We start from the raw sequence: 42891 nt of genomic DNA, 5'->3' as shown, positions 1-42891 counted from the left end.
GCGTCTCGCCGTCCCCCGCCCCCCGCACGCACGAGCGCCCCGCACCGAATCCGGTGCGGGGCGCTCGCGGCTGCGACGTCCGGGCGCAGACCCGGACAGCGGCTGTCAGGCCTTGGAGCCCTTGGCCGCGACGACCTGGATCAGCAGGTTCGCGACGACGTCCTCGTGCAGGCGCACGGTCGCCTTGTGCTCGCCGAGCGCGCGCACGGGGGCGGCGAACTCGACGGCGCGGCGGTCGATGTCCTTGTCGAAGACGGCCTTGACGCCCTCGGCGACGTCCTTGGTGGAGACGGCGCCGAAGAGGCGGCCGTTCTCACCGGCGCGCTCGGAGACGACGACGGGCTTGGACTGCAGCAGATCGCGCAGGGCCTGGGCCTCCTCGAGCGACTCGATGGAGCGCTTGGAGCGGGCCGAGCGGATCTGGTCCAGCTGGCGCTGGCCGCCCTTGGTCCACGGGGTGGCGAGGCTGCGCGGCAGCAGGTAGTTGCGCGCGTAGCCGTCCTTGACCTCGACGATGTCGCCCGCGGTGCCGAGGCCGGAGACCTCGCTGGTGAGGATGAGCTTGGTGGTCATGAGACGTCCTTTCCCGACCTGATCAGCGACCGGAGGTCGAGTAGGGCAGCAGCGCGATCTCGCGGGCGTTCTTCACGGCCTTCGCGATCTGGCGCTGCTCCTGCACGGACACGCCGGTGACGCGACGCGCGCGGATCTTGCCGCGGTCGGAGACGAACTTGCGCAGCAGAGCCGCGTCCTTGTAGTCGACGGTCTCGACGCCCGCTGCCTTCAGCGGGTTGAGCTTCTTCTTCGGCTTGCGAAGAACAGGCTTGGCCATCGTGGTGCTCCTTCTGTGAGGGGAGCCCGGGCATGCACCCGGGATGGATGTATGGATGATGTGCGCCGGACGGGGTCCGTCCGGCAGATGCGCCGGAGATGGGATCCGACGGATGCGTCAGCCGCGATGCGGCTGCTGCGTGTGCGGGATCGGTCGGTCCGCGCGTCCTGCTCGGGATCGGGCTCGCAGCCCGAGCCGATCAGAACGGCGGGTCGTCGTACCCCCCCTGGTTGCCGCCGCCGGCCCACGGATCGGCGTCGCCGCCGGAGGCCTGGCCTCCGGCGAAGCCGCCGCCCTGCTGACCGGCGTTGAAGCCGCCGCCCTGGCCCCCGCGGGGCTGGCCGCTGAAGCCGCCGCCCTGCTGCTGGCCGCCGCCGAAGCCGCCACCGCCCTGGTTGCCGCCGCCGAAGCCGCCGCCCCCGCCGCGCTGCTGACGCTGCGGCTTGGCCGTCGCGTAGCGCAGGGAGGGGCCGATCTCGTCGACGTCCAGCTCGATGGTGGTGCGGTTGTTGCCCTCGCGGTCCGTGAAGGAGCGCTGCTTGAGGCGGCCCTGCACGATCACGCGCATGCCCTTCTCGAGCGACTCCGCCACGTTCTCCGCGGCGTCGCGCCAGATGGAGCAGCGCAGGAACATGGCCTCGCCGTCCTTCCACTCGTTCGCCTGGCGGTCGAACGTGCGGGGGGTGGACGCGACGGTGAACGACGCGACCGCCGCTCCGGACTGCGTGAACCGCAGCTCGGGATCGGCGGTGAGGTTGCCGACCACGGTGATGATGGTCTCTCCGGCCATGGGTGTGCTCCTCGTGCGAGTCGTTCGGGGGTTCAGGTCCAGCGGTGCCGATGCTCAGCGATGTCGATGGTCAGCAGGATCGAAGTCCTGCCGCATCGTCCATGAAGGGCGTGGGCGTGCACGGCGGATCAGCGGGCGTCGGCCCGCATCAGCTTGGTGCGGAGGACGGACTCGTTCAGGCCGAGCTGACGATCCAGCTCCTTGGCCGTCTCCGGCTTCGCGGTGAAGGTGACGACGACGTAGACGCCCTCGGGCTTCTTGTCGATCTCGTAGGCGAACTTCCGCTTGCCCCAGACATCGACGTTGTCGATGCTGCCGCCCTCGGCGGGGACGACCGACACCAGCTTCTCGAAGGTGCCGCCCACGGTCCGCTCGTCGATCGAGGGGTCGAGGATCACGACCATTTCGTACTTGCGCATGTTCGAGTACCCACCTCCTGTGGTCTTCGCGGCCACGGTCTCTCCGTGGCAGGAGGGTTCATGCGTACCGCGCGATCGGGGCGGGCGCCCCGTCGGACACGGACCGGCCCACCCTATCGGCTCGACCGCGGGCCCACCAGGTGCCCGATCAGCGTGCGCCGGGGATCACAGCGGGCGCGCACGCCCCGTGCCCGCTAGCCCTGCGGCGCGTTGGGATCGGTCGCCGCGGGCTGCTCCTGCGTCGGCTGCTCGGGAGCTGGCTGCTCGGGTGCCGGCTGCTCCGGTGCTGGCTGCTCCTGCGTCGGCTCCGGGGCCGGGGCCTCCGTCGTGGGCTCAGGGGTCGGCTCGGGGGTCGGCTCAGGGGTCGGCTCCGGAGTCGGCTCCGGAGTCGGCTCCGGAGTCGGCTCCGGCGCCTGCGTGGTCGTCGGGGCCTTCGTCGTCGCCTTCTTGGTGGCCTTCTTCGTGCTCTTCTTGGTGGTCTTCTCGGTCCCGGATTTCGTCTTCTTCTTGGACGCGACCGCCTTGGAGAACTTCAGCTTCTCCTGCCCCTGCAGCGACGGCTTCATGATGTCCACCCACACCTCGGTGGGGAACGTGCCGCCGGTGATGATGTCCTCCCCGCCGAACGGCGTGAGGGACTCCTCCGTCTTCCCGTCGGCGCTCGGCTGGAACATGCCCACCGCCGTCACGAGCTGCGGGGTGAAGCCCACGAACCAGGCCGAGCGCACGCTCTGGGAGGTGCCCGTCTTGCCGGCCACGGGGCGCCCGCTCATGTTCTTGCCGACGTAGCGGGCCGAGCCGGTCGACGGCGGGCCCTGCAGGGCGACGGTCGCGTTGATCGCGACGGACTCGTCGATCACCTGCTCGGACTTGTCCTGGTGCTCGTAGCGGACGGAGCCGTCGGAGCGAGTCACGGTCTGGGTGATGTAGGGCTCGTGGCGCACGCCCTTGGCGGCGAGCGTCGCGTAGGCGCCGGCCATGTTCATGACGGTCGGGGACGCGGAGCCGAGCACGTTGGAGGGCTCGGCTCCCAGACCCGGGGTGTCCTCGGGGAGGCCGAGCTTCACGGCCATGTCACGGGTCTTCTTGGGCCCCATGTCGATGTTCAGGGCCGCATACGCGGTGTTGACCGAGTTGGTGGTGGCCTCGGTCAGGGTGACGGACCCGTAGTCGACATCGTTGAAGTTATTGACCTCCCAGCCGCCCTTGAAGGTCCGCGGGGAGTCGCCGGGCCACGTCGAGCTCAGCGAGTAGCCGTCATCGAGAGCGGCCACCAGCGCGAAGGTCTTGAAGATCGAGCCGGCCATCATGTGGGAGTCGACGGCGTCGTTGTAGCTGCGCTGGACGTAGTCGGGCCCGCCGTACATCGCCTTGATCGCGCCCGTGTTCGGGTCGATCGTCACGGTGCCCACGCGGTTGTTCTCGGGGCGGTCGTCGGGCAGGTTGTCGATCGCCTTGACGGTGTTGTCCTGGATGCCCACGTCCACCGAGGTGACGATCGTGAAGCCGCCCTGGTTGAGCTCGTCCTCGGAGATGCCGTTCTTGACCAGCTCCTTCTGGACCTGGCGCACGAGGTAGCCGTTAGTGCCGCCCATCTTGTTGAGCTTGTGGCCCTCGATCGGCTCGGGGTACTGCAGGGCGTCGGCCTCGGCGGGCGTGAGGGTCTTGGTGACGTTGACCCTCCGCTCGATCACGCGGTCCCACAGCTGCACGGCCTTGTCGTGGTTGTTCGCCGGGTCGTAGGCCGTGGGGGCGGGGATGGTCGCGACGATCACGGCGGCCTCGGCGTCGGTGAGGTCCTTGGCGTCCTTGCCGTAGTACGCCTGCGCCGCGGCCTGGATGCCGTAGGCGCCGCGCCCGAAGTAGATGGTGTTGAGGTAGCGCGAGAGGATCTCGTCCTTCGACAGCTCCTGATCGATCTTCACCGCCATCACCATCTCCTTCACCTTGCCCACATAGGAGGTGTTGGTGCCGGTGTGGTAGCGCTCCACGTACTGCTGTGTGATGGTGGAGCCGCCCTGGCGGGAACCGCCGGAGAGGTTGTTGATGAGGGCGCGCAGGATGCCGCGCGGGGAGATGCCGCGGTTCTCGTAGAACGTCGAGTCCTCGGAGGCCACCACCGATTCCTTCACGGAGTCGGGGATCTGGTCCGAGGGGATGATCGTGCGGTTGATCTCGGAGAACGTGCCCATCTCCGTCGTGCCGTCGGAGAAGTAGACGCGGCTGGTCTGGGCGATGGCGATATCGCTGGGGGCGGGCACGTCCGTGGTCTCGTAGATCCAGGCGGTGATGCCGACGCCGGCGAGGACCATGAGCGCGAAGGCGCCCAGCAACAGGCGCAGCGAGGGGATCCATCGCCACGGGCTCTTCCGTCCCGCGCGCGGGTAGTTCAGGGCCGACGCGAGGCGGCCGCGCTTGCCGCCCGCGGCGGCGGCAGCGCTCGTGCGCGCGGCGCGCCGATCCTCGGCGGCGGCCCCCGTCTTCGACGCGGCACCGGACTTCGCGGCGGCGCCGGTCTTCGCGCCGCCCTTGGCCGCACGGCCGCCGGCGAGCTTCTTCCCGGAGGTGGAGACGGCCCCGAGCGTCGCGGCGGCGCGCGTGCCCGACGAGCCCCTGGCCCCGGAGCTCTTGGTCCCGGAGCTCTTGGCCCCGGCGCCCTTCGCGGCAGCCCCCTTCGCGCCCGGGAAGCTCTTCTTCGCCCCGGCGTCGCCCTTCGTCAGGGGGTCGCCGTTCTTCGCCGCAGCGCCGTCCTTCGTGGTGCCGGAGCTCTTCTTCGCACCGCCGTTCTTCGCACCGCTCTGGGCGCCGCCGGCGCCCGCTCCGCCCACCCAGGCGGCCTTCTTCCGCGGGGCGTCGGGGATGCCGGAGCCCTTCGCGCCCGACCCCGTGCCGCCCGCGCTCTTCCCGCCCGCGCCCTTGCCACGGGCAGGGGTGCGGGAGGTGTGCTTCGACGGACGCGGCGTGTCGCTCACGAGTGCTCCTGGTCCTCCGGCTGCGGCCGGATCGGGGGCGGGGTGCGGGGCCCGCGGACGGGCACCTGGACGGCGGCGCCCCGTTCGCGCGCACGGTCGCGAGGCACAGTGGGACCCAGTATGGACACCGATCACCGCAGCCCGACACCCGAGCGCGGCGACTCTCACACGACGCTCACGTCCGATGCGGCACAGCCCACAGCGCGCCCCTCGGACACATCACGCGCACGAGCTCCCCTCAGCCCGCGTCGGCCTGCCTGCTCTCCCACCACGCGCGCAGCTCCTGCTCGGCGCGCTCCGGACCGAGCGGCCCGTGCTCCATCCGCAGCTCGAGCAGATGCCGGTAGGCCTCGCCGACCTCCCGGCCGGGCGGGATGTCCAGCAGCGCCATGATCTCGTTGCCGTCGAGGTCCGGGCGGATGCGGCCGATCTCCTCGGCCTCGGCGAGCTCGGCGATCCGCGCCTCGAGGTCGTCGTACGCGGCGGCGAGCGCCCGGGCCTTGCGGCGGTTGCGGGTGGTGACATCGGCGCGGGTGAGGCGGTGCAGACGCTCCAGGAGAGGGCCGGCATCGGTCACGTAGCGCCGCACCGCCGAGTCCGTCCACCCGGTGTCGGCGTAGCCGTGGAAGCGCAGGTGCAGCTCGATGAGCCGCGCCACCTGCTTGATCGTGTCCTTGTCGAACGTGAGGGCGCGCAGGCGCTTGGCGGCCATCTTCGCGCCCACGGTCTCGTGGAAGCGGAACGTGACCACGCCGCCGGGCTCGAAGCGGCGCGTCGCGGGCTTGCCGATGTCGTGGAGCAGCGCAGCCAGGCGCAGCACCAGATCGGGGCTCTCGACCGGGCCGCCGGAGCCGGCGGGGCTCTCGAGGTCGATCGCCTGCTCGAGCACCGTCAGCGAGTGCTCATAGACGTCCTTGTGGCGGTGGTGCTCGTCGAGCTCGAGGCGCATCGCGGGCAGCTCGGGGAGCACGTGATCGGCCAGCCCCAGGTCCACGAGCTGCACGAGGCCCGCGCGGGGATGGTCGCCCAGGAGCAGCTTGACCAGCTCATCGCGCACCCGCTCGGACGCCACGATCGCGATCCGCTCGGCGAGCGCCGCCGCGGCCGCTGCGGTCGCGGGCTCGATCGCGAAGCCGAGCTGGGAGACGAAGCGCGCGGCGCGCATCATCCGCAGCGGGTCGTCGGAGAACGACTGCTCGGGGGCGACGGGGGTGCGCAGCAGACGCCGGGCGAGGTCGGTGAGGCCGTCGAACGGGTCGACGAGCTCAAGGGAGGGCAGGCGCACGGCCATCGCGTTGACCGTGAAATCGCGGCGCGAGAGGTCACCGACGAGGGTGTCCCCGAAGGCGACCTCCGGCTTGCGGCTGGTGGGGTCATAGGACTCGGTGCGGTACGTGGTGACCTCGACCTTCACCCCTGAACGGACGGCGCCGAGGGTGCCGAACTCGCGGCCCATGTCCCACAGGGCCCCGCCGTCGTTCCAGCGGCGCAGGATCGCCTCGGTCTGCTCGGGCCGGGCGGAGGTGGTGAAGTCGAGGTCGGCGCTCGAGCGCCCGAGCACGGCATCGCGCACGGGGCCGCCGACGAGGGCGAGCTCGTGCCCGTCGGCCTCGAACATCTCTCCGAGCTCGTGCACCTCCGCGGGCAGGGCGGCGAACATCGTCGCGGCGCGGCAGCGGGCCAGGTCGAGACGGCGCGCGGCCTCGTCGTCGGCCTCCCTCATGTGGAGGTCCTGGGGGGAGTCGGTCACGGTCGTTCCTCGCTGCGTGGGCTGGGCGGGCGGCGCGTCTACAGTGGCCCCATGCCGTCCACGCCACCGACCGCGCGCTCGCGCGGGCCGCGTCCGGGGCGCGCCGCGCGGACGGCGGCGCTCCTGGTCGCCGCGCTCACGGTGCTGGGCACGGTCGTCCTGAGGATCGCGCCCGGTGAGTCTATCGCCGCGCCCGTGGCCCCGGCGTCGGCCGCACCCCAGCCCGCGGGGCAGAGCGCGCCCGCGCGGCCGCCCGCCCAGGACGACCAGGGCGTGCGGCTGGACCTCGTCTCCCTCGGACCGGCCGCCCTGGTCCCGGGCGACACGCTCACCGCCGAGGTGGCCGTCACCAACTCCTCCGGCTCCGTCGTCGCCTCCCCGCGCCTGACCCTGTCCGGTCCCACATCGCGCGTCACGGACCGCAGCGTGCTCGAGGCCTGGCAGCAGGACACGACGCCGGGCGCCGGGCGCGCGGTCGCCTCTTCGGCGGACGGCGCCGCGGACCTGGCCCCCGGCGAGACCCGCACGATGACCATCGCGGTCCCCGCCGACTCCCTCGGGTACGCGACCGCGCCGGAGCTGTGGGGCGCCCGCCGGATCGCGCTCACCCTCGAGTCGGGCGGGACCGCGGTCTCGACGCTGCGCACCTTCGTGGTGTGGCGCCCGAGCGGAGCATCCGGGTCGATCACCGAGTCCGTGCTGCTGCCGATCGCCCCTGATGACCCCGGGCTCGCCGCGATCGACCCCGCGGCGTACGACGAGACGACCACCACGGGGCGCCTGGCGTCACTGGGCCAGCTCGCCCAGCGCGAGGACGTCGACTGGCTCGTGGACCCCGTCGTGCTGGATCCGCCCGTGCACGAGACGACCGAGGCGCCGACTGCCCAGGACCCGGAGCCCGCAGAGGACCAGCCGTCCGCCGCCGACGACCCGTCGGCCGAGCCCACCGTTCCCGCAGATCAGGGCCCCGCGGCCTCGCCCGGGGCCGCGGCGCTCGCGGAGCGGCTGGCCGGTGCGGTCGGCGACCGCACGGTGCTGACGCTGCCGTACGCGCAGGCGGACATGCCCTCGCTCCAGGACGCCGGGGCGTCCGAGCTGCGCGGGATCCTGGAGAGCCGCAGCGAGGAGGCGACGCAGGCGGCGGGCTTCGCCCCCAGCGGTTCCGTGGCCGTGGTCCCGGGCCCGCAGGCGGACGCCGCGAGCATCGAGCAGGCGCAGCGGTCCGGGGCGACGACCATCCTGACCTCGTCGGCGTCCCTGCGGGAGGACCTCGAGGCGACGGTCACGCCGTCGTCCGCGGGCGAGGTCGCGACCGAGGCCGGCATCTCGCCCGTGCTCGCCGCCGATCCGGTGCTGTCCGACGAGCTGGCCTCGCTGGACGGCACCACGGACGCCGAGCAGACCTCCCAGCGCCTCCTCGCCGAGACCGCCGTGATCGCCTCCGAGCCGACGACCGCGCCGCGCCATCTCCTCATCGCGCCGCCGCTGGACGCCGAGCTGGACGCCGCGGCGACCGGATCGGCCCTCGATGCGCTGGGCTCGGCCCCCTGGATCCGCTCCGGTCGCACCGGGGAGCTGCTGGACATGGCGAGCTCGGGCACCGCCGTCCAGGACTCGCAGGACACGACGGGGGCGCCGCTGTCGCTGGGGACGGTGACCGCCGACGCCATCGTGCCGTCGGTGCGCGGGATCGATGGGAGGGTCGCGCACCAGGACGCGGCCGTCGATGCGGGGAAGCTGGACCCGGTGCTCGTGATGGGCGTGCAGGATGACGCCCTGCGCCTGGAGGCGATGCGGTCGACGATGGTCGACCCCACGACGGCGGACGACACCGTGTTGACGGTACTGTCGGCCGTCTCCACGCGGTGGCTCGGCGACCCCGAGGGCCACCTGCAGCGGACGGGCGCGGCCTCGCGCGCAGTGGATGCCTTCAACGGGCGCGTGAGAGTGGTCCCGGCCTCGAACTACACCCTCGTCGCCTCCGGCGCGAGTGTGCCGATCACGCTGACCAACGACCTGGACACCCCGGTGCGCGCGCGCCTCGAGATCTCCGCGGACCGTCCCCTCGTGCGCCTCCCGTCCCCCTCGACGGAGGTGGAGATCCCCGCCCACGGACGCGTCACCGCCTCAGTCCCCGTGGAGGCGGTCGCCAACGGCCAGGTGAACCTCTCGGTGCTCATGACGGGCACGGACGGCACGCCGATCACCGCCCCGCAGACGGTGTCCCTCACCGTGAACCCGTCGTGGGAGAACTGGACCACGATGATCCTCGTGGTCGGGATGGGCCTGCTCGTGGTGGTCGGCGTGCTGCGCGCCCGCCGCCACGGGTCCGACCGGCGCGCGCCGGCGGTGCGCGGCCCCGAGGACCCGTCGACCCTGGCCCGCACGGGCCTGTCGGCGCCCCGTCCCGAGGAGCCGCCGGGCGAGCAGGACGCAGAGCCCGACGACGCCAGCCCCGACGATCCCGATCCCGACGACCCTGCCCCCGACGGCGACGACCCTGCCCCCGACGGCGACGACCCAGCCCCCGACGACCCTGATGACGCGAACGGATGATCCCCGCATGACCGAGCAGAACCCGGCCGACCCCTCCGCGGAGTCCGCCGACGCCACGGCCGCGGCACCCGTCGCCCGCGCCGCGACCCCGGTGCGCCGGATGATGCGCGCGAGCGCCGTCATGGCCTCGGGGTCGATCGTCTCGCGCATCCTCGGCTTCGTGCGCAACGGGCTCATGTCGCTGATCGTCGTGAACGCCTCGCCGGTCTCGAGCGCCGTGAGCGCGGCGAACTTCCTGCCCAACTCCATCTGGATCTTCATCGGCGGCGGCGTCCTCAACGCCATCCTGGTGCCCGCGATCGTCCGCGCGACGAAGCAGGCGGACCGCGGCTCGGACTACGTCTCGCGCCTGATGACGCTCGTGGTGCTGTGCTCGGCGGTGCTCACCGCCGTCTGCATCGCGGCGGTCCCGCTGCTCGTGCGCATCACGAGCGGCGACCTGGGCGGATCGACGCTCTCGCTCGCGATCGCCCTGGGCTACTGGATGATGCCGCAGATCATGTTCTCGGCCCTGTACGTCATGGCCGGTCAGCTGCTGAACGCGCACGAGTCCTTCGGGCCCTACCAGTGGGCGCCCGTGCTCAACAACGTGGTCGGGATCCTCGGCGCGATCGTGTTCATGGCGGTCTGGGGCACCTCCAACGGGGATCCCGGGGTGTGGACGACGCCGATGATCCTCGCACTGGCGGCCTTCAACGTCGGCGGCAGCGCCGCGCAGGTCGCCTTCCTGTGGATCTACGTGCGCCGCCTGGGCCTGCACCTGCGGCCCCGCTGGGGCTTCCGCGGCCTGGGGCTGGGCAAGCTCTCCCGCATCGGGCTGTGGACCCTGGCGATGCTGGGGGTCTCCCAGCTGGGCATCTACGCGACGCGCTGGGCCACCTCGGGTGCCGCCGACGCCGTCCAGCGCCTGCACGAGCAGGGGCGGACCGCGGAGATCGGCCAGTACCCGGGCCTGTGGACGATCGACTCGGTGAACCTCGCCTTCATGATCCCGCAGGGGATCATCACGGTCTCGCTGGTGACGGCGGCGTTCCCGGGGATCTCCCGCAGCGCGGCCGACCACGACCACGACGGGGTGCTGCGCCAGTACGCCCGCACCTCGCGCCTGCTGGCCGTGCCGATGATGCTCGCGACCGTCGTGTTCATCGCCCTGGCGGGCCCGATCATGTGGGTGATCATCCTGGGCTCGGACCCGGTCGGCGCCCGCGCCAACGGCTGGGTGCTGGCCGGCTACATGCTGGGGCTGGTGCCCTTCGCGGCGACCTACCTGGTCAAGCGCGTCTTCTACGCCTACGAGGACGGCCGCACGCCGTTCCTCATGCAGATCCCCAACACGCTCGCCTCGCTGGTGGCGGTCGCGCCGATCCTGCTGCTGGTCGATCCGCGCTGGGCGGCAGCCGCGGCGACGACCGCGAGCGCGCTGGGCAACCTGCTGTGCTGGGTGGTCGGCGTCTGGCTGCTGAACCGTCGGATCCGCGCGACGGGCACCGAGATCACCACCATGCGCACGAACGCCGAGGTGATGGTGAAGCTGCTGATCGCCGGCGCGCTGTCCCTGGGCGCGGGCCTGGGCCTGATGGCGCTCCTGCAGGATGCCGTGTACTCCTCGCGGCCGGCGGCCCTCGTGATCTGCAGCGCGATCGGCGTGCTCATGACCGCCGTCTTCGCGGCCACGGCCTGGCTGCTGCGGGTCCAGGAGCTGCGCTCTCTTGCGGACCAGGTGCTGCGGCGCGTCTCCCGGCGGCGGGCATGAGCGGGCCTCGCCGGAGGATCGCCCACGGGGGCACCGCGGTGCTGATCGGCGCGGGCGGTGCCCGCTGTTCCGTAGCATGGGGCCCTGACATCGAGCCGGAGGACGAGGCGTGAACCGACGACCGCACGAGGGCGCACTGGCGGACCGCTGGACGCTCGAGGGCACCATCCCGCTGTCCGGCTGCGCCGAGGGAGCGTCCTGGCATCGCGCCCGCGCCGCCCGCAGCGGTGATCCCGCCGCCGTGATGCTGGTCGAGGGCGAGGCCGCTCTCGAGACCGCCGATGCCGCCCGCCGCGCGCTGCTCGTGGAGCACGAGCGGCTGCTGCCGGTGCTCGATGTGGAGGTCCTCGGGGAGGACGCGCCCGCCCGCAGCGCTGCGACCGCCGAGGGACCTGCTGGCAAGGGATCGACCGGCGCCTCCGACGACGCCGACGCGGGCGCGACGGATCCCGGTGCGGATGCCGCCGACGGTCCGCTGACGATCGTGTCCTACCCGTTCCCGCCCGCGCCGCCGCTGGCCGCGCTGCTGTCCAAGGGCGCCCTGCGCCCGGAGACCGCGCGCTCGATCATCGGGGAGGCCGCGACCGGGCTCGAGGCCGCCCGCCGCCGCGGTCTGCGTCACGTGCACCTCGATTCCAACCGCGTCTTCGTCGACACCCGCTCCGGGGACGTCCGCGTGCTGGGCGTGGGTGTGGAGACCGCAGCCCACGGCACGGCCGATCCCTCGGGCGATGAGGCCGCCGCGCAGGACGTCGTCTCGCTGATCACGCTGCTGTTCCGTGCGCTGACGGGCCGCGTGCCCCGACCCGGTGCCGACGGGTCCTTCCCCCGGCCCTCGGCGCTGGCCTCCCGCCGCGTGCCGGAGGACCTCGACGACCTCTGCGATCGCGTGCTGAACGGCCATGACGATGTTCCGCTGACCACGCGGGAGCTCCTCGATGAGCTGGGACCGTGGCAGTCGATCCCGGTCACTCTGCAGGCCTACGACCCCACCGAGGACGCCGCTAAGCCCGCCGCTGAGGAGTCGGCTGCCGCGACGTCGACTGCCGCTGGGCCCGCCGCCGAGGCCGATCGCTCGTCCACCGCCTCGTCCGCGGGTGCCGCCGACGCGGGAAGCACCGATGCGGGCGGCCCCGGCACCGGCGCCGCGGCCGCAGGACTCGCCGCAGGGGCCGCGGGCGCCGGACTCGCCGCCGGTGCGGTCGCCGCCCCCGAGTCCGCCGGCGACGAGCAGGGCACCGCAGCCGCCGCCGAGGCGAATCCGCCTAAGCCTCCCGTCGAGCCGAGCACCCCCGACGCGGGCACCGCCCCGAGCACGTCCAGCGACGCCTCAGACGATGCCGCCGGCTCCAGCGCGTCCGATGCCGCCGCTGCCGCGGCGAGCGACGGCTCGACGACCGCGCGGACCGGCGCCCTCGGCGCCGCGATCGCGGCGGGGGCCCTGTCGCTGCGGGAGAAGGCCGCCGAGCGCCGGGCCGCCCGCCGGGAACGCCTCGCGGCCCGCGCCGAGGAGCGCGCCGCCGCGCAGGGAGCCGCCGAGCAGGACCCGACAGCCCAGGGCACGACGGCACCGGGAGATGCAGCACAGCGAGATCCCGCGCAGACCGATACCGCCGCCGTGGTCGAGGGCGCAGCCCCCTCGACCAGCAGCCCTGCTGCCCACGGCGCGGACGCGTCAGGCTCTGCCGCCGCCGATCAGACGGGGGCGGCACCCGCCGACGGCACCGCGACCGCGGAGGGCACGGACCCTGCGACCTCTCAGCGGGCCGAGGCCGATGCCCGCGCCGAGGCCGAGGCGGCCGCCGCCCACGAGGCCCGCGGACTCGTCCAGGACCTCCACCTGACAGAGCACCGCGGCGCCTCCGCGTTCCCGGGCTCCCTCGCGGTCGTCCCCGCCCCGTCGCGCCTGGCCCCGGACGCGGAGGACGACGATCCCGCCCTGCCCTCCGCCGATCGATCCGCCGACTCCTCGGGCAGCACCCCGGAGGTGGAGGACGAGGAGACGGGCGACGCGCCGCTCGCAGCCGCCGTCAGCCCCGTGATCGTCGGTGCGGCCGGCGATCGCTCGCCCGAGGACGGCCCGATCATCGTGCCCGGCCGCTCCCGACCGATCGCCCCGGTCGAGGAGGAGGCCGACGCCTGGAGCGCGACCCCGGCGGCCTATCTGCGCGACGTGGTGGGGGTGGCGATGGACCGCGACTCCGATCGCACGTACGTGCTCGGCCCCCAGGACGGGCAGGACCGGTCGCGCCAGGCGCTGTGGATCCTGATCGGCGGCGTCGTCCTCGTGATCATCGCCCTCGTGCTCGCGTTCAGCTCGATCACGGCCGCCCTCCGCGACCCGGCCACCGCGCCGAGCGCCACCCCCTCGAGCTCGGCCGCTGCGGCGGCCACCACCCCGGCCCCTGAGCAGTCGGCGGCGGCCGCCCCCGCGCCCGCTGAGTCGTCGCAGCCGGCCGCCCCGCCCGTCATCGCGTCCGTGACCGAGGTCGACGACGGCAAGCCGGACCACCCCGAGGACGCCGGCCGCATGAACGACGGGGACCCGGGCACCGTCTGGCGCTCGAAGATCTACCGGTCGGAGACGTTCGGGAACATCAAGCCCGGCATCGGCATCACCGTCGATCTCGCGGCGCCGGCCACCGTGAACGCCGTGGTCGTGACCACCAAGGAGTCCCAGGGCGGGCTGATCGAGCTGCGCACGGTCAACGATGACGGCTCGATGGGCGATCCCGTCGCCTCGGGCGCCTTCGCCGGCGACGGCGAGGTGCGCCTCGCGCCGGGAGCCCCGTTGACGACCCAGAAGCTGATGCTGTGGATCCCGCAGGCGCCGACCGACTCCAAGGGCAACCGCGCGCAGATCGCGGAGATCCGCGTCGAATGAGCCCACGCGAGGCGCAGCAGGAGCCGACGCCCCGGGGAAAGGCGCTGCGGCGCACTCTCGTGGTGCACGGCCGTCTCGCCCGCATGCGCACGACCGCCGCGTGGCGACGCGCGCTGATCGGCGGCCGCGCCCTGGGTGCGGCCTCGCGCCGGACCGCGCGGCGCGCCTCCGACGCGGCAGGTCCCCTGCGCGACCGCATCGGGGAGTCATCGCGCACGGCCGGTGCCTCCGTCGGCCGCGGGAGCCGTCGGGCCGGGGCCGTCCTGGGCCGCGGTGCTCGGGAAGCGGACGGCGCGGTCGCCCGCGGGAGCCGCCGCACCGCGTCCGGCATATCGCAGGGAGCCCGCACGGGCCGAGATCTCGCACGACGGGGCCTGGCGGCGAGCGCGCCGGTCCTGGCCCGTGGAGCAGCGGGCGCGCGCCGCGTCCTGCGCCACGGCGGTCGCGGACTCTCCGCGGGGGCCGCACGACTGCGACGGGCCGGATCGGCCCTCGAGGAGCGGACGCAGGCCGCCCCGCAGATCCTCGGGCTCCCCGTCCCGCTGCTCGCCGCGGGCCTCGCGATCGCCGCGACCATCGGGCTGCTGCTCTCCTACGCCCTCGTGCTGACCACGCGCGGCGCCTCACCGGGTGACGCAGCGCTCGAAGACGGCATGAGCGGGAACATTCCGCCCGGGGTCCCCGTTCTCACGGAGGAGTCGCTGGGCCCGGAGGTCCAGACGCTGTACGACACCGGCTACATCGAGTCGGCGGCGGACTTCGACCTCCACCGGTGCGTCGAGCAGCAGGGCATCACCCAGCCCGTCCTGATCCTCGAGCAGGCGGTCTGGGGGCCCGAGACGACACTGTCATGGGTGATCGTGCACAGCGACATCACCCCGAACGATCTGCAGCAGGAGGGAGGAGCGGTCGAGGTGGCCGTGGTCCGCCCGAGCTGCGGCACCGGGCAGGCGCAAGATGCTCTCCTGTGGAACGGGTCGACCATGCTGAAGCCATCGTCCCCGGCCTGACCCCTCGCCAACTGCCGTCACCGACCGCCACCGGCGACCCCCGTCGTCCCGCTTCCTGCCCTCCACCCCCGCCCGCCGGTCCCGCCCTTCAGCCCCGATACCATCGCTCGCCCGTCGACCCTCCGTTCAGAACCGCCCACCCGTCCACCTGCCCCGCCACCTGGCGCATCATCTGCCGCGCGGACCCCGTCCGCGCACCCGATCCGGAAGGACCCCGTCATGACCGATCCCGTCCAGCCCGTCACCGTCCTGCCCGGCCTCGTCGGCGCGAGCTCCTCCGCGTCCGCCGATGCCGTGGGCGCTGGCGATCAGCCCCGCCCCGAGGCCGATCGCGTGCACGAGGTCGTCATCATCGGCTCCGGCCCCGCCGGGTACACGGCGGCGATCTACGCGGCCCGCGCGGAGATGGAGCCGATCGTGATCGCCGGGTCGCTGGATGCCGGCGGCGCGCTCATGACCACCACCGAGGTGGAGAACTTCCCCGGCTTCGCCAAGGGCGTGATGGGCCCCGAGCTCATGGCCACGATGCAGGAGCAGGCCGAGCGCTTCGGCGCCGAGGTGCTGTTCGAGGACGCGGTGGAGGTCTCTCTGGAGGGCCCCGTGAAGACGGTGACGCTCGAGGACGGCACGGTCTACCGCGCGAAGGCCCTGATCATCGCGACCGGCTCCGCCTACCGCGAGCTCGGCATCGAGGGCGAGAAGGAGTTCTCCGGCCGTGGTGTCTCCTGGTGCGCGACGTGCGACGGCTTCTTCTTCAAGGACAAGGACATCGTGGTGGTCGGCGGCGGCGACAGCGCCGTCGAGGAGGCCACGTTCCTGACCCGCTACGGGCGCTCGGTCACCCTGGCGCACCGTCGCGACCAGCTGCGGGCCTCGAAGATCATGGCCGCCCGCGCCGAGGCCGACCCGAAGCTCGAGTTCGCGTGGAACGCGCAGCCGGTGCGGATCAGCGGCGAGGAGGCCGTCACCTCTCTGACCGTGCGCGACACCGTCACGGGCGAGGAGCGGGAGATCCGCACCGATGCCGTGTTCGAGGCGATCGGGCATCTACCGCGCTCGGGCCTGTTCGCGGGCAAGCTCGAGCTCGACGAGCAGGGCTACATCGTGTGCCAGGGCCGTTCGACCCGCACGAGCGTCGAGGGCGTGTTCGCGTGCGGCGACGTCGTGGACCACACCTACCGCCAGGCGATCACGGCGGCCGGTTCCGGGTGCCAGGCGGCGCTGGATGCCGAGCGCTGGCTCGCCGACACCGCCGCAGCGGCGGCGCAGGCCTGACCTCGGGCGGGAGGTGGTCCGCACGGACCACCTCCGCGGCCCGCACCGCGGGGAGTCAGGTCCCGGACGCGGGAAGTCAGCTCCCGGACCGCGGGAAGTCAGCTCCCGGACCGCGGGAAGTCAGCTCCCGCCGTCGATCGTTCGCGCGTCCCGGGCCGACGTCTTCCGGCCTCGGCTCCGATCGTTCGCTCTCCCCGCCGCCGCGCGGCGTCAAGTCCTGCCCCGACCATCTACCGGTCTCGGCAACGACAGTCCGATGACCCCGCAATCGTGCACAGCAATACAGAAGAACAGCCATGACAGTGTCATCACCACCTGGGTCCGATCGCCAGGACGCACTGGTCCTGCTCTTCTGGGCCTCCTGGGCGACCCCGTCACGCCCGTCACTGAGCACGGCGCGTGAGCTCGCCCGCAGACATCAGGAGAGCATCGAGGTGCTCGTCGTGGACATCGCGGAGCCCCTGGTGGCTCTTCCCCCGGGATACCGCGTGGTCGTCGGCGACCCTGCACCAGCCCGTCGTGCGCCGGATCCTGGATCCGAGGAGAGCGGGGCTGTTCCACCTGACCGGCCCGTGTCTGGCACCGACGATCCCACGAGTGCGCGTCCCCGGTTGCTTCGGGACGAGGTGCCGAGCGAGGATCTGCTCGGCGCCCTGCAGGTCAGCGTCGTCCCCACGTGGGTACGGCTCGAGCGAGCTCGGGCGCACCGCGCCGATGACGACCGCACCGCTGCATGGCAGGAGACCTCGCGGCTCGAAGGTGCTCGTGCCAAGCACGAAGTGGAGAGGACCATCTTCACCGCCAGCAGCACAGCGACATCCACCCACGGGCGCGCGCCGCTGAACGCCGGCCCGTGGCACGGGACCACCGACCACGACACGACGGGCACAGGGGACAGCCCGTCCTCGGGCAACCCTTCCTCGGACAGCACATCCCCGGACAGCCTCGGTGCACAGACCTGAGCGGGATTCCCGTTACGGGGGCAGGCCCATACATGCACCCGTGATTCCACGTCGTCACCCGTCGGCGTGACTGAGCCCGCATCCATCCCCGCGTCGATCCGCACTCAGTCGGGAACGGGATCGCGAAGGGCAGCGGAAAGAGGTGCGCACGACGCTCATGTCGGGACTGTCGTCCCTACTTTTCCTGTGGAAGGTGTGCTGACGAGTCGAGCTATTGTCCACACGGTTTTCCACAGCCCGCGCACACTGTGGACTGCTGGTGAGGAATGTGTCACATAATGGGCTGTGACCTGCAGGAATGTGTCTCTGCGTGGCTCCGGAGCGCACCACCTGAATCGAGGACCGCATCCCCGCGGTGGAAAAGAGCGCTGCGTTCCTCTCCTCGTCATCCACAGCGTCATCCCCGAGGGGGACAACGGCATGACGGGGCGAACTCCCCGTTGACGCAGCGGCAGTAAACGACATCATCGGTCCGGCGACGGTGTCCTTGCGGATCGCCTGCTCACGGAAACCCCGATGGGGATGCCACCGATGGGTTGCGGTCCCACCCCACGGCACGGAGTCGGGACATCACGGCTTCGGCATCATTGCCGCGTTTCCCGTGGAACCTCTTCGGCTCGGCGCTTGACACGGGCGATGGGCACACGCGCCCCATCCGGCTGCTCTGATTACACCCGGGCCCACCCGTCGGGTGTCCGCTCTGCTTGTCCTCACCGGGTCTCCGCAGCGGGCTTCCGCACCGGGTATCGCAATCCCATCCTTGCAGGCCGCCGAGCCGGCACAGACCGGCGCAGCTGACGGACAAAGACAATGCGAGCCACGCTCCAGAATTCCTCGTTCCTCCGCGCACGGGGTCCGACGGAGCCCCCTCGCTTCCGTGTTTCACGCGAAACCTCCACCGTCGGGCGGCATTTCGGGTCCCCACGCCACGGCTCGGAGCGAGCGAGCGAAGGCTCCGGTCTGCACAAGCGGAAGTTCTGGTCTGCGACTGAGGGCCAGTGCTACACCACCGCTGCGGGCTAGCCGTCGGGCCGACCGTGCCGCCTCGGCTATCCGCCTGCACATGTGGATCCGTCGACATGAGATCGGCACGCGGCGCGGCATTCCCCTCCCTTCCTGCGGCAAGCACATGGGATGTCTCGATGGCCGCGTACAGCATGTTTCACGCGAAACACGGTGTGGATCGCCGCTGGCCGCCCGTCCGTCAAGAGGGATGACGTGGTCTATGCCCCCTCCGGCGGCCTTGTCACGGGAAGTGAAGCGCAGCGGTGCTCAGCAGCGGCGATGATCTCGACGTGACCACTGCTCTGCGAGCTCGTCGCGAATGCCTCCTCGTCGGCAGAACGTCGTATCGCCGGTCGAGCACCGCCGTCAACCCACCTCGGAGGTGCAGGCAGTGCGGCCGGTGTATGGACGCGGAGATGTGGCGTCGCGCGGGCACGGGTGCGTGGACGTCACCAATCCCTGTGAAGCGTCGAGGGGCCACTTGCTTCACGTGAAACGTGGGTCCGGCATCTTGGGCAACGCACCGTCGTTAGGACATGACGAGAACGGGACCCGACGTACATGCCGAGAACGAGACCCGCCAGCGCGGCGTGTGACTCCGCATCGACAATTGATCAGGTTTCACGTGAATCACTTCGTCTGCGCCCGACTGTCTCGCGTACCGCAGGTTGCGCCACTGCACGTGGGCGAGCACTCAGGATTCGACACGGACACAAGACATGGCAACGTGGCGTGGTTGTTTCACGTGAAGCCCAGAGGCACTTCACGCCGATGGGATCGTGAGCTGCTCCGCCGCGATGGGGTACGAGGGAGCGTGAATGCGAATGGCACAGCTCAATACCCCGGTTTCACGTGGAGCTTGCCTTGGAACACGTCGCGGTGTCGGCGGCGGGTGCCTAACAGCAGCTCTCTCGGTTCAGCCGCGCCGCAGTCCGGCCACAACGGACACCTGTGTACAACGATGGCGTCGTAGACGTCAAGCACCAACAGCGAGGGCCACCGCGTGCTTCACGTGGAACACATCCAACAGGTTGTCGATACTTCGCTCAGAGCGAGAGGGAGGAGCTAGCGGGAGGGGTAAGAGCGCGGAGCAAGACAATGGGCGCCGACACCCCACTCTCATCTGCGGGGTCCAGCGGTCGGGAGACGCGCAAGCTCGGAGGTCGGTCGAGTCCGGGCTGCGCTAGCCCGGAGTGCGTCCGCCACTAGTCCCGTGATATTTCGTGACGGAATCCCCGGGGCGTCTCCGCACGTCGAGGGCTTCTCCAGGATCCTTCATTCCCCGCGCTCCGTTTCACGTGAAGCGGCGGGTCGCACCCCCGGCGAATCCCTGGATGGCGGCGTGCGTACTGCTCCCACTACGGCGGGAGAGGTTTGACAGGGGCGCAAGGGTGTGTCTGGCGTCACAGTGCAGCGCCTCGGCACGCTCCGTCGCCGATGTTTCGCGTGAAACATCCTCACAGCCACGGTGCTCACATGCTCGCGAGCGCGGGGTGCACTACGAAGACGCCTGACAGTGACAGGACACTCGGTGGTGCAGCCTGGCCCGGCATCTCGTCCCGCACGGTTGTTCGTCGTCCCGCTCGGTGCTTCCTCGGGCGGCGCCGTTCCGACACACACTCTGTTTCAGGAGGCCGTATCAGCGGGGCGTTCGGCCCTCCCGACCACACACGTCACAAGCCCGTACTCACCACGATCCGGGCCGCGCAGCTGTCCGACTCACGCAGGGCGGGGTCGAGTCCTCTTGAGCGGTGGCCGTCCATCGTTCGATCATCTGCCGGGCAACGGGGCACGCCTGCGGTACCGGAGGAGCGTCGGCGTGCTGGAACAGAGCAGGGGCACCGGAGCGCGACCGGTTCGCGCCGCTTCGCTGAGCTCCCACCCGACTGACGAGCTCCACAGTTCTGCGATCTCAGGCCCCAGGCAGCCAGGGGGAGGCCACCCGGACGACAAGGGCGATGCGGAGGGAGTGCAGCAGGCGAGCCGCGCCGCGGCACAGGAACTTGACCCACAGGGCATGCGGCACCGGGGCCACCCCGTCGTCTTCCGAATCCTCCTGCCCGGCGCCCGGCCCCCGACGCGCAGCATCCAGCGCTCGACACCCGATGGTCCGCAATCAGCGCCCAGTGCACGTCAACGGCAACTGCTCCAGGCTGGCACTGCCGCGGTGACGCGGTCTAGCGGTCAAGGGCCGTGAATGATGCTGTTATGGCACCGTGTCTCGCCGCAGCGCGGTGGAATCCAGCGCATCGCGCCCTCGCTTTCGGGAAGGGTGCGGCTCGCTACCGGGAGGGTACGGAGGAAATCTGCCCTCTGCGCAACCGCGTCGGCCACGCCGGGACGGGGCTCACCATCGCGGCCCCGCAGTGCTCCGCCCCGGGGTAGTGACGAGGGAACGGGCAACGCCTCCTCGCGACTTCCAGCGTGGCCGGAGCGCATTCCTGCGGAGGCGGCGGGCCGGCGGTGCTGGTGCTGGCATCGAACGATCGGCGATCGGAATGCCCCGGCGTCCATCCGCGCGTAGGGGTCGGGGATGTGGATCGCGGGAACGGAGTCGTCCAGCAAGCGCGCCCCTACCCCGCGGCGCACCGAACACGTCCACCGCCTGCCGCATCAGCGCGGCCGGTTGCTCACTCCTGGTGGGAGGTGGCCTCCGAGCCCTCAGCGGCATCGGAGCGGTACTCCTCGATCCCCAGGCGGTCCATCAGACGCTCGAGGTCCTCCAGGTTGGTGAACTCGAGCGTGATCTTGCCCTTGCGCTTGCCCACGTCGATGCGCACCGGCGCCTCGAGACGGGTGGAGAGCCGACTGGTGTAGTCGACCACGCGGGGATCGTACGAGGTGCGGCGCGGGGTCTTCGTCGCCGCTGCGGGCTCGACGCCTCGCGACACCAGACGCTCGACAGCGCGGACGGACAGACCCTCCGCGACGATCCGCTGGGCCAGCTCCTCCATCAGCGCGGGACTGTCGAGGCCGAGCAGGGCGCGCGCATGACCGGCCGACAGCGCGCCCGACGCGAGACGACGCTGCACGAGCGGGGGGAGCTTCATCAGGCGCAGGGTGTTGGAGATCTGCGGACGAGAACGACCGATGCGCTCGGAGAGCTCGTCCTGGGTGCACCCGAAGTCCTCGAGGAGCTGCTGGTACGCCGCGGCCTCTTCCAAGGGGTTCAGCTGGGAACGGTGGAGGTTCTCCAGGAGGGCATCGCGCAGCAGGTCGTCGTCGGTGGTCTCCCGGATGATCGCGGGAATCGTCACGAGGCCGGCCCGGCGGGCGGCGCGCCAGCGGCGCTCGCCCATGACCAGCTCGAAGGACTCGCCCGTGTCCGTGGCGGGGATGGGGCGGACGACGATGGGCTGCAGCACGCCCACCTCGCGCAGGGAGTAGGCGAGCTCATCGAGGGCGTCCTCGTCGAACTGCGTGCGCGGATTGCGCGGGTTCTCCCGGATCTCATGGATCGGGATCTCAGCGAACTCGGCACCGGGGACGGGCAGCAGGTCCTCGCGGCCGGAGTTTTCGGTGGCAGGGCCGTCGCTGTCCTCCGGGGCACCGTGCTCCGGGTTGTCGTCCTCCGGAGCGTCGTCCTCGGGAGCCGGAGTCTCCAGATCGTCGGCTGCAGCAGCCTCCGCGGCGGGCTCGGTCGGCTCAGTCACGGCATCCGCGTCCTGGGCGGACGCGGTGCCTGCCTTGTCCATCGCAGCACCGTCACCCACCGCTCCGGCATCGTCCACGTCAGCGTCCGGCGCAGCAGCCCCGTCACCCGCAGGCGCGGTGTCGTGATCCGAGAAATCGGAGGCATCAGCCTGGGCCGGACGACGGGAGCGGGCCGGAGTCGGCGTCACGCGCTCGACCTCGACGGCGCTCTCGAGCGCGCTCTCCTCGGGGGACACATCCTCCGGCGCCGCAGTCTCGGGTGCAGCGGTGGCGGGCTCGGGGGTCGCACCAGCGGGCGTCGTTGACGTCGAGCGGGGAGAGCGCTTCGTCGCAGCCGTCTTCCCTGCATCGGCCTTCCCCGCAGCGGTCTTCGCCGGGGCCTTCTTCGCGGGCGCCTTCTCCACGACCGCCTTCTCCGCAGCAGCCTTCTTCGCCGGGGTCTTCCCCGACGCACGACGCTCCGCGGCGGCCCGCGCCATCGCCCCGGCCACGTCGCGGCCCGACCCGGCGCGACCGCCGGTGCGCTCCGCCGCCCCCACGGGGTCGCCCGAGAAGAACATGTCGACGGGTCGGCTGCTCGCCCCGGCCTCGCCGGGCTCGGGCGCGGTGCGCGGGTGGCTGCGCGTGCGCAGGCCCGCCGCGTCGGCCTCCGCAGGGCTCCGATGCTCCGGGGCGGGGGAGGGTGCCGAGGGGCGCGCCGCCGGGCTGCCGGCCCCCGGGATCAGGGCACCGAGTCCACGGCCGAGGCCACGCTTCTGCGTCATATCCGTCCTTCACCAGGCGATATGCGACCGGAGGACCGGCCGCGGGCGGAGCAGCGATGTCCCGCCGGGGATTTCCGTTCGGCTCCGGGAGGCTCAGTGAGCGGTGCGGAGGGAGAGCTCGCGCGCGGCGGCTCGATACGCCAGCGCACCGGAGCTCGTCGGGTCGTACGAGAGTACCGTCTGCCCGTAGCTCGGGGCCTCGGAGATCCGGACCGAGCGCGGGATCGTCGTCTCGAGCGTCTGCTCCGGGAAATGCTCGCGCACATCCTCGGCCACCTGCGAGGCCAGACGGGTGCGGCCGTCGTACATCGTCAGCAGGATCGTCGAGACGACGAGCTCCGGGTTCAGATGCGCCCGCAGCAGATCGATATTCTTGAGCAGCAGCGTGAGGCCCTCGAGCGCGTAGTACTCGCACTGGATGGGGATGAGCACCTCACGGGCCGCGACCAGGGCGTTGACCGTCAGCAGGCCCAGCGACGGCGGACAGTCGATGAGCACGTAGTCCAGGCGCTCGGCCCCGCTCTTGGCGTGGTCCGCCAGGAAGTCGCGGATCGCGCCGCGCAGGCGGTTCTCGCGGGCGACCATCGCCACCAGCTCGATCTCGGCGCCCGACAGATCGATCGTCGCCGGCGCGCACCACAAACGCTCGATGTCGGGGCAGGGCTGGACCACCTCGGCCATCGGACGCGATTCCACGAGCACCTCGTACATGCTCGCGACCTCGGCGTGATGGTCGATGCCGAGCGCGGTCGAGGCGTTCCCCTGCGGGTCCACGTCGATGACCAGCACGTTCAGCCCGCCCATGGCCAGGGCCGCGGCGAGGTTCACGGTGGTTGACGTCTTGCCGACGCCGCCCTTCTGATTGGCGACGGTCAGGATGCGGGTGGTCTCCGGGGCATCGAGCACGAGTCCCTCCAGCTCTCGACGACGGGCATGGTCCTGGGCGAGGGCCTTCATGATCGGGCTGTCGCTCATCGCCGCCGCATCGGCGGCCAGCGGTGACGATGCGGCACGGGAGGAGCGGCCGGCGCCGCGGGCTCCCCGCGAGGCGCCCTCTCCCGTCGCGGGGCCCTCTCCCGTCGCAGGGCCCTGGGCGGACTCAGCGCGTGCGGCCATGGCGGGCTCCTCTCGATGTCGTCGTGCGCGAGGCATTCTTCCTCGCAGCGGGCTTGCCCTGCGCGTCCCGCCCCGATCGCCGGGCGCCCGCGACGGGCGCCTCCGGGCGCTCGGCGCGGCGGACCGTGACCACTGTAGTGGGAAGCTCGACCTCGCCCTCCCCGACCACGTGAACCTGGGGATCCAGGCCGCCGAGGCGCCGCAGGGTCTTCTCCGCGGCCTCGATCTCGGTGGCCGCGGAGCTCCCCTTCATCGCGAGCAGGTGCCCGTTATCGGCCACGAGCGGCAGGGTCCACCTCGCCAGCTTGTCCAGGGCCGCGACGGCCCGCGCCGTCACGACGTCGAAGGTTCGCTGCCCGTGCAGCTCCTCGGCTCTCGCGCGCACCACCTCGACCTGAAGGCCCAGCGCCACCGAGGCCTCCTCGAGCCAGGTCACGCGGCGCTGCATCGTCTCGATGAGCGTCACGCGCAGGTCCGGGCGGGCGATCGCGATGACCAGCCCGGGCAGGCCGGCTCCGGAACCGACATCGGCGAGGGTCCGCGCCTGCGCGGGCAGTGCGTCGACGAGCAGCGCGCAGTTGAGCACGTGGCGCTCCCACAGACGGTCCACCTCGCGGGGGCCGATCAGCCCGCGCTCTACGCCGTGGGCCATCAGCAGTCCCGTGAAGCGCTCCGCGAGTGCCAGGCGGTCGCCGAACAGGCGCTCGGCGAGCGGGCGCAGATCCGCGGGAACGGGCGACGGCGTGCTCGTGAGCGCTGCGGCGGGCCCGGACGCGCGACCGGCGGGATCGTCGGACGATGCGCGGGTCCCGTCAGGAGCCGTGCGCCGTCCCGTCCCCGGACCGTCGGAAGCCATCACGGGAGGGTCAGGACGCCGGGAAGATGACGACGTGGCGGCCCTTGCCCTCGCCCTCGGACTCCGAGCGCAGGCCCTCGCGCTTGGCGACGTCGTGGACCACCTTGCGCTCGAACGGGTTCATCGGACGCATCGGCACCGGCTCCGAGCCCGACGTGGCCTCGGCCACGGCCTGGGCGGCCAGCTCCTCGAGGCTCGAGCGGTGCTCGGCGCGGAAGCCGTCGATGTCGAGCATGAGGCGCGAACGGTTTCCGGTGCGGGTCTGCACGGCCAGGCGCGACAGCTCCTGCAGGGCGTCCATGAGCTCGCCCTTGGGCTTGTTCAGGCGCGAGAGCTGCTCGGAGCCGCGGATCTCCACGGAGGCGCGATCGCCGTCCACGTCGATGTCGATGTCGCCGTCGAGGTCGGCGATGTCGAGGAGCTCCTCGAGGTAGTCGGCGGCGATGTCGCCCTCCTCCTCGAGCCGCTTCAGGCGGTCCTCGCGGGACTCCCCGGCGTGCTCGTCGTCCGCGTCCGTCGCGGCGGCGGGTTGGGAGGGGTCCTCGTCGTCGTCCTCGTCGATCGGCACCTGCTCCTCGTCGGCGTCGGCCTCGGCGAGCCGACCCTCCTCCGGGGCGCCCGCCTCGGCGGTCTCGGCCCCGGCCTCACGGGCGGCGGACAGCTCGCGCGCATCGAGGGCGGACTCCGCCGCGACCTCCTGCGGCGTCTCCTCCGTCGTGTCCGGAGCGGTCTCGGGGGCGATCTCGGGCTGGTTCTCGGTCATGCCTGGTCCTCCTGGACTGGACGGGGCCCTCCGGCGTCGCATCAGGGGTGCCGGGGGCGGGGACGGATCAGCGGTTCTTCTTCGACTTCTTCGAGCGCTTCGACGAGCCCGAGGTGGTCACGCCCGGCACCTCGCCCGCGGCCTGGGCGGCCTTGCGGCGCTCCTCCTGTGCCTTGGCGCGGGCGGCGCGGGCCTGCTCGAGGCGCTCCGCGTCGGAGAGCTTCTTGCCGCCCTGCGCCTTTTTCGGCTGCACGCGGATGGGCTGCGCCTCGATCGGCTCGGCCTTCTTCTTCGGGGTGAAGTCGATGGGCTCGAGGCCCTTGCGGGCGCGCTTCTCGTTGACGCGCTTCTGGTACTCCTTCTCCGCCTCGGAGCCGGGAGTGGGGCTGTTGCGGATGATGATCCACTGCTGCACGAGGGTCCACACGTTCGTGGTGAGCCAGTAGACGAGCACGCCGATGGGCATGCCCGGCCCCGAGATCACGTACACGAACGGGAGCATGTACAGCATCATCTTCTGGGTGCTCGCCATCGGGCCCTCGAGGGCCGACGCGGGCATGTTGCGCATCGTCAGCTCCTTCTGGGTGATGAAGGTGACGGCGCACATGAGGGCGATGATGACGCCCGCGAGGATCTTGGTGGACAGGCCCGCGCCGTCGGTCAGGAAGCTGTCCGAGATGGTCGTGGCGCCGACGATCACGGCGTTGTGGGCGCTCTTGGCGAGGTCCTGCGAGAGCGGGCCGAAGCCCTCGGCCGTCTTCGCCGCCTCGGGGAGCTTGTAGTAGAGCATCCGGAAGAGCGCGAAGAAGATCGGCATCTGGAGCAGGATCGGCAGGCACGAGGAGAACGGGCTCGCCTTGGCCTCGCGGTAGACCGCCATGGTCTCCTCGGCCATCGCCTGGCGCGACGCCTGGTCCGTCTTGCCCTTGTACTTCTTCTGGATCGCCTGCAGCTCCGGCGCGACCATCTGCATCGCGCGCGAGGAGCGGATCTGCTTGACGAACAGCGGGATGATCGCCGTGCGGATCACGGCCGTCAGGCCCACGATCGACAGCAGCCAGGTCCACCCGGAATCGGGGTCCATGAAGAGCGAGAGCAGCGAGTGGAACTGCACCATGATCCACGCGACAACCCACTCGATGGGGTAGAGGATGTTCATCGGCCTGGTCTTCCTGCCGTCGGTAGGCGCATGACGGTCATGCGATGTGACGGCTGCGGGTGGTCGGTCTCGGACAAGACTAGGGGGTCGGGCCCTCGGGCCCTCCCCCAGCGGAGCGGAGGCGAGGGTTGGTCCACATGCCCGGGGCGGGCACGGGGTCCAGACCCCCGCTCGACAGCGGGTTGCAGCGGCAGATCCTGCCCGCTGCGAGCAGGCTCCCCTTGACGGCGCCGTGCCGGCGCAGCGCATCCATCGCGTACTGCGAGCAGACGGGGTGGAAGCGGCAGGCCGGCGGCGTGTACGGGGAGATCCCCACCTGATAGGCGCGGATCGGCAGGCGCAGCAGGCGCGAGGCGAGGCTCATGATCGCGTCCCCGTCGGCGATGCCTGAGGCGCCGAGGTCGGATCCGGAGACGCCGCCGGGCTCTCGGTGCGGCCGCGCAGCTTCCTCGCGGCCGCGGCCATCGCCCCGGCGACCTCGTCGGCGAGCTCCGCGAAGGGGACGTCCTGGATGCCGGGGAGCGTGCGCACCACGCAGGTGGATCCTGCGGGCAGCAGGTCGAGGCGAGGGCGGACGATCTCCCGCAGACGGCGGGTCACGCGGTGGCGGACCACCGAGTTGCCCACCTTCTTGGACACGACGAATCCCACGCGGGGGCCCTCCGGCGTCTCCGGGAGGAGGGCCAGATGGACGACCACGTGGGATCGGGCGGCGCGCACGCCCTGACGGGTGGTGCGCCGGAAGTCGTCACCGGAGGAGATCCGGTGCCGCGACCAGGTCACGGGTGCCCTGCGGGGGCTGGACGAGCAGAGCGCCGAGCGGCGGGGCTCAGGCGGAGAGCTCGGCGCGGCCCTTGGAGCGGCGCGCGTTGATGATCGCGCGGCCGGCGCGGGTGCTCATGCGGGCACGGAAGCCGTGCTTGCGGGCGCGGCGGCGGTTGTTCGGCTGGAACGTGCGCTTGGTCATGACATCTCCTCAGACAGGCACGCGGACCGGGGCGGTCCGCGATCGCGGTGGCGGGCGGCCGGCCGCACCGGGCGGGCTTCTCCGGGCGCGCCGAAGGCGCCGCATCCTGGGGAAGTCACCGCGCTCCTGCGCAGCACAGACTGATCGAGTCTAGGCGGGGCCTTCGGAGGGGTCAACGGAATCATCGGACCCCCGGGGAGATGTGGTCGGTTTCTCACCGGGTCCCAGCGGGTCCGCCTCCGGTCGTGCAGGTCGGGCCGGGCGACCCCAGGATTGTGGACAGCGTTGTGCCTTTCTCCCCCATCCTGTGGAAAACTATCGGGGACATTAGCCCGCGACCCCGGAGCCACCACATGGACGAGAACGACGTCGACCTCGACGCGACCTGGGACGAGGCCCTGCGCATCCTGCGTCGCGACGAGACGGTCTCCGAGCGCGTCATGGCGTTCCTGACCCTGTCCCGCCTGATGGGTGTCGTGGCGGACACTGCCCTGCTCGCGGCCCCTTCGCCCTGGGCGAAGGACGTGTTCGAGCAGCGGATCCCGGTCGCGCTGCGAGAGGCGCTGTCGGAGACCACCGGGCGCGACACCCGCTTCGCGGTCACCATCGACGAGTCCCTGCTCTCCAACGGCGACGACGATCCCGTCCCCTCCCCGAGCACGGGCTCCGGTCGCCCCCGCACCGCTGTGGACAACACTGTGGAGAGCACGGCACCGACCGCACCCCCGAGCGCTCTTCCCCCCGTCTCCGCAGGTGATCGGGCACGCGAGGACGACGCTGTGACCCACGCCGCCTCCTCCCGCGCCGACCGCTCCGCCGCGGCTCCCGCGGACACCGCACCCGTCCTCGGCTTCCCGTCGCCGAGCACCGCATCGCCCTCCCCGGCGCCCCGTCGTCCCGAGCCCTCCGTTTCGGACGACGGCTCGACCCTCGGCTCGGACTCCCGGCTCAACGCCAAGTACACCTTCGACACCTTCGTCATCGGCTCCTCCAACCGCTTCGCCCAGGCCGCGGCCTCAGCCGTCGCCGAGGCGCCCGCGAAGGCGTACAACCCGCTGTTCATCTACGGCGGCTCCGGACTGGGCAAGACCCACCTGCTGCACGCCGTGGGCCACTACGCCCAGAGCCTCTACCCGGGTATCGAGGTCCGCTACGTCAACTCCGAGGAGTTCACGAACGACTTCATCAACTCCATCCAGTCGGGCCAGTTCGGCAAGGCGCAGGAGTTCCACCGCCGCTACCGCGACATCGACATCCTGCTCATCGACGACATCCAGTTCCTGCAGCGGGCGCCCGAGACGATGGAGGCGTTCTTCCATACGTTCAACACGCTGCACAACGCCGACAAGCAGATCGTCATCACCTCGGACCTGCCGCCCAAGCAGCTCGGCGGCTTCGAGGACCGCATGCGCTCGCGCTTCGAGATGGGGCTCATGACGGACGTGCAGCCGCCGGACCTCGAGACCCGCATCGCGATCCTGCGCAAGAAGGTCCAGATGGAGGGGACCCAGGAGGTCCCGCGCGATGTGCTCGAGTACATCGCCTCGCGCATCTCCTCGAACATCCGCGAGCTCGAGGGCGCGCTGATCCGCGTCCAGGCCCTGCACTCGCTCTCCCGGCAGCCGATGGACGTGTCGCTGGCGGAGTCCGTGCTCAAGGACCTCCTGGCCCATGACAACGGCGCGGAGATCACGGCGCCGACGATCATCGCCCAGACAGCCAGCTACTTCGGGCTCACCGTCGACCAGATCACCGGCGGGGCTCGCACCCGCACCCTCGTCACGGCGCGGCAGATCGCGATGTACCTGTGCCGCGAGCTCACGGACATGCCGCTCATCCGCATCGGCCAGGAGTTCGGCGGCCGCGACCATACGACGGTCATGCACGCCAACAAGAAGATCTCCGAGCTCATGAAGGAGCGGCGGGCGATCTTCAACCAGGTCACCGAGCTCACGGCGCGCATCAAGAACTCGTCCTCCCAGCAGGGCTGAGCAGACACCCCGGCGGCCGATCCTCGTCGTCGATCGCAGGGTGGGATGAGATCAGGGGACCGACGGCGGAAGGGGATCACACGGCCGGTCAGCCCTCGTCTGTCCCCAGTGTGAACAACGCTGTGGACAATGTGGAGTCACGGAGCTTTCCCCACGACGCCATGTGGATTCCCGATGAACGCCGAGAATCCGCAGAGCGTCCTCCTCCACAGGGCATCGACAGCGCACGGGCACTCGTGCACGTGCCTCTGTGACCGTTCTTTCCGGCGCCCACCTGCGACGATGCGGGTTCTCCCCAGAATCGACAGCCGTGAAGAGGATGTCTGTAGTTCTTGGAGCACGGGGGATGTGGATGGGGGCGGGGGCGCCGAGGGATGCGGGGAGCGAGGGCCGGAGGGAGCACGGACGATGAGGATCTCCGGGTCCGTGAGCGAGCGCGAGTCACGATCGTCCCCGAGTCAAGGACTCGATTCGGCGTGTCGTCCACGAGCGGGCTACTGTGGGCATCCGCGCGAGGTGGCCGGATCCCCAGAATTCCCGTGATCCGCACCCGTGCCGTGCGAGCGCATGAGATCGTGCTCGCGACCCCCTGACAGACCACAGCTCGACCACTTGCGAAGGAGTGGCAACGGTGAAGTTCCACCTCGATCGCGGCGTCCTCGCCGACGCCGTCTCCTGGGCCACCCGCACCCTCCCGGTCCGGCCCGCGATGCCCATCCTGCAGGGCGTGCGCATCGTCGCCGACGCGAGCGGCGAGCTGCAGCTGTCGACCTTCGACTACGAGGTCAGCGCGCAGATCACGCTCGCCGCCGAGGTCGACCAGCCCGGCGAGGTCCTCGTCCAGGGGCGCATGCTCTCCGATATCGTCCGAGCGCTCCCGAACAAGAGCGTCTCCGTGGCCCTCGAGGGCACGAAGCTGCAGGTCACCTGCGGCAGCGCCCGCTTCGCGCTCGCGACCCTCCCCGTCGAGGAGTACCCGCAGCTGCCCGTCATGCCCGAGGTCGCCGGCACCGTCGACGCCCACACGCTCGCCGAGGCCATCGGCCAGGTGACCGTCGCCGCGTCCAAGGACGACACCCTGCCGCTGCTGACCGGCGTGCGCATGGAGATCGAGGGCGAGAAGGTCACCCTCATGGCGACCGACCGCTACCGCCTCGCGCTGCGCGAGCTGACGTGGAACCCGGCCTCGCCGTCGGCCGAGATGACCGCCCTGGTCCGCGGCCGCACCCTGCAGGAGGTCGCCCGCTCCCTGTCGACCGGCGCGAGCGTCGACATCGCCCTGGCCGACGATTCCGCGGCCCACCTCATCGGCTTCGAGTCCAGCGGCCGCCGCACCACCTCGACCCTCGTAGACGGCGACTACCCGCCGGTGCGCCGCCTGTTCCCCGATCACACGGCCATCACCGCCGTCGTGGCGACCGCCCCGCTCATCGAGGCCGTCAAGCGCGTCTCCCTCGTGGCCGAGCGCAACACCCCCGTCCGCCTCTCCTTCACCGAGGGGCAGGTGGCCCTCGAGGCCGGCGCCGGCGACGACGCCCAGGCCTCCGAGGTCCTCGAGGCGCAGCTCGAGGGCGAGGATCTCGTGGTCGGATTCAACTCCGGCTTCCTGCTCGACGGCCTCGGCGCGCTGGGCACCGACTTCGCCCGCCTCACCTTCACCGACTCGATCAAGCCGTCGGTCATGAGCGGCCAGGACTCGCTCGAGGGCAGCCCGGATGCGTCCTACCGGTACCTGCTCATGCCGATGCGGATCTGACGTCGGCGCAGGTCGCAGCGCACATCACGGAGGACGGGAGGGCCTGCGGCCATCCCCGTGCGCATCGTGCCGGGCACGTTGGGCACGCTGAGACGACGGGCACCTGGTCGGGACGGATGGAGACGAGGAGGGACGCGGCATGGAGCTGACGGCCCTCCACCTCACCGACTACCGCTCCTACCCCCGCCTCGAGCTCGCCCTGAAGCCCGGGGTGACCGTCTTCGTCGGCCCCAACGGGCAGGGCAAGACCAACATCGTCGAGGCCGTCTGGTACCTCGCGACCCTCTCGAGCCACCGCGTCCCGCACGATGCCGCCCTCGTCGCGCGGGGACAGCAGACCGCGATCGTCCGCGCCTCCTTCCTCCGCGCCGGTCGCCCCCTGCAGGTGGACCTCCAGATCACCCCCGGGCGCTCCAACACCGCTCGGGTCCAGGGAGCGGCGCTCTCGCGGCTGCGGGACCTCCTCGGCGAGGTCCGCGCCGTACTCTTCGCCCCCGAGGACCTCTCGCTGGTCAAGGGCGACCCCGACGGTCGACGCCGCTTCCTCGACGAGCTCCTCTTCGAGATCGCCCCCCGCTTCGCGAGCGTCAAGGCCGACTACGACCGCGTGCTCAAGCAGCGCTCCCACCTGCTCAAGCAGATGCGGTCGATGAAGCGCGGCGGCAGCGGCCGCAGCGTCGGCGGCCTCGACCCCGCCGAGACCGCCGCCTCGACCCTCGAGGTGTGGGACACCCAGCTCGCCGGCCTGGGCGCGGAGCTCACCCGCGCCCGCATCCACCTGGTCAATCGCCTGCGCCCGCATCTGGGCTACTCCTACCTGCGGGTCGCCACCGACGAGGGCGCCGAGGCGGCCCTCGACCTGTCGCCCGAGGACCGCGGCACGGTCGACTCACCCGCCGACATCGGCTACCGCGGGGCCGTGGTCGACGCCCTCGGCGCGCCCGACGGGACGCTGCCGTCGACCCTCGAGCTCCGCGACGCGCTCCTGGCGATCATCGCCGAGCGCCGCGAGGACGAGATCGACCGCGGCGTGAGCCTCGTGGGACCCCACCGCGACGACCTCGAGATCCGCTTGAACGACTTCCCCGCCAAGGGCTATGCGAGCCACGGCGAGTCCTGGTCCCTCGCGCTTGCCCTGCGCCTGGCCAGCTACGACCTCCTGCGCCTCGAGGAGGGGGACCTGGGCGACGGCGAGCCGATCCTCATGCTCGACGACGTGTTCAGCGAGCTCGACGCCCACCGCCGCGAGCGCCTGGGACGGATCATCACCGGCGCCCGCCAGGTGCTCATCACCACCGCCAACGACTCCGACATCCCCGACTCCCTCGAGGGGGAGATCCAGGTGGTGGACGTGACGCGGGGCAGCGCCGTCGTGCGCGAGGGAGGGTTCCGCCGCGGCATCGCCGACACCGGGAGCGCCGCATGGTGAGCCCCGACCCGTACCGGGCGCCGAACCCCTACGACCTGGGGACGTGGCGGCGAGGCGGGCCCGACGAGCGCGCCGATGCGAGGGCGGTCGGCCCTGGCGATCGCGCGGAGGATGAGCTCGGGGCCACCGCCGGGCGTGCGGGAGAGGACGAGACCGACCGCATCAATGCCTGGGATCCGCCGGACCTGCCGCGCGACCTCGTCGACCCCTTCGAGCTCGCGCGCCGCACCGTCAACCAGTCCCGTGCGGCCGCACGGGACCGCGGCCTGTTCCCGATCTCCGCGAAGACCCAGGCCCGGGACCTGCGCGATCGCTCCGGCAGCGCCCCCGGCTACTCCGGTGCCCGTCCCGACCCGCGCGACCCGCAGGGCATCCAGAACGTGCTGCGGCGCGTGCTCGGCTCGCTGGGCTGGGAGGAGGGGATGAGCTCCGGCCGCGTGCTGGAGGAATGGGACCAGATCGTCGGGGAGGAGATCGCTGCGCACTGCCGCCCCGTGAGCCTCGATGCGGGCGTGCTCCGCGTCAGCGCGTCCTCGTCGGCCTGGGCCACGCAGATGCGGATGCTGACCCCGCAGATCATCACCCGCATCCACGAGCACGTCGGGGCCTCGGTGATCTCCGAGCTGACGGTGACCGGTCCCGCCGCGCAGTCCTGGAAGAAGGGACGGCGCACCGTCACCTGGCGCGGCCCGCGTGACACCTACGGCTGACCCGCGCTCCGGTGATCCATCCACCCCGTGATCCGGCCCTGCGCTGCCCCGATTCCCGCCCCGCTGGGCGGACGCGCCCGGGTCCGCCCCATCCCACCTGCCACAATGGCCAGACCGCCCCCGTCCAGCAGAGGACCGACCCGTGACCTCCCCGAACACCGCCGCCCCCGCGCCCGGAAACAGCCCGATCGCCGGCACAGCGCGCTGCACCGTCGAGCGCCGCACCCTGTCCCCGGTGGCCCCCCTCGCGGCCTACCGCGCCCTGCGCGACGCCTTCGGCGCCGAGCACGCCTTCCTGCTCGAGTCCGTCGGCGGCCCCGCCACCGACAACCGCGTGTCGCTGGCCGGCCTCGCCGGTCGCGCCGAGGTGACCGTGACGCGCGGCGTCGTCCGCGTGAGCGGACAACCGGACCTCCGCGAGGCCCTCGAACGCATCCTCGACGCCTCCGGCACGATCGAGACGGTCGACGGCCAGCGCCGCCTCGTCGACGACGACGCCCTGTTCCGCCTCCCCCAGGCGCTCGGGGCCGCGCTGGATCCGGGTGATGAAGCGTCCCGCGAGAACCTGGCGCTGTCGCTGCTGTCGGTGTTCGGCTACGACGCCGCGCGTTACGTCGAGAAGCTGCCCCGTACGATCGCCGACCTGCCCGATGCCCCGCCGGATGCCGTGTTCGGCATCGTCGACGCCCTGGTGACGCTCGACCCCGCCGGCGCCCGCCTGGCGGTCGTCGCCCCCTCGGCCTGGAGCGGCATCGACGGCGAGGCCGTGGCCCGCACCCTCGAGGCCGCCGCGTGCCTGCCGCTGGGAGGCGACGCCCCGCAGGTGCCCGAGCCCGACGAGGTCACGGACGACATCACGCGCGAGGACTACCTCCCGCGCGGCGAGCGCTGCCTCGAGCACATCCGCATCGGCGACATCTACCAGGTGCAGCTCGGGCACTCGCTGACCGTGCGCACGCAGGCGACGCCGCTGGCGGTCTACGAGCGCCTGCGGGAGCGCAACCCCTCCCCGTACATGGCGCTGCTGCCCGCCGCCGGGTACACGATCGTGTGCGCGAGCCCCGAGCTGTTCGTGCGCGTCGAGGACGGCCGCGCCGTCATGCGCCCCATCGCCGGGACCGCCCGCCGCGGCGGCGACGAGGAGGCCACCAAGGCCGAGCTGCTCGCGAACCCGAAGGAGCGGGCCGAGCACATCATGCTCGTGGACCTGTGCCGCAACGACTTCGGACGCATCTCCCGGCCCGGCACCCTCGACGTCGAGACCCTCATGACGATCGAGACGTACAGCCACGTCTTCCACATCGTCTCCCAGGTCTCGTGCGAGCTGGCCGACGACGCCGACGCCTACGACGTGGTGCGCGCGTCCTTCCCCGCCGGCACCGTCTCGGGCGCCCCGAAGGTGCGGGCGATGGAGATCATCGAGGACCTCGAGACGTCCCGGCGCGGCTTCTACGCGGGCGCCTTCGGCCTGATCGGCACCGATGCGCGCGAGGCGCTGCTGGGGCTGGCGATCCGCATGGCCGTCCACCGCGACGGGGCCTTCGTGCTGCGGGCCTCGGCCGGCTTCGTCGCCGACTCGGACCCCGAGGCCGAATGGAACGAGACCCTCAGCAAGCTCGCCTCGACCTACTGGGCCGTCGCGGGGAAGGAGATCCGATGAGCGTCGTGCTGATCGACAACTACGACAGCTTCGTCCACATCATCGCCCAGTACCTCGCGGAGCTGGACGAGGAGCGGACCGTGCTGCGCTCGGATCCGGGGAACATCGCCCGCATCGAGGAGCTCGACCCCGACTACCTGGTGCTGGGCCCCGGCCCCGGCCACCCCGTCGACTCCGGGCACGTGGAGCTCGTCGAGCACTTCGCCGGGAAGCTGCCGATCCTGGGCGTGTGCCTGGGGCTGCAGGCCATCGGCACCGCGTACGGGGCCACCGTCTCCCCGGCCGCGCACATCATGCACGGCAAGACCTCGACGATCGAGCACGACGGCCGCGGCGTGTACTGCCGCGAGCCCGGGACCACCCGCGAGGTCACGCGCTACCACTCGCTGATTATCGAGGAGGCGACGATGCCGGCCGAGCTCGAGGTGACCAGCCGCTCCCTCGACGACGGCTACATCATGGGCATCCGCCACCGCGAGCTGCCGATCGAGGCCATCCAGTTCCACCCCGAGTCCGTGGGCACGCACGAGGGCATCGAGTTGCTGCGCGGCTTCCACCAGACCTACGTGGCGCCGTAAGTCGCGCTGCCCGGGGAACCTCACCGAGATCGAGGATTCCTGACGAGATCCGCCCGTCCCCGTCAGGAATCCTCGATCTCGGCGGGTGTTCGGAGAGGGGGGAAGACTCGGTGAGCGTCCAGGCGGCGAGGAATCGCGCGGTGGATGCTCGAAGGGCCAGGGGTCCGGTGACGCACGTCCGGATGGTGAGGCCTCGGTGGCGGAGGCACCTTCGCCCAACGGCCCCGCAGACGCGTCAGGAGCCCCGGGACCATACGGGCCCTCGTCGACCCTCCTGCTGAGACCTCCCAGGGCCCGCCGCGGCCCGCGCAGAGGCATGTCCCACATGTCCCGGCCCTCAGAACGGAGGCCGATCGGGGTCGGAACCCCGCTGGATCGGATAGAATCGAGCAGGTTCGGCCTCGCGCGCGCAGGAGGCACCGCGCACGCGGCGCCCCAGGCCTGCTCTCCGGCTGGACCGCCCGCCAGCCCGCGGGGACGGCCATCGGCCGCCTCGCGGGTCACCAGATCCCGAGGAGTTACCCCTTCGTGAGCGAGAACCCCCAGCCCAGCGGCGAGAACGAGACCGACGGCGCGAGCATCCCCGCCGACGCAGCGCCCGTCGCCCCCGCAGTCACCGCTGAGGACCCGCACGACGCGATCCTCGAGCAGCACTACGAGGCCTCGGACATCACCGTCCTCGAGGGCCTCGAGGCCGTCCGCAAGCGTCCCGGCATGTACATCGGCTCCACCGGCGAGCGCGGCCTGCACCACCTCGTCTACGAGATCGTCGACAACTCTGTCGACGAGGCGCTCGCCGGCCACGGCGACACCATCGAGGTCACGATCCTGGCCGACGGCGCGATCCGCGTGGTCGACCACGCCCGCGGCATCCCCGTGGACATGCACCCGACGGAGAACAAGCCCGCCGTGGAGCTGGTGCTGACCGTGCTGCACGCAGGCGGCAAGTTCGGCGGCGGCGGCTACGCCGTCTCCGGCGGCCTGCACGGCGTCGGCTCGTCCGTCGTCAACGCCCTGTCCTCCCGCATGGAGGTCGAGATCCGCCGCCAGGGCCACGTGTGGCGCCAGGCCTACCGGCGCGGCGTCCCGGAGGCCCCCCTCGACAAGGGCGAGGAGACCGAGGAGACCGGCACGACCATCACCTTCTGGGCGGACCCGGAGATCTTCGAGACCACCGAGTACGACTTCGAGACCCTCCGCAAGCGCTTCCAGCAGATGGCGTTCCTCAACAAGGGCCTGCAGCTCTCCCTCACGGACGAGCGCCCCCAGGAGGAGGAGCAGCCGCTCGACGACGTCGCGGAGGCCGACGGCACCGCCCCCGCGGAGGAGAAGGGCCCCAAGTCCGTCACCTACCGCTACGAGGACGGCCTCAAGGACTTCGTCGCCTACATCAACAAGGCCAAGCGGGCCGACGTGATCCACCCCGAGGTGATCGACTTCGAGTCCGAGGACACCGAGTCGATGATCTCCGTCGAGGTCGCGATGCAGTGGACCACCGCCTACTCCGAGTCGGTCCACACCTACGCCAACGTCATCAACACTCACGAGGGCGGCACCCACGAGGAGGGCTTCCGCTCCGCGCTGACCGGCATTGTCAACCGCTACGGACGCGCCCAGGGGATCATCAAGGAGAAGGACGCGAACCTCACGGGCGAGGACATCCGCGAGGGCCTGACCGCCGTCGTGTCCGTGAAGCTGGCCGAGCCGCAGTTCGAGGGCCAGACCAAGACGAAGCTGGGCAACACGATCGCCCGCACCTTCGTCTCCAAGGTGATGACCGACCAGCTCGGCGCCTGGTTCGAGTCCCATCCGAATGAGGCGCGCGACATCGTCCGCAAGGCGCAGAGCGCGGCGATGGCCCGCGAGGCCGCCCGCAAGGCCCGCGACGCGACCCGCCGCAAGTCGCCTCTCGAGACCGGCGGCATGCCCGGCAAGCTCAAGGACTGCCAGTCCAACGACCCCTCCGAGTGCGAGGTCTTCATCGTCGAGGGCGACAGCGCCGGCGGCTCCGCCGTCATGGGCCGCGACCCGCGCACCCAGGCGATCCTGCCGATCCGCGGCAAGATCCTCAACGTCGAGAAGGCCCGGCTGGACCGGGCGCTCGACAACCAGGAGATCCGCTCGCTGATCACGGCGTTCGGTACCGGCATCGGCGAGGACTTCGACGCCACGAAGCTGCGGTACCACAAGATCATCCTGATGGCCGACGCCGACGTCGACGGCCAGCACATCTGCACGCTGCTGCTGACGCTGCTGTTCCGCTACATGCGCCCGCTCATCGAGCTGGGGCACGTGTTCATCGCGATGCCGCCGCTGTACCGCCTGAAGTGGTCCAATGCGCCGCACGAGTACGTGTTCAGCGACTCCGAGCGCGACGCGAGCCTGGCCGCGGGCCGCGCCGCGGGCAAGCGGATCCCCAAGGACAACGGCATCCAGCGCTACAAGGGCCTGGGCGAGATGGACTGGAAGGAGCTGCAGTCCACCACCATGGACCGCGCCGTCCGCACCCTCAAGCAGGTCACCGTCGACGAGGCCGCCGACGCCGACGCCGTCTTCTCCGTGCTGATGGGCGAGGACGTCGAGTCCCGCCGCCGCTTCATCCAGGAGAACGCCAAGGACGTCCGCTTCCTCGACATCTGACCCGTCTCCGAGACCGCGCGACCGGGGCCCACGAGCCCGCCCGTCGGCCCCGGCCCGCCGCGACCTCCCCGCACCGCACGCCTGACCCGAAAGGCAGCACCCCCGCATGAGCGACACCCCCCTCGGTCCCACCGGCGACCCCGAGACCACCGGTCCGAGCTCGACCCCCGGCTCGGGCGAGATCCCCGCGGACGGCGAGGCCGCAGGCGTCGGCCTGTCCAGCGCCGCCGCCGGCTCCGCCGCGCCCGGCCCCAGCGCCGAGGAGAAGGGCCTGGACCCGCTGACCACGCTCGTCGACCCCGTCGACGAGGGCGACCACGTCACGCATGTCGACCTCAACCAGGAGATGCAGCGATCCTTCCTCGACTACGCGATGAGCGTGATCGTGGACCGCGCCCTCCCGGACGTGCGGGACGGCCTCAAGCCCGTCCACCGCCGCATCGTCTACGGGATGTACGACGGCGGCTACCGCCCCGAGCGCTCGTTCTCCAAGTGCGCGAAGGTCGTCGGCGACGTGATGGGCAACTACCACCCGCACGGCGACTCGGCGATCTACGACGCCATGGTGCGCCTGGTCCAGCCGTGGAACATGCGCTACCCGCTGATCCTCGGGCAGGGCAACTTCGGCTCGGCCGGCGATGACGGCGCCGCCGCGAACCGCTACACCGAGTGCAAGATGGCGCCGCTGGCCATCGAGCTGGTGCGCGGGATCGACGAGGACACCGTCGACATGCGCGACAACTACGACGGCACCCTGCAGGAGCCGGCCGTCCTGCCCGCGCGCTTCCCGAACCTGCTGGTCAACGGGTCGGCCGGCATCGCCGTCGGCATGGCCACGAACATCCCGCCGCACAACCTGCGCGAGGTGGCCGACGCCGCCCAGTGGCTGCTGACGAACTACGAGGCCACGAAGGAGGAGCTGCTGGACGCGTGCCTCGCGCGGATCCAGGGCCCCGACTTCCCGACCGGCGCGACGATCCTGGGCAAGAAGGGCATCGAGGACGCCTACCGCACGGGCCGCGGCTCGATCACCCAGCGCGCCGTCGTCTCCACGGAGGAGATCGGCGGGCGCATGTGCCTGGTGGTCACCGAGCTCCCGTACCAGGTCAATCCCGATGCGCTGGCCCGCAAGATCGCCGAGCAGGTCAAGCTGGGCAAGCTGCAGGGCATCTCCGACATCCGCGATGAGACCTCGGGCCGCACCGGTCAGCGCCTCGTGCTCGTGCTCAAGCGCGACGCCGTGGCCAAGGTGGTGCTCAACAACCTCTACAAGCACACGCAGCTGCAGGAGAACTTCTCCGCGAACATGCTGACGCTGGTCGACGGCGTGCCGCGCACCCTGTCGATCGACGTGTTCGTGCGCGAGTGGGTCAACCACCAGATCGACGTCATCATCCGGCGCACCCGCTTCCGCCTGCGCAAGGCCGAGGAGCAGATCCACGTCTACCGCGGCTATCTCAAGGCGCTCGATGCGCTGGACGAGGTCATCGCGCTGATCCGCCGCTCGCCCGACGCCGATGAGGCCCGCACGGGGCTGATGGAGCTGCTGGACATCGACCGCGTGCAGGCCGATGCGATCCTGGGCCTTCAGCTGCGCCGCCTGGCGGCGCTGGAGCGCCAGAAGATCATGGAGGAGCACGACCGCCTGGCCGCGCTCATCGAGGAGTACAACGCGATCCTGGCCTCGGACGCCCGCCAGCGCGAGATCGTCTCCGAGGAGCTGGCCGAGATCGTCGACAAGTACGGCGACGACCGCCGCACCCAGATCGTGCCCTTCGACGGGGACATGTCCATGGAGGACCTGATCCCCGAGGAGGACGTGGTCGTCACGATCACCCGCGGCGGCTACGCCAAGCGCACCCGCACCGACCAGTACCGGGCGCAGAAGCGCGGCGGCAAGGGCGTGCGCGGGGCCTCCCTGCGGGCCGATGACGTGGTGGAGCACTTCTTCACCACCACCACGCACCAGTGGATCCTGTTCTTCACCAACCACGGCCGCGTCTACCGCGCCAAGGCGTACGAGCTGCCCGAGGCGCCCCGTGACGCGCGCGGCCAGCACGTGGCGAACCTCCTGGCGTTCCAGCCGGAGGAGCACATCGCCTCCGTGCTCGCGATCTCGAGCTACGAGGACGCCGAGCACCTGGTGCTCGCGACCCGCCGCGGTCTGGTGAAGAAGACCCCGCTGACGGCGTTCGACTCCAACCGTTCGGGCGGGATCATCGCGATCAACCTGCGCGAGGTGGAGACCGATCATGGCACGAAGACGGATGAGCTGGTCGCGGCGCGCGTGGTGAACTCCGATGAGCACCTCATGCTCGTCTCCCGCAACGGCCAGAGCGTCCGCTTCCCGGCCGCCGACGACGTGCTGCGCCCGATGGGACGCGCTACCAGCGGCGTCACCGGCATGAAGTTCCGCGGCGACGACGAGCTGCTGGCGATGGACGTCGTGCGCCCCGGGAGCTTCGTGTTCACCGTGACCGACTCCGGCTTCGCCAAGCGCTCGCCGATCGAGGACTACCGCATCCAGGGCCGCGGCGGCCTGGGCATCAAGGTGGCCAAGCTGCCCGACGACCGCGGTCACCTGGTGGGCGCCGCCGTGGTCGACGAGACCGATGAGGTGCTGGTGGTGATGGAGCGCGGCAAGGTGGTGCGCTCGAAGGTCGAGGGCGTGCCGGCCAAGGGCCGCGACACGATGGGCGTCATCTTCGCCAAGCCCGACAAGAAGGACCGGATCATGCTGGTGGCCGTCTTCGCGGAGTCCGAGGAGGACCTCGACGAGGATGCGGAGGGCGCCGAGGGCGTGGAGAGCGCTGAGGGGGCTGCCGCCGACGGCGCGGTCGATCCTGCGGCGGAGACCATGCCCGGGGATGGCCCGGATATGCCGGGGAAGGGCGCTGCGGATGCTCTAGTCTCGGGTGAGTCCGAGGACGATGCGGACTCCGACAGCACCGACGACGACACGGTCGACGACACCGAGAACGAGGAGTGATCCGTGGCTTCCACCAGCAGCAGCCGCACCTCCGGCGGCACGCAGGGATCCTCCGGCGACGGGAAGAAGGGCGCGCGGGGCGGCTTCGCCTCATTCACCGCTGACTCCGACGCCGACCGCGAGGCGCTCGCGACGAGCTCGTCGACCGACGCGAAGTCCGCGAGCTCGAAGGGCGGGGGCGGAACGGGCGGCGCAGCGAAGAGCGGTGCGGGGAAGAGCGGCACCGGGAAGTCCTCGGCCTCCCGCACCGGTCGCGGGCCTCGCCGCATCCGCCTGACCCTCGCCCGGCTAGACCCGTTCTCCGTGATGAAGCTGTCGTTCCTCATCGCGCTCGCCATCGGCATCGCGACCGTGATCTGCACGGCGCTGCTGTGGGGCGTGGTCGACGGCATCGGCCTGTGGGACAAGATGAACTCGCTGGCCAGCGATCTGAACAACGGCAAGCCGCTGAAGTTCATGGAGTTCTTCGAGTTCTCGAAGATGATCTCCTACTCGGTGATCATCGCCTTCGTGAACCTCGTGATCATCACGGCACTGGGCACCCTCTTCGCGTTCCTGTACAACATCGTGGCCGGCCTGCTGGGCGGCCTGAAGATGACGTTCACGGACGAGTAACCGGTGCGTCGCCTGTGACGTCGCGTACAAGCCCGGGGACCGGTTTGGCGCGCACGTCACGGAGGCGGTAGCATAGTGCGTCGGCGGAAGCATCCGGAAGATCCTCGGATCGGTCGCGGTGAACCCGTCGATGGGGGCCTATAGCTCAGTCGGTTAGAGCGCTGTCCTGATAAGACAGAGGTCACTGGTTCAAGTCCAGTTAGGCCCACTCCCAGCATCGGAGGATCTGATGAAGAAGCTCCTGACGTCCCTCCTGCTCCTCGCAGGCTCCGCTGTCGCGGGCCTGCTGGTCTGGCGCAAGGTCGAGGCCGACCGCACCGAGGACCTCTGGTCCCAGGCCGAGTCGCAGTTCGCAGACCTCGATGCCGCCCCGCAGGACGCCGAGCACGTCCGCTCCTGAATCTCCCGCAGTCCGGCATCGCCCTCGCGATGCAGCGCCGATGGCGCACCTGCCGCTCCGCGCGGCACGAGGGGCCTTGGCGCAATTGGTAGCGCACCTGCTTTGCAAGCAGGGGGTTACGGGTTCGAGTCCCGTAGGCTCCACCCCACGCACAAGGCTCGAACCCTTGCCAATGGAATCGTTGGCTCGGGTTCGGGCCTTGTCGCTGTCCTGAACCCAGTCGAGGGCGTTAGCGTTGACCTGCGGATCGAGGAGCATCTCAAAGGGCCGGTTGTACTCGACGCGCAGCTCGTTGTCCTCGTCGATGTAGACCTTGGTGAAGAACGCCTGGTTGCACAGCCGCCGGTTGGTGTCGTCGCAGCGCGTGTAGATGTCGGCGCAGTTGGTGAGCAGTCCGAGGGCGTCGTCGAGGTGGGCGCGGGCGTCGGCGTAGTCGCCGAAGTGCGCATCGATGCGGCGGTTCACTTGGTCGAGTTCGGCGATGATCCGGTCCTGTTCGCGCTTGAGCACGGAGAGCGGGATCTCGTCGGCGGCGATGTCAAGGCGTCGAAGCAACATGGGGCTCGCCGGCGAGCAGTCGAGCGAATGCCTCGGTGGGCGTGAGATAGCCCAGTCGGCGGCGGGGTCGATTGTTGA

Annotated in this window: 29 protein-coding genes and 2 tRNA genes; 17 read left to right on the top strand and 14 right to left on the bottom strand. The window is 71.2% G+C overall.

Translation table 11 applies throughout. From position 1 onward, the window contains the following. Positions 1-105: 105 nt before the first annotated feature. The 6 genes from rplI to FM110_RS10165 form a co-directional block, all read right to left on the bottom strand. The gene (gene rplI, locus FM110_RS10190) at positions 106-573 is read right to left on the bottom strand and encodes a 50S ribosomal protein L9 (protein ID WP_087104648.1); all 468 of its coding nucleotides are present in this window, start codon (positions 571-573) and stop codon (positions 106-108) included. Between the two features lie 22 nt (positions 574-595). Continuing rightward, positions 596-832, bottom strand: a complete 237-nt coding sequence (rpsR, locus tag FM110_RS10185) for a 30S ribosomal protein S18 (protein WP_087104647.1) — start codon at positions 830-832, stop codon at positions 596-598. A 199-nt stretch (positions 833-1031) separates the two neighbouring features. Next, entirely contained in the window at positions 1032-1622 is a 591-nt protein-coding gene (locus FM110_RS10180; protein ID WP_087104646.1) for a single-stranded DNA-binding protein, read from the bottom strand. A gap of 128 nt (positions 1623-1750) precedes the next feature. After that, positions 1751-2041 (bottom strand): 30S ribosomal protein S6, encoded by a 291-nt coding sequence (gene rpsF, locus FM110_RS10175; protein WP_087104645.1) that lies wholly within the window; start codon positions 2039-2041, stop codon positions 1751-1753. 194 nt (positions 2042-2235) lie between these two features. Continuing rightward, entirely contained in the window at positions 2236-5013 is a 2778-nt protein-coding gene (locus tag FM110_RS10170; protein ID WP_268802199.1) for a transglycosylase domain-containing protein, read from the bottom strand. Positions 5014-5251: 238 nt separating this feature from the next. Continuing rightward, positions 5252-6736, bottom strand: a complete 1485-nt coding sequence (locus tag FM110_RS10165; RefSeq protein WP_159458042.1) for a CCA tRNA nucleotidyltransferase — start codon at positions 6734-6736, stop codon at positions 5252-5254. A 78-nt stretch (positions 6737-6814) separates the two neighbouring features. Between FM110_RS10165 and FM110_RS10160 the strand changes: the two genes are divergently transcribed. The 5 genes from FM110_RS10160 (at position 6815) to trxB (ending at position 16241) form a co-directional block, all read left to right on the top strand. Next, complete coding sequence (locus tag FM110_RS10160; RefSeq protein WP_143276365.1) at positions 6815-9319, top strand: DUF6049 family protein; 2505 nt, start codon at positions 6815-6817, stop codon at positions 9317-9319. A gap of 7 nt (positions 9320-9326) precedes the next feature. Continuing rightward, on the top strand, positions 9327-11072 hold the full coding sequence (gene murJ / locus FM110_RS10155) for a murein biosynthesis integral membrane protein MurJ (protein ID WP_234992223.1): 1746 nt from the start codon (positions 9327-9329) through the stop codon (positions 11070-11072). Positions 11073-11181: 109 nt separating this feature from the next. Beyond that, positions 11182-13956 (top strand): protein kinase family protein, encoded by a 2775-nt coding sequence (locus FM110_RS10150; RefSeq protein WP_087104642.1) that lies wholly within the window; start codon positions 11182-11184, stop codon positions 13954-13956. Beyond that, on the top strand, positions 13953-14966 hold the full coding sequence (locus FM110_RS10145; protein ID WP_087104641.1) for a hypothetical protein: 1014 nt from the start codon (positions 13953-13955) through the stop codon (positions 14964-14966). The genes FM110_RS10150 and FM110_RS10145 overlap by 4 nt, the downstream gene beginning before the upstream one ends. 219 nt (positions 14967-15185) lie before the next feature. After that, positions 15186-16241 carry a thioredoxin-disulfide reductase gene (trxB, locus tag FM110_RS10140; protein WP_087104640.1) on the top strand — a complete coding sequence of 352 codons (1056 nt, stop codon included), beginning with the start codon at positions 15186-15188 and terminating at the stop codon, positions 16239-16241. Positions 16242-20838: 4597 nt separating this feature from the next. Here trxB and FM110_RS10130 read toward each other — a convergent pair. The 8 genes from FM110_RS10130 to rpmH form a co-directional block, all read right to left on the bottom strand. Continuing rightward, a complete protein-coding gene (locus FM110_RS10130; RefSeq protein WP_087104638.1) occupies positions 20839-22626 on the bottom strand; it encodes a ParB/RepB/Spo0J family partition protein in 1788 nt (595 codons plus the stop codon). A 93-nt stretch (positions 22627-22719) separates the two neighbouring features. After that, positions 22720-23601, bottom strand: a complete 882-nt coding sequence (locus tag FM110_RS10125; protein WP_087104651.1) for a ParA family protein — start codon at positions 23599-23601, stop codon at positions 22720-22722. Positions 23602-23725: 124 nt separating this feature from the next. Beyond that, on the bottom strand, positions 23726-24463 hold the full coding sequence (gene rsmG / locus FM110_RS10120) for a 16S rRNA (guanine(527)-N(7))-methyltransferase RsmG (RefSeq protein ID WP_234992232.1): 738 nt from the start codon (positions 24461-24463) through the stop codon (positions 23726-23728). 145 nt (positions 24464-24608) lie between these two features. Then, positions 24609-25361, bottom strand: a complete 753-nt coding sequence (locus FM110_RS10115) for a Jag family protein (RefSeq protein ID WP_234992221.1) — start codon at positions 25359-25361, stop codon at positions 24609-24611. Between the two features lie 67 nt (positions 25362-25428). Further along, entirely contained in the window at positions 25429-26520 is a 1092-nt protein-coding gene (gene yidC, locus FM110_RS10110) for a membrane protein insertase YidC (RefSeq protein WP_087104636.1), read from the bottom strand. 79 nt (positions 26521-26599) lie between these two features. Continuing rightward, positions 26600-26884, bottom strand: a complete 285-nt coding sequence (yidD, locus tag FM110_RS10105; protein WP_087104635.1) for a membrane protein insertion efficiency factor YidD — start codon at positions 26882-26884, stop codon at positions 26600-26602. Continuing rightward, a complete protein-coding gene (rnpA, locus tag FM110_RS10100) occupies positions 26881-27303 on the bottom strand; it encodes a ribonuclease P protein component (RefSeq protein ID WP_087104634.1) in 423 nt (140 codons plus the stop codon). The genes yidD and rnpA overlap by 4 nt, the downstream gene beginning before the upstream one ends. Before the next feature lie 46 nt (positions 27304-27349). Beyond that, positions 27350-27487 carry a 50S ribosomal protein L34 gene (gene rpmH / locus FM110_RS10095; protein ID WP_087104633.1) on the bottom strand — a complete coding sequence of 46 codons (138 nt, stop codon included), beginning with the start codon at positions 27485-27487 and terminating at the stop codon, positions 27350-27352. 353 nt (positions 27488-27840) lie between these two features. Here rpmH and dnaA point away from each other — a divergent pair, with 353 nt between their 5' ends. The 12 genes from dnaA to FM110_RS10040 all read left to right on the top strand — a co-directional run bounded on the left by dnaA (position 27841) and on the right by FM110_RS10040 (position 42398). After that, complete coding sequence (gene dnaA / locus FM110_RS10090) at positions 27841-29478, top strand: chromosomal replication initiator protein DnaA (RefSeq protein WP_087104632.1); 1638 nt, start codon at positions 27841-27843, stop codon at positions 29476-29478. 631 nt (positions 29479-30109) lie between these two features. Then, on the top strand, positions 30110-31234 hold the full coding sequence (dnaN, locus tag FM110_RS10085; RefSeq protein WP_087104631.1) for a DNA polymerase III subunit beta: 1125 nt from the start codon (positions 30110-30112) through the stop codon (positions 31232-31234). A gap of 139 nt (positions 31235-31373) precedes the next feature. Further along, positions 31374-32663 carry a DNA replication/repair protein RecF gene (recF, locus tag FM110_RS10080; RefSeq protein ID WP_087104630.1) on the top strand — a complete coding sequence of 430 codons (1290 nt, stop codon included), beginning with the start codon at positions 31374-31376 and terminating at the stop codon, positions 32661-32663. Then, a complete protein-coding gene (locus tag FM110_RS10075) occupies positions 32657-33373 on the top strand; it encodes a DUF721 domain-containing protein (RefSeq protein ID WP_087104629.1) in 717 nt (238 codons plus the stop codon). The genes recF and FM110_RS10075 overlap by 7 nt, the downstream gene beginning before the upstream one ends. Positions 33374-33515: 142 nt before the next feature. Then, entirely contained in the window at positions 33516-35033 is a 1518-nt protein-coding gene (locus FM110_RS10070) for an anthranilate synthase component I family protein (RefSeq protein ID WP_200810218.1), read from the top strand. Further along, positions 35030-35611: an anthranilate synthase component II gene (locus FM110_RS10065; RefSeq protein ID WP_087104628.1), complete on the top strand. Its 582-nt coding sequence runs from the start codon at positions 35030-35032 to the stop codon at positions 35609-35611. The genes FM110_RS10070 and FM110_RS10065 overlap by 4 nt, the downstream gene beginning before the upstream one ends. A 639-nt stretch (positions 35612-36250) precedes the next feature. Continuing rightward, positions 36251-38251 (top strand): DNA topoisomerase (ATP-hydrolyzing) subunit B, encoded by a 2001-nt coding sequence (gyrB, locus tag FM110_RS10060; protein ID WP_234992231.1) that lies wholly within the window; start codon positions 36251-36253, stop codon positions 38249-38251. Between the two features lie 106 nt (positions 38252-38357). Beyond that, a complete protein-coding gene (gyrA, locus tag FM110_RS10055) occupies positions 38358-41240 on the top strand; it encodes a DNA gyrase subunit A (RefSeq protein ID WP_087104626.1) in 2883 nt (960 codons plus the stop codon). 3 nt (positions 41241-41243) lie between these two features. Further along, positions 41244-41855, top strand: coding sequence for a DUF3566 domain-containing protein (locus tag FM110_RS10050; RefSeq protein WP_087104625.1), 612 nt, complete (start codon positions 41244-41246; stop codon positions 41853-41855). A 134-nt stretch (positions 41856-41989) separates the two neighbouring features. Next, a tRNA-Ile gene (locus FM110_RS10045) sits at positions 41990-42063 on the top strand. A 21-nt stretch (positions 42064-42084) separates the two neighbouring features. Beyond that, the gene (locus tag FM110_RS14615; protein ID WP_159458040.1) at positions 42085-42255 is read left to right on the top strand and encodes a DLW-39 family protein; all 171 of its coding nucleotides are present in this window, start codon (positions 42085-42087) and stop codon (positions 42253-42255) included. Between the two features lie 70 nt (positions 42256-42325). Further along, positions 42326-42398 (top strand) — tRNA-Ala (locus FM110_RS10040). The last annotated feature ends 493 nt before the right edge of the window (positions 42399-42891 follow it).

Origin of the sequence: Brachybacterium nesterenkovii, assembly GCF_900163655.1 — a bacterium.
In the GTDB taxonomy this organism is placed as follows: domain Bacteria; phylum Actinomycetota; class Actinomycetes; order Actinomycetales; family Dermabacteraceae; genus Brachybacterium; species Brachybacterium nesterenkovii.
This window is presented reverse-complemented; position numbering and strand designations above follow the sequence as displayed.

Excerpts from the sequence above, each read along its gene's own strand:
- murJ (WP_234992223.1), top strand. The coding sequence starts at position 9,327 with ATGACCGAGCAGAACCCGGCCGACCCCTCCGCGGAGTCCGCCGACGCC.
- rplI (WP_087104648.1), bottom strand. The coding sequence starts at position 573 with ATGACCACCAAGCTCATCCTCACCAGCGAGGTCTCCGGCCTCGGCACC.
- FM110_RS10180 (WP_087104646.1), bottom strand. The coding sequence starts at position 1,622 with ATGGCCGGAGAGACCATCATCACCGTGGTCGGCAACCTCACCGCCGAT.
- FM110_RS10165 (WP_159458042.1), bottom strand. The coding sequence starts at position 6,736 with ATGAGGGAGGCCGACGACGAGGCCGCGCGCCGTCTCGACCTGGCCCGC.
- FM110_RS10115 (WP_234992221.1), bottom strand. The coding sequence starts at position 25,361 with ATGACCGAGAACCAGCCCGAGATCGCCCCCGAGACCGCTCCGGACACG.
- FM110_RS10125 (WP_087104651.1), bottom strand. The coding sequence starts at position 23,601 with ATGAGCGACAGCCCGATCATGAAGGCCCTCGCCCAGGACCATGCCCGT.
- rpsR (WP_087104647.1), bottom strand. The coding sequence starts at position 832 with ATGGCCAAGCCTGTTCTTCGCAAGCCGAAGAAGAAGCTCAACCCGCTG.
- FM110_RS14615 (WP_159458040.1), top strand. The coding sequence starts at position 42,085 with ATGAAGAAGCTCCTGACGTCCCTCCTGCTCCTCGCAGGCTCCGCTGTC.
- dnaA (WP_087104632.1), top strand. The coding sequence starts at position 27,841 with ATGGACGAGAACGACGTCGACCTCGACGCGACCTGGGACGAGGCCCTG.
- rpmH (WP_087104633.1), bottom strand. The coding sequence starts at position 27,487 with ATGACCAAGCGCACGTTCCAGCCGAACAACCGCCGCCGCGCCCGCAAG.
- trxB (WP_087104640.1), top strand. The coding sequence starts at position 15,186 with ATGACCGATCCCGTCCAGCCCGTCACCGTCCTGCCCGGCCTCGTCGGC.
- FM110_RS10075 (WP_087104629.1), top strand. The coding sequence starts at position 32,657 with ATGGTGAGCCCCGACCCGTACCGGGCGCCGAACCCCTACGACCTGGGG.
- yidD (WP_087104635.1), bottom strand. The coding sequence starts at position 26,884 with ATGAGCCTCGCCTCGCGCCTGCTGCGCCTGCCGATCCGCGCCTATCAG.
- FM110_RS10130 (WP_087104638.1), bottom strand. The coding sequence starts at position 22,626 with ATGACGCAGAAGCGTGGCCTCGGCCGTGGACTCGGTGCCCTGATCCCG.
- gyrA (WP_087104626.1), top strand. The coding sequence starts at position 38,358 with ATGAGCGACACCCCCCTCGGTCCCACCGGCGACCCCGAGACCACCGGT.
- FM110_RS10160 (WP_143276365.1), top strand. The coding sequence starts at position 6,815 with ATGCCGTCCACGCCACCGACCGCGCGCTCGCGCGGGCCGCGTCCGGGG.
- rpsF (WP_087104645.1), bottom strand. The coding sequence starts at position 2,041 with ATGCGCAAGTACGAAATGGTCGTGATCCTCGACCCCTCGATCGACGAG.
- yidC (WP_087104636.1), bottom strand. The coding sequence starts at position 26,520 with ATGAACATCCTCTACCCCATCGAGTGGGTTGTCGCGTGGATCATGGTG.
- FM110_RS10145 (WP_087104641.1), top strand. The coding sequence starts at position 13,953 with ATGAGCCCACGCGAGGCGCAGCAGGAGCCGACGCCCCGGGGAAAGGCG.
- recF (WP_087104630.1), top strand. The coding sequence starts at position 31,374 with ATGGAGCTGACGGCCCTCCACCTCACCGACTACCGCTCCTACCCCCGC.
- FM110_RS10065 (WP_087104628.1), top strand. The coding sequence starts at position 35,030 with ATGAGCGTCGTGCTGATCGACAACTACGACAGCTTCGTCCACATCATC.